The sequence below is a fragment of the Rahnella inusitata genome (assembly GCF_965118895.1).
Lineage (GTDB): Bacteria > Pseudomonadota > Gammaproteobacteria > Enterobacterales > Enterobacteriaceae > Rahnella > Rahnella inusitata_A.
On sequence record NZ_CBCPJJ010000010.1, the window covers coordinates 1 to 57,671 of the forward strand.

Consider the following 57,671-nt stretch of genomic DNA (forward strand, 5'->3'; position numbering starts at 1 on the left):
ACGACCATCAAGGTAATGCCTGACGGCCATAAGTTTGATTTGAAAATTGTATTTCATATGAACTCCGAATGAAGGTTTAAAAAGTCCAACATTCGGGGTTCAGTTCATTTGCAGGGGAGGGATCACGGATTTAACGGAACTGCGCGGCGTGAAGCTCTGCGTATCGGCCCTGAAGAGAGAGCAAGGTTTCATGCGTACCCTGCTCGACAATTCCTTCCTTATCGACCACAACAATGCGGTCAGCGTTCTGGATAGTTGCCAGACGGTGGGCAATCACCAGCGTGGTTCGCCCTTCTGAGAGCTCCGCCAGCGATTGCTGGATGGCCTGCTCTGTGGCGGTATCGAGCGCAGACGTCGCTTCATCGAGGATAAGGATCGGCGGGTTCTTCAGAAAGATTCGTGCGATCGACAGCCGTTGTTTCTGACCACCGGAGAGTTTCACGCCCCGCTCGCCAATCACCGTGTCCATCCCCAGCGGTAAACCGTCGATCACATCATCTAATCGGGCGCGGCTGGCGGCGAGGCGGATTTCCGCTTCGCTGGCTCCCAGCTTGCCATAAGCAATGTTTTCACGAATGGTGCCACCAAACAGGAACACGTCCTGCTGCACAATCCCGATGTTATGGCGCAGCGAGGTTTGCGTCATATCGCGGATATCAATACCGTCGATGGTGATACTGCCGCTGTCGATCTCGTAGAAGCGCGGCAGCAGCGAACACAACGTGGTTTTACCCGCGCCGGACGGCCCGACAAACGCCAGCGTTTCACCCGCATTAATAGAAAGCGTGATCCCGTTGAGGATTTTGCCGGCAGGCGTGTAGCCAAACACCACGTTGTCATAGTGAATGTCACCCTGCAGATGGCTGACGATCTGCGCGCCCGGACGATCCACGATATCCGGCGCGGTGTCGATCAGTTGTGTAAAGCGTTTAAAACCGGCAATCCCTTTCGGATAACTTTCCAGCACCGAGCTGATTTTCGCAACAGGGCGGAAGAACACTTCCACCAGCAGCAGGAATCCGACAAATCCGCCGTAGGTCAGCTGGTCATTAATCACATACCAGGTCCCGGCGATCATCACGATAATCTGCACCAGTCGGGTACTGAGATAACTCAGCGTCAGGCTGGCGGTCATGATTTTGTAAGCCTTCAGCTTGGTGACGCGATAGTTGTCGTTATCAGATGCAAACAGCTTTTGCTCATGTTCCTCGTTGGCAAACGCTTTGACCACGCGAATACCGCCGATGCTTTCTTCTATACGGGCGTTGAAATTACCGACCATTCCGAACAGGCGGCGCCAGGTGTCGGTCATCTGTGCACCATAGCGGCTGACCATCCAGGTCATCGCCGGAACAATAATGATGGTCATCAGCGCCAGCTGCACATGGACGGTGGCCATCAGGATAAAGGCACCAATAAACGTCATCACCGCAATAAACACATCTTCCGGGCCGTGGTGTGCAATCTCCCCCACTTCCTCCAGATCTTTAGTGACGTGAGTAATGATGTGACCGGTTTTAGTGTTGTCGTAATAGCGGAAAGACAGTTTCTGTAAATGAGTGAACGCCTGACGCCGCATATCGGTTTCAATCCCGACGCCCAGCGCATGCCCCCAGTAGTTCACAATCGCCATCAGTAAGGTATTGATGACATAAATCAGCAGCAATCCGACGGTCGCACCGATGATCAGCACCCAGTCATGGGCGGGAAGCAGCTTATCGATGAAGGTTTTGATCGCCATCGGGAAGCCCAGTTCCAGTAAACCGGCCAGAATGGCGCAGCCAAAATCGAGGAAGAACAATTTTTTATAGGGAGCGTAATAAGAGAAGAAACGGCGGAGCATCAGGCATCCTCATAGAAACAGCCCGGAGGCGGGCAAGTCCGTCAGTCTAAATGAAAATGGTTATCGATAAAGATAATTTTAGACCTGCCCGCCGGATACCGATTCCTGTGCATCATTCAAAGAAGCTTGCGGACTCCGCTTAAAATGACACCAAACGCCGCATTCAGTGCCTGCCATGCAATTTCTTCGGTTATCGCCTCATAGGTGGTCAGTACCGCCACGAAGGTGGATTTTTGCGACGCCAGCAGAGATTCATATTCTCCGCTACGAAAACTACCTTTGCCCTTTTCTATCTCCCACGTCAGTTGCAGCAGCGCTTCTATCTGCGGCACTGCGCCGTTGGCAACCGTATTCCAGTTCGCGCCCAGAGAGTTTTTCGCTGCATTAATGGCGCTGTCTCGTAAATCAAAAATATCACTCATCACATTTACCCCTGATTAGTTTTGCGAAGTGCCTGAGCCATTTTTTAATACCAGCTGATAAGTCAGCATTGCCTGTAAAATCACCGAGACTTGTTTTCGCTGAATACTGATATACGCCGGTGAGTCCTGCCCGGAGCAATGCTGCCGTTTGTATTTAATCTGATAGAAGATATTTCTCAGGCCAAACATCTGCTGGTCTATCGCCGGATTGTTATTAAGCAATTTGGTGCGGGATTCAATCAGCGATAAATCCGTTTCTGCCGAATTAAAAAACTGACTGTCGGTTACTGAAGGTGGGGAAATGAGCGAAAGCGACTGCCCCGCCATCGCAGGCGCAGCGTTGCAGGCTGCGACCGGCGAGACAGTTTTGACGTCTTCCGCCATAGCCTTCGCATACCATGTCACAAACTGTTGATCGGCTTTTATCTGAAAGGCTGTGATTTGATTATCGAGCGTCTGATCATATTTATGCGTTGAACATCCGCTTATTATCACCACGACGATAAATATCGTGAGGTTAAGCTTAAACAGTGATTTCAAAATGCCTCTCCTGTGACCCATTCCGGTGGCGGGAATTATTCTATTGCCCGTGCCATCAAAAACTAGCCACAAGAGATGACCGGCGCAACCGGCCGGTTAATCATTTTATCTCACAGGTGTGGTCATTTTTATTATTGAGAGTGAAAGTTGAAATGATATTTAATTTATCTGCTGGCTATTCTGCCAGCGTGTGCCGTTATCATTAATCACCTCATAATCCATCATTCCTGACAGGTTTTTATCCGCAGGGATATCCAGCCGCAAACTGGAAAGCGGTTCCACCATGACACCCGCTAACTCCGTCGCCCCTGACTTCAACGATGAAATCGTCATATGCCACGGCGTCGGATTTTGGATCAACAGCTTATTGCCGGTTGCCTCCTTCCTGATGCTGAACTGTAATTTCTGTACATCACTCTCTTTGAGTTCACCCACCTTCTCAGGCCTGACGAACACTTTCATACGGATTTTTAACGGCAGCACGACCTTTTTCTCGCCTTTATTCCGCGTTTCGGTATTTGGCGGAATTTGATAAATATTCAGCCAGTAAAGACTTTCGCGATCCTGTGGCAGGCTTCCGGCTGAAACCAGCAACAGGCGAATATTGCGGATCTCCGCCGGTTTCATTTTGAACACTGGCGGATTGATCACAATCGGCGTGTGAACCTTATCCGGGTTCACCGTCGGGTCACCGTTATCCGTCCAGACCTGGACCACGACCGGTTCTTTCTCTGAATTCACTAATGACAGTGATTCCGCAATACCGCCCGAGTTGAACACCACGCGGGTCTTTTCCGCATTAACCACCGCGCTGGCATGAAACGCCGTGCAACAGAGCATAATGCCCGCTGCAACGGTGATTTTATTGAAAACTGACCACCACTTGTAACTGTGCATTGACGCTCCCCGCCGTAACTGTTTCGCCACTGATGGCCTCCAGAGAGGCTGTAAAATTACCGGTGTAGGTTGTGACACCGTCCGTTGAGTCATCCTGACTGGTGGTCAGATCTTTATAGGCGTACCAGCCGCCATCATTTCCCGTCGTCATAGTTTTACTTGAAAGCAGGTTTAAAACATTGCCATTCTGATCGTAGATACGAATCCCTACACCCGATGCAACACCTGATGATCCATAATTAGTATCTAGCAAATGAGTTAAACCATTAGTTGATGTCAGACCCAGTGTTGTCGCGGCGGTGACCGCTGTAGATTGATTAACCAAAAAACCCATCGCGACATTTGCTGATGAACTGGTTGATTTACTTACGCTGGATATAGCGGCGTCTTCACAGCTTAAGCTGATGTCAAAAGTACTTTGGCTTGTTTCTCCATTATTAAGAGAAGCGGTGGAAATCGTCGGCAATAGAACAACCGATGGATAATCTTTGACAAGGCACATTGCTCCCCTGACAAATGTTACATGTCCATACATACCAAAGCTTCCGGGATAATTTTCATACCAGCCATAGTAATTACCGCCTTCAAGTACTCCATCCACAACTCCCGCACTTGCCAAACCTGGCCCCCGAAAACCGATAAACCCTGAATTATAGCCCCACGCATAGAGATAAGGACTGGTTGAAATACCCGTTATTGCAGTAGAGGAGGTTCTAAGTAGCTCAACATATACATCAGAAAAAGCACTGGCGGGAATATATATATAGGTATCATCTTGAACCCAATCATCAGAGGTCAATAACCGAGACTGCCAACGCCCAGTGAAATAATTCCCTGTTTTTAAGTTTGTAAGTCTAATTGCTACGTTGTTAACATATGTATGATAGGCACCTTCAATATCTGTAGTTTCATACATACCTGAATAAGCAGAGTATGACTGAGTGGTGTAGATTTCAGAAAGAGAACCAGCATCGGCCAAAGCGCATCTAAAAAGAATTTGATTCTCTGTATAAGCCTTAGCTTGGGATGCTGTGAGAAAATTTGCAGTTGAGCTAGCTAATAATGAACCAGCAGGAGTGAAAGAACTACTTGAACTTATAGATACTATTGGCGGCAAACCTATATTACCACCACATGCATTATGGCATGCGCCTGTCCATGAAGATGCAGTGTAACCTTCATTTATTAATTCAGTTGTTAGGGAACTTGTTGAAGTCACTCTTGTACAGTTTGCTTGAGAAAATAAAGGTGAAGAAAGTAATACTACTCCCATTATTATTTTACATATTTTTAACACTGCTTGTAATCCTCATAAGTTAATTGTGTTTCAGTTAACACCTAAACACCTCATTGAAAAACTGAAGACAACTTGTAACTGTGCATTAACCGGTTCCGCTGATACTGTTTCGCCACTGATGGCTTCCAGAGATGCTGTAAATATCCAGCAGCGATTATTCCACTGGGCAGTAAAGAGGTGCTTGTCACCTTATTACTATTTGCATGGGATGCAATAGGTACAGTCAGCATCAGAAAAGTCAAAAGATTTTTCAATTCAAACATTATTTTCATCCACCATTAAATTTCACATGGCAACGTTAACTGAACAAATTCATTTTCATCTTCTGCAGGTAACAGATAATTAATTTTGCATTGTTCCGCATCACCTTTACCCCATGAAACAAATAACACCCCGGAACGATCATTAATACGTGCATAGATCTGCCCCGCTTGCCCAACCATGCCTAAGCTCTTACCATCTTTATCTGTCACATCTGCGCCCATCGGAATCATTTGTTTATCGCTGAGTGTAGTGTTTATCAACACTTGCTGGCCTGATATTGTTTCGAAATTCACCTGAACGATAGCACCGGAATAAGGTACGACCTGCTTGCTGCCACCCTGAATATCTACTTTAGAGTTCAATCCCTTTGGATCTAAACTCACGGTGTTATAACGATAAGGCGATAAAGACGGCATAATGGCGTAGCCAAAACTGTCTATTTTCGCACCCTGCCCGTTCTTAATCTCTGCCCCTTTGGCACCTTTGGCTTTTACGAGTGCAAAGGTATCGCTGACGTATGGCCCATAGGTCACGCCGCCCGGATGAATAAGCAAGGTGCCTGATGTTCCCATACCAAATTGTTTATAACCTGTGCCTTGCGAATAAGAACCGCGGAATGCACCTTTGGAGGTGTTCTGTTGCAAAGAGCCGCCCCATGTCATTTCATTGCCGCTGTTCTGATAGTTCTCCACACCGCTGTATAACGAATAGGACAAGTTACTTTTTTCACCAACACTTCCGGAAAGACTGGTTGTCGCCGATTCTGACGTTTTATTTTTCGAAACGTTAAATGCAACATTTGACCGTGAATTCGTCCAGTCCAGTGGCATCGAGAACCCTACAGAAATAGTATTCTCAGTATATTTTTGACGGTTTGTCGTATCCTCTACACCACTGTAATAATTACTTCGAGTGGTGTAACTGGTTCTTTGTCTGCCTACATTGACGTTATAACTGATCTTTTTATAACTGTTGCTGTACCCCAACTGCAATTGGGTAATGCGGGAGTTATTGCTGTAATAATCAGAAGTACTGGCATTAAGTGACAATGAGCCATAAGTATCAAAACTTTGTGCAATAGTGGCACTGAACTGATTCTTTTGATTTAACGTATCCGAATAGTAAGTTGTGGTATTTTCTGCTGCACGTCTTACACCCAGCACATCCTGCAGATCGCGGAAGCCCTTCGTAGAATAACGGTATGCGGCCAGCGTCAGGTTCGTTCCTGTTGTAAAAGTTTTGCTATAACTGGCCTCGGCACGCCACCCTGACTGGGTTTTATTATTTTCAGCCACGGCATGTGAATAGGTCGTGTTAAGCCCGACAGCACCTAATGGCGTCGCCATAACACCGCCTAGCAAATAAGCCTCATAGTCTTTTGCCAGACGTACACCAGCGTTGCCGGTAAAACGGTTACTGATCCCGCGCTGAATTACACCTTCCATGAACTCGTTATCGACATTGTAATAATTACGTACCTTGCCGAGTGCAACTTCATAATTCCACATGCCCGGACGTATAGAATCCGGTACGGCCGAATACGGCACAGTGAAAGATGAGGTTTGTCCGTTGGCTTCGATAACCTCAACCTGTAAATCACCCTGACCTCGGGTATTGTTCAAATCGTCAATGACGAAAGGCCCCGGCGACACAACGGTTTCATAAATTGTTTTACCCAATTGGCTGACCACCACGCGCGCCGTCGTGCTGGCTACACCACGTACTTCAGGCGCATAACCGCGCTTCCCTTGTGGCATCATTCGCGTATCGCTGGCGAGTTTGACACCATTGAAAGACAGGCTGCCGAAAAGGCTGCTGTTGGTATAGCTATCACCAATTGTGATTAACGAATTGATCGACGGCAATGGCCGTTGTGCGTTTGTACGCACGCTGGTCCACTTTTGACGTGTACGTCCGTCCGTCTCGTTGTAACTGAAATTTGACTGATTTCTCAGCTGCCATAAGCCAATATTGGTGCCACTATTAAGACCGCTCCAGAGATTTTTTGTAGTATATCCTCCGGTATTCTTTGTTTCATAATAGTTGGTATTGTGCTTAACAAATAAACCCAGACCACCGCTGTCCCACTGTGAAACCGGAATATAACCACGTGGTTGGCGATACAATGAGGCCTGAGGTATTAGTAGTTTTAATTGTTGAGTCGGTTGGTCAAACTCCCAGGATGCCCCTTTAGAAAGGGCAGAGAAACTGACGCATTGGTTTCCAACCGGTAGCAAGGAGACGACATCCGCTTTTAGCTGAATAAGTTTAATATCATCAGCTTTCAGGCAGGGTTGAGCTGCTTCACCTTTTTTAACACTGCTAAATGTAATTTCAACATTTTCCTTCACCAGCTTATTGTTGACATAAAGATCAACATGATAATTTCCGGGTTCAATCTCGATCACTTTATCATTTAATTTGTCGAGATTCACAGCAACTCCGGAACCTTCCAGCAGACTGGGGTCGAAATAAAAATCTTCAGCTTTCGCGAATGGGTGATAGCAGGATAAAATACCTACCGTTAATAATGAAAGTGAGGACGGTAATTTTTTATTATGGATTGATTTCATACTCATGGCTCACTCTTGCTCCCTGATCGTTAATATAATCAATGATTGCCGTATCATTTTTCTGTAATTGGAGTTTTTTGAACGTCACACTTTGTTGTGAAAATGGTGAAAGCATGTCAGCAGATTGAGTATAAAGCTTATCACCTTGTTTTATCTTTATGCTGGCAATAGAAACAAAAAAGGGTGAATCATTCTTTATCTGTAATGAGGTTCCGCCTGACTGCGCTGTAGAAATCAGTTTTATTTCATCAGGAAGATTTCCAATACGACTGGCTATTGCTGCAGGTCGGTAGAATACTTTTACCCGATTTTTAAGCATCACCAGCATTTTATTTTTATTCTGGGCCCCCTCGCCACCTGCATTGATGGGTGGGATTTGCAGAAAGTTAAAATAAAAAACAGACTCGCGATCCTGTGGTAATTTTTTATTACCCGTAAAGGAAATCCTCAATACTTGCCCGCTGTTAGAAGCGATTTTAAACAGTGATGGAGATGCGATAAAAGGTGCCTTCGCAGTCAGCGCAGTTGAGTTTATATCTCCATCATCCAGCCAGGTTTGTACGGCATAAGGGATAATATCTTTGTTACTAAATTCGACATTGACTGATTGATTATCAGAAGGATAAATAATCCTGTTGCCTATCATGGTCACGCTGGCATGAGTCGTTGCAGAAAAGCCAAATGACAGCAACAGCATTGCATTAAATATTTTTTTACTGATTTTAGATTTGAATAACATTGGCATTGCTCTTGTCATTGACACTTTGGTTTAATTAATCATCATAGTTAATGTTTTTTTAAATAAAAGATGGCAGATAGCCTGCCATCTTTTAAATGTACTCAGACTTACATATAGCTCACCGCATACTCAACAGAACCTGCTACCGTACCCGCAGTAGCCTCGCCTGTTGCATAATACTGCACATAGAATGTTGCACTGGCACTTTCATCCCCAACAGCTAAACCAAGTTCATTCTTAGTGCTGGTCCAGGTGGAACTTAAATCAATCTCTTCATTAGCTGTATCCAGTAATTGCAGATTGACGTTGGTTGCTGTGCCAGTATTTTTCAGTGTGCCTTTATTAGCTGTATCCACCAGATTTCCTGAGAAAACGGTGTTAATTGTTGTAGCCGTGTCAGCAGCTGCACAACCAGAAAGCGCAATTTCAAAAGAAGTGGTTCCGGCAACATTACCAGCTGTAGTTAAAGAGCTTACCGCTGCAGTAGGTAATAAAACAACCGGAGCAGAATCGCTGTTTACCGACACTTCACAAGTCTGATCCGCTACTTCACCCTGAAATGAAATGGTGTTATCAGATACAGCAGAAGCCGTCATTGAATAACCCGCTACCAGCAAACCACAAGCCACCAAAATTTTCTTATTCATGCGTTGTTTCTCCATTAGATTAATTTCCTTCTGACGCAACCCACTTTGAACTGCTTGCCAGAGGTGATAATCATAAAGTCACGACAACATTCAGCAAACACATCTGCATAAATCACTATAATTAGTGATTTATTCTAAAAACAAGGTGGATTTCACCCGTTTTATAAAGGAATTGATGTAAAACCGCTTTTATCTCAGAGAAATAATCTGCAATTACCATTAACATCCTGAAAACATATTTAAAACTTACACTTTCTTAACTAGGAATATTCTCAGCTTAATTAAACATGCAAAGACCAATTCTGACATTTATGTCTATATCCGGTTAGCTAATAAACATTCTGCGGATTATTTATTCAAAGTATTTTAATAGTTAAACGATAAAACGTTTCAAGGGTGATATTAGCGTCATGACTCTGTAAATATTGATATAGAACAAAAATCTGCTTTCATCGTAATCTACCGTTTTTGCATAGTTTCATTTTCCAACTCTGAAAGCTAAATCCCCCTTTGATCTCCTTTCCGCCTTCAGCGATACTGTTTAAATACACAGTTCATGGCATGACGACAGAGGACAAAGGATTAACATGGGAGCATTTACAGGTTTTACACAGGCTGGACTGACCTTTTTGCAAGAGCTGCGGCAGAACAACGACAAAGAGTGGTTTGAAGAGCACCGGGATATCTATCAGCAGCATCTGCTGGAGCCGATGCGCAAGCTGGTAGAGGATCTCAGCCAGGATATGGTGGTGATTGATGACCTGTTTGAAGTGCGCCCGGCGATTGGTAAAACGATATCCAGAATGCACCGGGATACGCGCTTTTCGAAAGACAAGTCGATTTACCGCTGTAACCTCTGGCTGACGTTCAAGCGTTCGCGTAAGAACTGGACCGATGCGCCGACCTATTTCTTCGAGTTCGGGCAGGACTGGTGGCGTTACGGGCTGGGCTATTACAGCGCATCAAGGACCACAATGGATTTGTTTCGCCAGCAGCTGTTGCATAAGCCGGAGGAATTTTTGCAGATGGCGAAATGTATCGAACCGAATTTCACCATTGAAGGTGACAGCTATAAACGCCCTCTGGTGAAAGAGCAGGATCCGGCGCTGGCGGCCTGGTACAACAAGAAGTCTTTTGCGCTGATCAGTGCCCATATGGATATGGATCCGCTGTTCTCGGGCGAGCTGGTGGGGATTTTAAGCAAAGATTTTCATCGCATCTCGCCGCTGTATCACATGCTGATGAAGATTGAAGGAATGAAGAAAAATCAGCTGGCGCTGGGTGAGTAAGTGTCAAAGGGGCGAATTCGCCCCTGTTTGTTTATCTCAGGAGAGGATTTTAGCGATATCCACCGGCCTGCCATATAGCCAGCCCTGCGCGATAATCATCGGATAATGCGCCATTAGGAAATCCGCCTGATGCTGCTCTTCTATACCTTCGACAATGATCTTCGATCCGGTCTGCGCGAGCATATCCAGCATCATTTTTAGCATGCGAAAGCTTACGGATTCGATACCAATCGCATCAGTGAATATCTTATCGATCTTGATAATGTCGAAAGAGAGCTTGCTCAGATAATCCAAATTAGAATACCCGGTACCGAAATCATCCAGCGCGATGCGATAGCCGTACTCTCTGAGTCGCACCAGCGCATCTTTAAGAAGCCGATGATCCGCCGTTGAACGCTCGGTTATCTCTAATACAATCTGCCTGCGATCAAATCCGCCTTTGTCGATCTCTTCTTCCAGAAAGACTTTGAATTCTGAATCCGTTACATCGGCGGTGGTGATATTAATACTCACGAAGAGTGATTTATTTTCGCGCAGCAGCGGTGACATTTCCCGCAACGTACGGGCGACGACGGAACGGGTTAATCCTTTGATCTGATTAGTAGATTCCGCAAGTCTGATGAACACGTCTGGCGGAATATTATCGCCATTAATATCTTTCCAGCGGGCTAAGGCTTCGTAGCCTATTACCTTACCCGTTTTAATTTCCACAAATGGCTGATAGTTGATATAGATATCATCACAGCTGATGGCCGTTTTAAGTTTATTCTGTAAGGAACGGTTATTTATAAGATATTGCAGAATGGCAAAGGTGAAAATAGCGCCGGCCAGTAGCACGGTAAGCGTAATAAATACGACGGCAGTGGCAGACAGCGAGAAAAGTCCAATCTGAGTATTTCTGGCCATTACGCAGATATCATATTTTTTGCTGCATTCAGAGAAACTGGCCTGATGCCACCAGGATAAACGCCCCGACCCGCTCACTTCTTTATCCAGACCCGCGGTTTCCCCAAACAGCCTGAACACATGATCGCGCTGGTGGTTTATCAACACTGCGCCAAACCCGTCATAGGGTACATAGATATCGCGAAATGCAGCGGGTGTAGGAAACAGCAGGACGTTCTTAGATTCCATCATGTCGGCAGTAATGCGCGGATCAACCATGCCGCTAAACGACGTCCAGATGCGCTGGCCATAACGGGTAACCGCATCGGGAATTGACAGGGTTACCGGCTCCGGCAATCGTCCGCGCATAGCGGTACATTTTAGCTGACGGTCTTTCGTATAGCCGATATCTGAGATAAACACTGAGGTAAACGCGAGGTAGCGGATCTCATCAAGAAACCGGTCACTACAGGATTCGAAACGTATCGCATTGACATTATTAACCATATTATGCGATTCATCGGCGACTTCCAGCCCGCGCGCCATAATGTGCCGGGCATACAATGCCAAATCGTCCCGGTCATAAGTGGCCACCACCAGATGCGTGCCACCCAGCGTCACGGCAGCCAGCAGCAAGGTGCTCAGCAGGAAAAACAGAGGTCGGCCAAAAGGATTTGCGGGCTTCATGGGGTACCTGAAATGAAATTGTTGATGCCGTATTATTGTAAAGAGACTGGCGGATACTCGCTAAATTTACACCCTGCCAGCGCCATCAACTGACTGAATGCCACATTATTAGTGATTTTCAGCTTATTCATAATAGTATGTTTCATCCGGCTAATGCGACGGTAATCAGTTTTCATTTTATCCGCAATATTGGTGATGCTCATCTGCTGGCTAAACATAATAAGCACCTCCCATTCATAGTCACTCAGCATGTCAAAATTATAATTGAGTTTTCTGTCCTCGTAAAAGAGGACGCTGACCATACTTTCCGCATTCAGTATCTGGGCAGCCGAAGCACGGCAGCCATTAACATCGAGTTGTTTCATATAGATAGCATCGGCATTGCTTTGAATGAGCAAGGCTGGAATTTCAATTTCAGTGTGAAGGATAATATCAATAGCGGGGAATTGCGCTTTAAGTTTTCTTAAGAAATCCAGACCTTCGATTATTGAGGTGCTGGCGTCATAGACTTCACTGAAAACCACATCAAGCTTTCTTAATTCGAGCAAAGATTTAAGAGAAACAAAATTATAAAGTGCACCTTCAATAATTATATCGCCCTCTTCTCTTAAGATCTGGGTCATCACATCACTGACCAGCGAAAGAGGCTCCATAATTGCCACTTTTTCTCTTCTCTTCCACGCCATTCTTTATTCCTTACATTGATGAAATCCTCGTTATATTTTATCAACTCGAATTCGAATTTTTGATTTAGAAATAGATTTTAAGATTAGGTCAATAATTACGAAAAAACCAGCGAGAGGGATGAATGTTTCAATTAATGTCAGGTATTTGTATTATTTTAGAATAAAATTCTACCAGGATCCTGACAAAACAGAACTTAAACAAAGTGTTAATAGCACATTAACTAGGAATAATCTCATTTAAATTAAACCAGGAATGGTTTTTGAATGGCAAATTTCGGGTCTGAAAAAATGACCGAGAATTTTTCGGTTTCTCGTTGCAGATGCTGCTGCATGGTAGCTTGAGTAATGATCGAGAATATTTCGGTTTCTCATGTGCAGTGATCACTTAACACACCGCGCCGAAACCGCCAAAGAGGGAGGAAGGCGCTATCTCACCATTTTTAAGTTTTCAGTTGGTGGTTTTCTTTTCCTTTTCTGAGCCGGTTAAGTTGTGACCTAAAAAGCTGTGGCCGCGTTCAAAAATCGCGCCAGAGGGAGAGGTGGAAAACCGCGCGGCTTTTGCGCGGGTTGTAACCCGACCGGAGGGCACCGCGCAGCGGCGAGATTTTGCGGTAATAGCTACGGCTTCTGAAACATAGCCCGTCTGCATGGCACGTGTTTTAAAGAGCCCGGGATTCTTAAGGGGGCGGCGATAAGCCCCCCTTAAGGCCAGTTTGGGTGGCAACCCAAGGTCTTAGTCTTGAAGTTGAAGTTGCCCTTAAAATTGTAGCGATAGCTGAACCTACCCCGCGGTCGCCCGCCTCGCCTCCGCCACATAGATCTCCCGTAATTTTCCCGTCACTGGCCCCGGCACCCCGCCCCCAATGACTTTCCCGTTCAGAGAAATCACCGGCCATATAAACGTCGTCGCCGAGCTGATAAACACTTCCTGCGCATTCATCGCTTCCTCCAGCGTGAACGGACGTTCCTCCAGCCGGATGTCGTGCTGCTTCGCCAGCGCCAGCAGCGCCTGACGCGTGATCCCATGCAGGATATGTGTGCTCAGCGGGCGGGTGATGAGCCTACCTTCAGCATCAACAATCCAGGCATTGCTCGAACTGGCTTCGGTGATAAGTCCGTTTTCGACCAACAAGGCATCATCGGCGTCGTGGCGGTGGGCGTACTCTTTGGCCAGACAAGGCGCCAGCAGGCCGACGGTTTTGATATCGCGACGCTGCCAGCGGATATCTTCCACGGAGACCATGCGGATGCCGGTTTTCGATTTCGGGTGATCAATCAGCGGTCGTGCCTGTGTAAACATCAGAAATGTCGGTTTAACACTCTCACCCGGAAAATCAAAATCGCGATCGCCGCTGTTGCCCCGGCTGATTTGCAGGTAAATCGCGCCTTCCTGAAGGCTGTTCTCGGCGATGAGTCGGTTTTGCAGCGCTTCGATGTCTTCCAACTCGCAAGGCAGTCGCAGGTTCAGCGCCTGACAGGAACGTGATAAGCGCGCCAGATGCGCGGCGTTATCCAGCAGGCGACCATTGAGCACGGCGCTGACTTCATACACCGCATCCGCAAATAAGAAACCGCGATCAAATACCGACACCTTCGCATCCTGCTCGGCAACAAACTCCCCGTTGAGGTATACCGTTCTGGTCATGTCATTTTCCTGGCAAAAGTGGAATAGGATTTTTATTAGCAGATATCTTTATAACAGAGGATAAATTGCGTGAATACTGGACGACGGACGTTGACCCAACGCAGGTTTCCCGCACGCCGGGCATAAAAAAACGCTCCGGAGAGCGTTTTCATTGTGCGTTTTCAGGCTCAGAGCAGGCCTTTCTTCTTTTTGTTGCGGATGACCAGCCAGCTGATCAGCCCCATTACCGCACCCATAAATATAAACCAGATACCCAGCAACAGCTGCGGTGCCATTTCGCCCGCCGGCGTGTCAGGGCTGCCGACGATCAGGCCATGGAGTGTGGCAACGACGCCGATTACCAGCAAAATCATGCTGTTGCGTAATAAACGACGGGCTACGGTCATTGGTTGTCTTGGAGTGGCCATCAGTGCGTCCTTGAGCAATAAAATAAAGATAAGGGCGCATCATAGCGCCCTTCTTTTTTATGTCAAAACAGACAGATCACAATCAGCGATGTCAATCAGCGACGATTACGCACCAGCTGATAGCGGCGGGTGAGATATTCTACCGGTGCGCTCCAGATATGCACTAAGCGGCAGAACGGGAACAGCAGGAATAATGTCATGCCCAGAACGAGATGGACGCGGAAAATAAACGCCACGCCATCGAGATGTTCGGCTGCACCGCCGTGGAAGGTAACAACAGACTGCGCCCAGCCAACCAGTTTCATCATTTCGCTGCCGTCCATATGCTGCGCGGAGAACGGAATGGTGCCGAGCCCCAGCGCGCACTGGATGACCAGCAGCGCGATAATCATGATGTCACCGAAGCTTGAGGTCGAACGCACACGTTCGTTGCTCAGACGACGCCACAGCAGTAAACCACCGCCAATCAGCGTCATCACGCCGCACGCGCCGCCCGCCCACATCGCCATTTGCTGCTTAACCGGTACCGGCAGGAAGGATTCGTACATCCAGTGCGGGGTCAGCATCCCGAAAGCGTGACCGGCAATAATGCCGAGAATACCGACGTGGAACAGCGGTGATGCGATGCGCAGGATCTTTTTCTCGAGGATCTGGCTGGAACCGGCGCGCCAGCTGTACTGGCCGTAGTCATAACGCAGCCAGCTGCCGACCAGAAAGACCGTGCCGCACAGGTACGGATAAATATTGAAGAAAAAGTTGTTGAGGAAGTCAGTCATTTGCGTGGTTCCCCCGCAGGTGTGTCGTCAAGGTTCAAATACTGTGGCGCAACCGCACCGGCGAAGTGTTTCTGGCGCGCAGCTTCTTCACCACTCGCACAACTTTGTTCGCCGAGGAACTTGATTTGTTCCTCTTCCCACACCGCATCCAGCGCGGCGGGCGTGTCATCGCGTGCTTCCTGTTTGATGCCTTCACGCACTGATTCAGTGACAATGTCACTTCCAGACAACGCGAGCAGCAAATCAAACAATTCGGCGTAATGGCTGTCGCGCTCCTGTAAACGGGCACTGAGCAGCGCAAGGATCGGCGCGATGTCACGCAGGCCTTCGCGCGCCTGCTGCTCGTCACGGGTGGTCAGATACTCCAGATAAAGCGGCAGGTAATCCGGCAGCTCGCGGCTGTCGATTTCCAGACCGGCTTCGCGGTACTGTTCCATCAAATCCACCATCGCCTGTCCGCGGTCGCGGGATTCGCCGTGAACATGTTCAAACAGCAGCAGCGAGGTGGCACGGCCGCGATCGAACATCGCGGTGTACGCTGACTGGGCATCCAGCAGATCTTTCTGGCAGAACGCCGTAATGTACAGCGCCAGATCAAGGCGCTGTCCGGCGTTCAGTTCCGAAGATTGGGTTACCGCTTCGAGCAACTCGATCTGGTGCTCCCAAAGGTCTTCAGACGGGTAATCCAGCAGTAATCCGATGAGTCGTAAGCTGTTCATTAGCCTTTCCTTTCGGTTTTCGCGCCGATGTCGATGGCATCAATGCGTTTGCTGTTAAACAGGTTGAATTTAGTGTCGCTGCCGTGGCAACCGTCGCCGAAGCTGAAACCACAGCCTTTGGCTTCCGGGAAGGCTTCGCGAGCCTGTTCGCGGTGGCTGGAAGGCACCACGAAACGGTCTTCGTAGTTAGCAATCGCCAGATAACGGTACATTTCCTGCGCCTGTGCCTGTGACAATCCGACCTGCTCCAGCGCGCTGGTATCCACAACGCCATCGACCGTTTCGGCACGTTTGAAGTGGCGCATGGCCAGCATCCGTTTCAGCGCGCGCAGCACCGGTGCGGTGTCGCCTGCGGTCAGCAGGTTCGCCAGATATTCCACCGGAATACGCAGGCTTTCGACGTCCGGCAGCACGCCGCTGTGCGGCAATGCGCCCGCGTCGGCCGCGGACTGAATTGGAGACAGCGGCGGTACGTACCAGACCATCGGCAGCGTGCGGTATTCCGGATGCAGCGGCAGCGCCAGTTTCCATTCAATCGCCATTTTATAAACCGGTGACTGACGGGCGGCGTCCATCACTGACAGCGGAATGCCGTCAATTTCAGCCTGCGCGATAACGTCCGGATCGTTCGGATCGAGGAAGATGCTCATCTGGCTTTCATACAGATCTTTGTCATTTTCGACAGAAGCGGCTTCAGCGATACGGTCGGCGTCATACAGCACCACGCCGAGGTAGCGGATACGGCCGACGCAGGTTTCGGAACAGACCGTTGGCTGACCGGCTTCGATGCGCGGATAGCAGAAAATACATTTTTCTGATTTGCCGCTTTTCCAGTTGAAATAGATTTTTTTGTACGGACACCCGGTCAGGCACATGCGCCATCCGCGGCATTTATCCTGATCGATCAGCACAATGCCGTCTTCGCCGCGTTTATAGATTGCGCCGCTTGGACAAGTCGCCACGCATGCCGGATTCAGGCAGTGTTCACACAGACGCGGCAGATACGCCATGAAGGTGTTTTCGAACTCGCCGTACATCTCTTTTTGCATGTTGGCGAAGTTCTGATCGGCGGAGCGCTTGCTGAACTCAGTACCCAGATCGTCTTCCCAGTTCGGGCCGCCGACAATTTTCTTCATGCGTTTGCCGGTCAGCAGCGAGCGAGGTCGTGCCACAGGCTGATGTTTACCGTCTTTGGCGGTATGCAGATGCTGATAGTCAAAATCAAACGGCTCGTAGTAATCATCGATTTCCGGCATATGCGGGTTGGCGAAGATTTTGTGCAGCAGATTGGCTTTGTTACCCATACGCGGCTGCAGCTTGCCGTTGATTTTACGGATCCAGCCGCCCTTCCATTTATCCTGGTTTTCCCAGTCGTGCGGATAACCCAGACCCGGTTTAGTTTCGACGTTGTTGAACCACGCGTACTCCATCCCTTCGCGGCTGGTCCAGACGTTTTTACAGGTCACAGAACAGGTGTGGCAGCCAATGCATTTGTCGAGATTCAGCACCATGCCGACTTGTGAGCGAATTTTCATTTGGCTTTCTCCTGTGCTTCGTCAGGGAGGACTGCGGCCTGCACGAAGTCGTTGCCTTCATCATCTAACCAGTCGATGCGGTTCATTTTGCGCACAATCACGAACTCGTCGCGGTTTGAGCCGACGGTGCCGTAGTAGTTGAAGCCGTAAGACAGCTGCGCGTAGCCGCCGATCATATGGGTCGGTTTCGGGCACACGCGGGTCACGGAGTTATGAATACCGCCGCGCTGTTGGGTGATTTCAGAACCCGGAATGTTCACAATGCGTTCCTGCGCGTGGTACATCATGGTCATCCCCGCCGGTACGCGCTGGCTGACGACCGCACGGGCACTCAGCGAACCGTTGGCGTTGAAGGCTTCGATCCAGTCATTGTCTTCGATGCCCAGTTTTGTCGCATCGTCTTCACTCAGCCAGACAATCGGACCGCCGCGACCTAAGGTCAGCATCAGCAGGTTGTCGCTGTAAGTGGAGTGAATGCCCCATTTCTGGTGTGGCGTCAGGAAGTTCAGCGCCATTTCCGGGTTACCGTTTGGTTTGGCGTTCAGCAGTGGCTGCGCGGCTCGGGTGTCGATTGGCGGACGGTAAACCAGCAGGCTTTCGCCGAAGGCACGCATCCACGCATGGTCCTGATACAGCTGCTGACGGCCAGACAGTGTGCGCCATGGGATTAGCTCATGAACATTGGTGTAACAGGCGTTGTAGGAAACATGCTCATCTTCCAGACCTGACCAGGTCGGGCTGGAGATAATTTTACGCGGCTGAGCCTGAATATCGCGGAAGCGAATTTTCTCGTCTTCTTTATTCAGTGCCAGATGTGTGTGGTCGCGGCCCGTGTTAGCGCTCAGCGCTGCCCAGGCTTTAACAGCGACCTGACCGTTGGTTTCCGGTGCCAGCGTCAGAATCACTTCGGCAGCATCAATCGCCGTTTCAATACAAGGTCGCCCGATGGCAGCGCCTTCCAGCTTGGTGTAGTTCAGCTTTTTGAGCAGATCGACTTCGCTGTCAGTGTTCCAGTTGATCCCTTTACCACCGTTACCCAGTTTTTCGAGCAACGGTCCTACGGAGGTGAAGCGCTCGTAGGTGTTCGGATAATCGCGTTCGACAACCATCAGATGCGGTGCGGTACGGCCAGGGATCAGATCACACTCGCCTTTTTTCCAGTCTTCCACACCAAATGGTTGCGCCAGTTCGGCAGCGGAATCGTGCTGGATTGGCAGCGTGACAAGGTCAGTTTCCACGCCGAGATGACCGACGCAGACGCGGGAGAACTCTTTGGCGATACCCTTGTAGATTTCCCAGTCGCTTTTGGAATCCCACGCCGGGTCAACGGCGGCGGACAGCGGATGAATAAACGGATGCATATCCGACGTATTCATGTCGTCTTTTTCGTACCAGGTTGCAGTCGGCAGAACGATGTCGGAATAGAGACAGGTGCTGGACATACGGAAATCAAGTGTTACCACCAGATCCAGTTTGCCTTCGCCGCCCTGCGCCTGCCATTCGACTTCCTCCGGCATCACGCCGCCCTGCACGCCCAAATCTTCTCCCTGAATACCGTGTTCGGTACCCAGCAGATATTTGAGCATGTATTCGTGGCCTTTACCGGACGAGCCCAGCAGATTGGAGCGCCAGACGAACAGGTTGCGCGGGAAGTTCTGCGGATTATCCGGTTGTTCGGCGGCGAAACGCACGCTGCCATCTTTGAGTGCCGCGACGGTGAAATCAGCCGGAGATTGCCCGGCGGCTTTCGCCTGCTCTGCGATATGCAGCGGGTTGACGTTAAGCTGCGGCGCAGATGGCAACCAGCCCATGCGCTCGGCGCGGACGTTGTAGTCGATCATGCTGCCAGTGAATTGGGATTTATCCGCCAGCGGCGACAGCAGTTCCTGCGGCGCGACGGTTTCGTAACGCCACTGACTGGAATGGTTATAGAAGAACGAGGTGCTGTTCATCTGACGCGGCGGACGCTGCCAGTCGAGACCGAAAGCCAGAGGTTGCCAGCCGGTTTGCGGACGCAATTTTTCCTGACCGACGTAGTGGGCCCAGCCGCCGCCGCTCTGACCGACGCAGCCGCAGAACACCAGCATGTTGATCAGGCCACGGTAGTTCATGTCGAGGTGATACCAGTGGTTCATCCCGGCACCCACGATGATCATCGAACGACCGTGGGTTTTGTTGGCGTTATCGGCAAACTCGTGAGCAATGCGCTCGATATTTTGCTGCGATACGCCGGTGATTTTCTCAGCCCAGGCTGGCGTGTAGGCTTTGATTTCGTCAAAGCGTTGCGCGCAGTTTTCATCGTTCAGGCCGCGTTCAATCCCGTAGTTCGCCAGCGTCAGATCGTAAACGCTCGCCACCAGACCGGTGCTGCCGTCAGCCAGCTGCAGGCGTTTCACCGGCAGTTTGTGCATCAGAATTTCTTCCAGTGCCACGCTGTTAAAATGCTCGCTGACCGCGCCACCGAAATACGGATACCCGACGTTCACTACATCATCGTGATTACCCAGCAGGCTCAGCTGCAGGCTGACCTCTTTGTGCTCTTTGCCTTCGCGGGATTCGAGATTCCACTGACCTTTCTCGCCCCAGCGGTAACCGATCGAACCTAACGGCGACACCAGTTCACCGGTGTTTTCATCAAAGGCGATGGTTTTCCACTGCGGATTATTTTCCTGACCCAGGTTATCCACCAGATCGGACGCGCGCAGCATACGGCCTGCGGCGTAGGAGCCATCTTCGCGCGGTTCTAGCATGACCAGCATCGGCATGTCGGTATAACGACGCACGTAGTCAGTGAAGTACTGGCTTGGATTGTCGATATGGAAGTTTTTAAGGATCACATGGCCCATGGCCAGCGCCAGCGCGCTGTCAGTACCCTGTTTCGGTGCCAGCCACTGATCGCAAATCTTGGCGATTTCTGCATAGTCCGGGGTGATCGCTACTGTTTTGGTGCCTTTGTAACGTACTTCAGTGAAGAAGTGGGCGTCCGGGGTACGGGTCTGCGGAACGTTGGAACCCCAGGCGATAATATAAGAAGAGTTGTACCAGTCAGCAGATTCAGGTACGTCAGTCTGCTCGCCCCAGGTCTGCGGAGAGGCCGGTGGCAAATCGCAATACCAGTCATAGAAGCTCAGACACACGCCGCCGATCAGCGACAGATAGCGCGCGCCGGAGGCATAAGACACCATCGACATCGCAGGTATTGGCGAGAAGCCGATAATGCGATCCGGGCCGAAGGTTTTGGCGGTATAAACGTTGGATGCCGCGATAAGCTCGTTCACTTCCTGCCAGCTGGAACGTACAAAACCGCCACGTCCGCGTGCGGCTTTATATTCTTTGGCTTTTTCTGGCTGACTGACGATTGAACCCCAGGCATCGACCGGATCGCTGTAGGTCAGTTTGGCTTCGCGCCACAGCTGGATGAGCTTTTTGCGCATCAGCGGATATTTCAGACGGTTGGCGCTGTAGAGATACCAGGAGTAGCTGGCACCACGCGGGCAGCCGCGTGGTTCATGGTTTGGCAGATCCGGACGGGTGCGCGGATAGTCAGTCTGCTGGGTTTCCCAGGTGACCAGACCGTTTTTGACGTAAATCTTCCAGCTGCATGAACCGGTGCAGTTCACACCGTGCGTGGAACGGACCACTTTATCGTGCTGCCAGCGGCTACGGTAGCCGTCTTCCCAGTCACGGTTGGTATTCAGCGTCTGGCCGTGGCCATCAGCGAAGGGTTCAGCTAGCTGTTTGAAATAGCGAAACCGGTCAAGAAACTTGCTCATCCGGGAATCTCCTGTGCAAAGGCCTGTGGCGCTTTGTCGTTATGTGAATGTCGGGGAATTCAATTACATTGCTCACGTTAGCCTCAGGGTATTCACGCGCGTGATGAGTCCCTTTGATTGCGATCAAGTCAGCGCCGTCGTATAAAAATTCACATAACGGCAGTTACCTCCAAAGAGGTATTTAAGAAAATACACATAACCTACTGATTTAGCTTGAATAAATAGCGTTATCCGGGATTTTTATCGCCAGAGAGGCAAAGAGTGGAAAATGAGGGGTATTACAATCGCCAGCCGGTCTGCGTCACAGAAACCGGCTGGGATTATGAGGAGATCAGAGGAAGTCTTTGGCTTTATTGAGCAATGCGGCTTTGGTGATCACGCCCAGCAGACGGCGGGATTGTGCATTTTCCAGCACCGGCAGACGCTCAAGCGGTGAGTTGCTGAACATCGCCCACGCCTGCTCGTAGCTGGCCTGCTGGAACAGCGTGGTAAACTCCTGTTCGATAAATGCATCAATCGGGTCATCAGACTTCAGGCTGCCGTCAATAATACCGCTGGCCAGCACGTTGGTCGGCACCACGCCGAGGAATCGTTCTTCCCGGTCCACCACATAAACATAGCGCGTACGCTGTTTCAGCCCTTCGCTGACCACCTCGGAGAGCGAGGCGTCGACGTACATTTTCGAGCAAGGCGTCACCAGCGAAGCGACGGTACTGTATTCGAATTCATTCTTCGCGAGGAAGCGGGCGTTATGGCGCGTCAGCACGGGATAAGTGCCGCCCTCTTTCAGGCGCGAGGCGACAACGTACGAAATCGCCGTCGCCAGCATCAGCGGGAACAGCAGGGAGCTGTTGAGCGTCATTTCGAACGCCATCATGATCGACATCAGCGGTGCGTGGCTGGTCGCCGCCAGCAGTGCGCTCATGCCGATGGCTGCGTACAATCCGACCGGTCCAGGATCGAATCCCAGCCATTGCAGGCAGGTACACACCAGCGCCCCGCCCGCTGCGCCAATCAGCAACGACGGCGTAAACAGCCCGCCAACTGCGCCCGAGCCGATGGTTATCGCCGTGGCGACAATTTTTAAAATCAGCAAGACCAGCAGTGACGTCTGCAAATCGCCGTTATTCAAAATGAGATCGATGACTTCAAAACCGTTGCCCAGCACCAGAGGCGAAATCATCGCCACCAGCCCGACACCCAGCCCGCCCAATCCTAACCGCAGAGCCGGATGCGAAATGGGTTTCATCCACTGGCGGACTTTATCAATCGAGGAGATAAACAGCGGCCCGAGGATCCCGGTCGCTGCGCCGATAATCAGTACGGTGATGATCGCGCCAAATGACGGACTAAAGATTGCCGAAGAATAGAGGTACAACGGTGCATAACCCGTCAGCGAGCGGACGGTGAGCACGGCAACTGACGCCGAGATAAACAGCGGGATCAGCCGCTGGACGGCGGTCACGCCAAAAGCGATTTCTGCCACAAAAAGCGCACCGGCAAACGGCGCGTGATAGACCGCCGCCAGACCACCCGCCGCGGCCATAGCGATAATATCGGACTGATGGACGTCCTTAAAACGTGAAAAGCGCCCGAGCAGGCTGCCGCTCAGCGCCGAGAGCTGCACCATCGCGCCTTCACGCCCGATCGACCCGCCGCTGGCGATGCTGGCGAGCGACGACAAACCGCGCAGCACCGTGCTGACTACCGGAATGCCCGGCAGCCGCTGATCGATCACATCAAGGTAATCAGGCATTTTGCCGTGCTTATCTTCGTGGCGCAGCGCCCACAGCAAAATGAAACCGGCAATAATGCCGCCCGCCGTGGTGATGAGCGGCCAGACCACTCTCGGATATTCATTAAAGGCTTTGGTGATGTCGCTGCCGTCGGTGAACATCAGGCCGTTAATACCGGAAATCGCGCCGCGAAAGGCGATCGTCACCAATGCAGCGACAATCCCGGCGGGAATAGCGATCAACAGGTTTACCCAGTCACCCTTTTGCAGGGAATCGAATGCTTTCAGGCCCATCAGGTTCTCTTAGTAAAAAAGGTGCTGGCAGGGAGAATAGCATTTTGGCGGGCGTTTCTCATGTCCATGACCGGGGGTGAACCGGAAGAATGCGGTCAGGCAGGAAGTAATTTTTGCAAAAACGAAGATGCACTCTATGCTTCGTGAGCAACAGGTACATTCAAAGGAATTAATATGGTAGTTAAAGGTCTTTCCAAGGGGTTTTTTCTTACGATTTTACTGATCGTAACATTGGCTTTTTTTGATGTTTTACAGCCTTACTATTCATCCGTTTTGTGGGCAATTATTCTGGCCGTGATTTTCAATCCAATGAAAAACCGGCTGAAACAGTATGTGGGCGATCGTAACGGCCTGGTGTCGTTGCTGACGGTGCTGATCATCTGTCTGATTGTCTTCACACCTCTGGCGATCATTGTTTCCTCGCTGGCGATTGAGTTCAACGCGGTCTACACCAAGTTGCAGGGAAATGAAACGCAGCTGCCGATGATTCTGGCGGATGTGATTCATCATCTTCCTCGCTGGGCGCGTCACTTCCTTTCCGACCATGATCTGGACAGCACCACAGAAATCCAGAAAAAACTGTCAGACGTGGCACTTCAGGGTAGCCAGTATCTGGCGGGCAGCGTGTTCGTCATCGGTAAGAGCACCTTCGGTTTTGCTCTCGGTTTCGTCATCATGCTGTACATTTTGTTCTTCCTGATCAAAGACGGCGCGTATCTGGTGAATCTGATCCTGGCCGCTCTGCCGCTGTCGAGCTACGTGAAGCATCACCTGTTTATGAAGTTTGCCGCCGTAGCGCGTGCGACGGTCAAAGGCACGGTGGTGGTAGCGATCGTTCAGGGTGCGCTCGGCGGTCTTGCGTTTTATATCGCCGGTCTCGAAGGCAGTTTACTTTGGGGCGCGCTGATGGCGTTTCTGTCGATCATTCCGGCAGTGGGTTCAGCCATTATCTGGGTACCGGCGGCGATCTACTTCTTCGCCTCCGGCATGCTGTGGAAAGGCATCTTCATCGTGGTGTTCTTCGTGGTGATTATCGGCCTGGTGGATAACATTCTGCGACCGCTGCTGGTCGGCAAAGATACCAAAATGCCAGATTATCTGATTCTTATCAGTACACTGGGCGGGATGGAAGTCTACGGCATTAACGGATTTGTCATCGGTCCGCTGATTGCGGCGCTGTTTATCGCCTGCTGGAATATTCTTTCCGGGCGCGATCACCGAGATAATATTGATGAAATTGACGAAGACTTTATCGAAGAAGGGAAAAATCATCCGGGCGCCTGATAGCCCCCGGTGGTGATTTCACAATGAGCGGCTTAATCCCCGCTCATTTTTTTTGCCTGTGGCAAGCCTAGACTGCCGCGCGCTCCTCACACCACAGTTCGAAGAGTTCCGGGTTCAGCGGTCGGGAGTAGAAATACCCCTGCACTTCATCGCATCCCAGGCCGCGCAAAATATCCACCGTTTCTTCGTTTTCGACCCCCTCCGCCAGCACTTTATAATCCAGCTGTTTGAGTAAACGGATGACGTTTCTGACGATCACCAGACTGCCGTGATCGGTCGAAATCGTACCGACAATCGAACGGTCGAGTTTAATGGTATCCATGGGAATTTTACGCAGTACGTTAATGTTGCTGTAACCCGAGCCGAAATCATCCAGAGAAATACGGAATCCGCGCAGCTTGAGCAGTTCAAGCCCTTCCAGCGCGTCGGGGCTTTCGAGCATTTTCTCGGTTTCGAGACACTCCACGCTGAGTAAAGAAGGCGACAGCGTATGGCTGAGCATTTTCTCTTCCAGCGCGTCGGCAAAACCGGGACGGGAAAAATCACTGGCCGCCAGATTTATCGAGACCGGAACCTGAAAGTTTTTATCGCACCACAGGCTTATCTGTCGGATGGCATGGTCGATAACCCAGTCGGTCAGTTCGCTCATCAGGCTGGTTTTTTGAACCAGCGGAATAAACTGGCCGGGCATGATTTCGCCCAGCAACGGATGCTTCCAGCGGATCAGCGCCTCTGCGCCGGTCACGCTGCCGTTCGTCAGGGAGATTTTCGGCTGATAGACCAGATACAGGCCGTTGCCCTCGTGAAGCGCCTTGCGCAACTCGGACAGCAGCTGAAAGTCATTTCTCTTTTTGTTGTCGATTTCGGTGTCGTACGTCATAAAGCGTTTTTTCTGACTGATCGCCTCGTGCAAGGCACTCACCGCGCGGCGCAGAATTTCAGCAGGGATCAGCTCATGCGAATACTCCCCGGAATCGCCAATGTGAATATCCAGATTAAGGGGGATCTGGCTGTTGAGACTGGCCTGCGTGCCTTTAAGCGCGTCGGCGATGGCCTCAAGCGTCCTGGACTCGCTGTCTTTAAGCAGGAAGGCGAAACGTCCGACCGCCACCGCATATAACAATCCATCCAGATTAAGTTTAGCTTTCAGCTTGAGCGCCATATCCTGCAACAGGCTTTCCACCGCACCCATGCCAAGAGACCGGGCAACCTCGTAGGCAAAAGCGATATCAATGCAGTCGATAATCACCAGCGTGTTGTCCGCACCGTTCAGGTAGGACATATCCCGCAGTAGTCGCTGACGGTTGGGCAGCAGCGTCACGATATCGACATACCCGACGGCGTGCCACGTTTCCAAAAACACCGAGACCAGATCGGCGATTTTCTCGAACGTTTCGATATCTTCCGCAGAGAATTCGCGCGCCTGATTGTCCAGAAGGCACAGCGTTCCGACGATCACCCCTTCACGGGTTCTGAGCGGGCAACCTCCGTAGAAACGGATAAACGGCGCTTCATGCACAAGCCGGTAGTGACTGAACATATCATCCTGCAAGGTATCGTTGCAGATTAGGGTCTGTTCGCTGCGCACGGTATGCGCACAAAAGGCATCGGTGAGGCTGGTTTCAGTAAAGGGCACGTTTTGGGCGGATTTAACAAACTGTTTTTCGTCATCAAGGACGGAGACAAAACACATCGGCACGTTGAGTAAGCGGCAGGCGAGAAAAGTGTATTTTCTCAGCGTATCATCGCGGCCTCTGTCATCTGCTTTAAGAGCATCGATCGCCGCATGCCTTTTTGCTTCATTGTTACTTAGATTGGTCAGCATGGTTACACTCTTAAAATCAGAAAATTTTCTTAATAAAATTCTTATACCTTTTCATCGCATTTTCAGGTTCTTCAGTATCAATGCGCTATTACAGGTATAAAAGCCGTTAATTTTATTTAATTCAGCCGGGAAACTGTTAAAAAAGATAAATCTTTCTGCCTGCCGCAGGCAGTTTTGCAAGGTTAGCGAATAACGATAAAATAACAAAAAAAATGCTGAAAAACTCACATTTCGCGCGTTGTGAGGCCTTGCCCTCATCCATCTCGTGGATATTCTGTTTTAGTCTGTGCTAGCCTGCTGGGGGAAATCTGCCGTCGCGGGCGAAGACATTCAGCAGGCTGGCACGCAGACTCTTCAAAGTTTTATTTAAACAATTGATTAACTATCAGATTATCTGAATATCACAGACAGTCGTTGAACCGGGCGAAGAATTAACGAGCGGGTAATACTTCTCTATCTGTAGGAGCCACACAAATGAAAAACATTATTTTAAGCATGATCGCGAAGATCTCCCGGATGGAAGCAGACGCCAAGCAACTCACCGCGCAGGTGGAGGCTCAGTCCCTTCTTCTTAGTGCACTGTTTTTAACCGTTGGGAAAAACGGTGGTCCGCAGGAAATTATCGAGAGCGTCAATAAAGCCATCAACTCAGTGCTCGATTCGGACGATGATTCCATGAAATCGGATGCAACGCTTTTATTCGAGCAATTTCAGGCCATTATTTCGACCACGCGCTTAATCGATCAGGCTGACCCGGAGCTAAATGCCGATACCCTGAACGCAATCAACGGTAAAGGCCCGGACGCTGTAGCAGAATCATAACAGCGGGATAACAAATGACGGACGCGTTTGGGCTCGGCCTTCGGAAAAGTCCTGTAATGCTGTCTGAAAAGTGCAATGACGGAAATTCCCGACTACGCTTTAAGTCTGCAAACAAAGGAGAATACGATGTCATCACAAGATTATGATAAAGACCTGAACAAAGACGCAAACCGCCTGGCTGATAAAGTTGAAAACAAAGCCAATGAGTTCGCCGGTGAAGCCCAGAAGCAGTTTGGTAACTTCGTTGATTCTCCGAAGCACCAGATTGAAGGCGCAGCACGTAAGCTCTCCGGACAGGCAAGCGAAGCCCTCTCGGGCGTGGCTGACAAGGTGAAAGATAACCCGCTGTCAGGCCTGATTGCCGCAGGTGCCATTGGTGTTGTGCTGGGCTTGTTGCTCGGCCGTAAGTAACACACCTTTTGAGGATCGGGTGACCGGTTCTTAGAAACAAAAAATCCGGAACTTATGGTTCCGGATTTTTTTTGGGATTTCTTTACTGACTAAGAGGGAATTACTTCGCCCAGCTCGGCTTGTTGAGGATGTGATCCTGCCAGTCTTCCACGTCATCTTCGCGTACGGCGATGTAACGTACGGAAATTTGCGCGGTATGCATCGCAGATTTCGAGGCTTTGTTCAGCAGCGGATGCCACGGGAACAGCGGTTTGCCTTCGCCAATCAGACGATAGGCGCAGGTCGGCGGCAGCCAGTCGAAGGTGGTCAGATTTTCACGGGTCAGTTTGATGCAGTCCTCTTCGAGCGTAAAACGACGCTCGTAGTTGCGGCACTGACAGGATTTGATATTGAGCTGATTGCAGGCAACGTTGGTGAAGTAGATTTCTTCGGTATCTTCATCAATCAGTTTGTGCAGGCAACATTGTCCGCAACCGTCGCACAATGCTTCCCATTCTTCGTTGGTCATTTCAGGCAGCGTCTTTTCCTGCCAAAAAGCGGGTTCAGTCATAGTGTGCATCCGGTAGAAGTAAAATGAGGGTGCTTATATAGACGCTTTGGCCGGCAGATGCAAGCAAAGCCGCCGGAAAGCAGCTCCGGCGAAGAGGTACTTTGTTTTAAATCACTCAGTGGCGCGTCTCAGATCACCCGGGTAGTAACTTGCTTACCATTAAGTGTAGCTAAGATTTCATCTCCCGCCTTTAGCGGGCCAACGCCGTGCGGTGTGCCGGTAAGAATAATGTCACCGGCGCGCAGTGTAAAAAAGCGGCTCATGTAAGCAATGAGCGGCAGAATGGGCGTCAGCATGTCGCGGGTATTACCTTCCTGACGGGTTTCGCCGTTGATCAGTAAGCGCAGCCCGGTCTGCTGCGCATCACCAAATTCACTCACCGGGATAAAACCGCTAACAGGACAGGATCCATCGAAACCCTTGGCCTTTTCCCACGGCTGACCGGCAGCTTTGAACTGCGTCTGCAAATCGCGCAGCGTCAGATCCAGCGCCAGACCGTATCCGGCAATGGCATTGGCGACGCGGTCTTCCGTCGCCTGTTTCAATGGCGTGCCGATAAGCACCGCCAGTTCCACTTCGTGATGTACCGTGCCGAGACCCGTGGGTAATGCGATGGGCTGACGGATATCGCACAGCGCCGTTTCCGGTTTGATAAATATCACCGGTTCAGCAGATACCTGGCTGCCCATCTCTTTAATGTGATCGGCGTAGTTATTGCCGACACACACCACTTTATTCACGGGAAAATCCAGTAATGCGCCCTGCCAGTCCCGGTGTTGGTACATAACGTCACTCCTTAGTGAAAAGTCGTTAGCCGCTGAACGGATTATGCGGCGCAGGTGCCAGCGGTGCGGACGGCGTTGCAGGTGATGGTGTGGCTGGTGTAAGTGCGCCAGTTGGCGCCGGAGCCTGTCCCTGCGCGGCCATAATGCCGTCAGCCATCATACCGATGCTCAGTGCGAAATACGTTGAACGATTCCAGTGCATGATCGTACGGAAATTGTCGTAAACCAGGAACGCGCGCCCCTGCACATCATCTGGCGTGATGATCCACGCACGGGTGGCCGTCGAGGCCAGCGGGCTGCCATCTGCCTGAGTAACACCCTGTTGCTGCCAGTAACTGGCGGGGTGCATCTGGTTATTTTTCAGGCCTGCCTGGGCGGCATCAAAGTTAGCGGGAAGTTTAACTTCCTGACCCCAACCCTGATTGCCCTTCCAGCCTTCTTTAGATAAGTAATTTGCCGTGGAGGCAAACACGTCGTCAGTGTTTTTCCAGATATCGATTTTGCCGTCGCCGTTGCCGTCAGCGCCGTAGTTAAGATACGAGCTCGGCATGAACTGCGATTGTCCCATCGCACCCGCCCACGAGCCTTTCATCATATCGCCGGAGGCATGGCCGGAATCGACGATTTTAAGCGCGGACATAAATTCTTTGGTGAAGAAAGCTTCGCGGCGGCCTTCGAAGGCCAGCGTTGCCAGCGCTGAGAACACATCCTCTTTACCCTGAATTTTACCGAAGCTGCTTTCCATCCCCCACAGGGCGACGATGTACTGCGGCTGCACACCATAGCGATCGCTCGCCTGTTGCAACGCAGGCAGATTGTTGCGGTACTGTTCCTGACCGGCTTTAATTTTCCACTCAGGCAGAACGCGGGTCAGGTAATCATCAAGGGTGATTTTCTTTTCGAGCTGATTGCGGTCGGAACTGATGACGCGATCGACGAAATGAATAGTAGCGAAGGTACTGTCAATGGTTTGCTGGCTGATGCCCTGCGCACGCGCCTGAGCCTTAAGCTGTTCTACGTATGCCGGAAACTCTGCCGGATCCCTGCCTTGTTCAGCCAGAGAGGTTTTAGCGGGCGCAGCAGTGGGTGCGGTAGCAGGTGCCTGGGCAGCAGCGGCTGGCGGTGTTGCGGGTTGCCCGGAGGTTGCTTTCTGTGCTGCGCAACCGCTGAGGATAATCAGGGGCGTTAAGACTGCCAGTGCCGACAATTTCATCAAACTCTTCCTTTTGACATTCAAAAAATGATTCATCGCTGTAACCTTAGATACTACAACGATGAATGCAAGTTAAGACGTCGGAAAGTTCGGGAAATGGCGTAACAAATGTCAGGAACGCGTTATTTATTGCTGTCACTCAGGTGAGTGTTCAATAAACTTTCAACCGGCGGTGGCACTTGCAGATAATAACCTTGTTCTTCGAGTGCCTGTCGTACTTTGGCAATATCGGCCGTGGCTAATTTTTCGCGGGTCGCCAGATTTAGCATCATTGAAAACTGTGGCACGCCAAAACCTTTGAGTAATTCTTCAGGCACGCGAGAGAAATCGTCTTTTTTTTCTACATAAAGATATGTCTGGTCACGTTTAGTACTTCGATAGATCACACAATACATTTTTTTAACTCTATTAAATTGAAACGGTGGCTTGCCTAGATATAACTGTAACTATACCATGCTTAACGTACATCGGAATATCGCCCCCCGAGTGGTATTCCGGGGATTTAGAGTTGCAAAGACTGAGTCAGGATAGATGTCACAATCGCCAATAGAACTAAAAGGCAGCAGTTTTACCTTATCGGTTGTTCATTTACACAGTTCACAACCTGAGGTTATTTATCAGGCATTACAGGAAAAAGTGGAGCAAGCGCCCGCCTTTTTGAAAAATGCCCCTGTTGTTATCAACGTTGCCTCACTGAGTGGTGAAGCAAACTGGAAAGACATTCAACAGGCTGTCGCTTCTGCAGGCTTTCGCGTTGTTGGCATCAGTGGTTGCAAAGACGAAAAGCAAAAACGCGCACTTTCCCGCACCGGTCTCCCGTTGCTGAGTGAAGGCCGTGCACAGCGTATCGCCGCCGAGCCGCCTGTTCCTGTCGTGCCCGACAATGCCCCGGCCAAAACCCGCATTGTCAGTACTCCGGTCAGATCCGGACAACAAATTTATGCCCGTAACAGCGACCTCATTGTGACGAGCAGCGTCAGCGCAGGTGCGGAACTGATTGCCGATGGCAACATCCACATTTACGGCATGATGCGAGGAAGAGCGCTGGCCGGTGCCGCCGGTGATGCAAACTGTCAGATTTTTTGCACACACCTCGGCGCAGAGTTAGTCTCTATCGCAGGGCAATACTGGTTGAGTGACCAAATCCCGGCCGATTATCTCGGTCAGGCCGCGCGCCTCAGCCTGATAAATAACGTGTTAACCATACAACCTTTAAACTAAGCCCTTTTGACAAGGAATCCATTCATGGCACGCATCATAGTTGTTACATCGGGTAAAGGGGGCGTTGGCAAGACCACTTCAAGCGCGGCCATCGCTACCGGTTTAGCTCAAAAAGGCAAGAAAACTGTTGTTATCGATTTCGATATTGGTTTACGTAACCTCGACCTGATCATGGGCTGTGAACGCCGCGTGGTCTACGATTTCGTTAACGTGATCCAGGGTGACGCCACGCTGAATCAGGCACTTATCAAAGATAAGCGCACCGATAACCTGTTCATTCTGCCGGCTTCGCAAACGCGTGACAAAGACGCGCTGACCCACGAAGGCGTAGAAAAAATTCTTAATGATTTAAACGAAATGCAGTTCGACTTCGTGGTGTGCGATTCCCCTGCGGGCATCGAAACCGGCGCGCTGATGGCCCTGTATTTTGCCGATGAGGCGATTATCACCACTAACCCGGAAGTCTCTTCAGTTCGTGACTCCGACCGCATTTTGGGCATTTTGTCTTCAAAATCTCGTCGTGCGGAGAAAGGCTTAGAGCCTATCAAAGAACATCTGCTTCTCACTCGCTATAACCCGGGCCGCGTAAGCCGTGGCGATATGCTGAGCATGGAAGACGTGCTGGAAATCCTGCGTATTCCACTGCTGGGCGTGATCCCTGAAGACCAGTCAGTCCTGCGTGCGTCCAATCAGGGCGAGCCGGTGATCCTGGATCAGGAATCCGATGCGGGTAAAGCGTACGATGACACCGTCAGCCGTTTGCTTGGTGAAGAACGTGCGTTCCGTTTTATTGAGGAAGAGAAGAAGAGTTTCCTGAAACGCCTTTTTGGGGGATAAACCATGGCCTTGTTAGATTTCTTTCTGTCCCGTAAAAAGCCGACAGCCAATATAGCCAAGGAACGGCTACAGATCATCGTAGCAGAGCGACGTCGGGGGGACAGCGAGCCCTCCTACTTGCCTGACCTGAAGCGCGACATTTTAGCGGTGATCTGTAAGTATATTAAGATTGACCCTGAAATGTTGCAGGTTCAGTTCGAGCAAAAAGGTGACGATATCTCCGTACTGGAGCTTAACGTCACCCTGCCGGAATCGGAAGAAACGCCTAAATGACAGCAGTTGATTTGCCTGTTTTGATGGTTTTTCTGCCAAAATAGTGTCCCCCTGTTTTTCAGGGGGACGACTTAAAATCAACTCGTTTAATTTTATACTGTATAACTGCACACTGTTTAAATAACCAGCCCTGATATCTATTCCTTTTTTTCTTTTTTCGCAAAATTCTGATTAAGACTCCTCCCATTTAGCCTCATCTTTACTCGCTTTAATGTGTAGCCTCGCCTTTTTTTCGATCGGCACGTTGTTGCAGATTATTAAGACGACGGTTGGAATAAAATCCAGCCATAAAAAAAGGGCGGAAATAATTCCGCCCTTAGTATTCATTAACTGAATTTAATATCCCTTTGGGGATGTCGAATCAGTAATCTTTCAGTATTTCTGCCAGCCTTTCCGCTAACAGTTTGCCGCGCCAGCCGCTGATTAATTCTGGCTGAGATTCCTTGTTTTTTAACTTCCAGTGGCTACTGAGCAATTGATTAATCTGGCGTCGTGAAGCCAGCAGTTCGACGCTTAGTCCACTCTCTTCGCTCACCGTCTGAATCAGCGCTTTAATGTCTTTAAATACTTTGCGATAACCCGCCTGGTCGATCAGATTGAGGATAGGCGCCGGCAATTCAGACTCATCCAGCGCATTGGATTCTTCTACCAGCGCCAGCAGCGTGCGTCCGTGATAACGAATTTCCGGGCCGCTCAGGCCAAGGGATTCGAGCTCGCCAAGCGATCCTGGCTGATAACGTGCAACCTGCCAGAGGTTTTCTTCACGCACGACAAAATTCACTGCCAGGTCACGCTGACGCGCCTGATTGAGGCGCCACGCAGCCAGCAGCTTCAGGCAACCCAGCTGACGCGGACGCAGCTGGAAAGCATTGGGAATTTCGAGATAAGCCAGTTCCGGTTGCAGCACTTCTTTGCGGCGGCGGCACAAAGCCAAACACTCATCCAGCGCAGCGTCCATCCACCCTGCTTCTTCGGTTTCTTTCATCAGCTGATCGGCGAGCGGCAACAGATACCAGACGTCGGCGGCAGCGTACACGCACTGCTTTTCACTCAGGGGACGGGCAATCCAGTCGGTACGCGATTCACTTTTATCCAGTTCCACGCCGGTCGTTTCCGCGACCAGACGCGCAAAACCACAAGACAGCGGACGACCGCTGAACGCGGCCAGAATCTGCGTATCAATCAGCGGCGTGGGCATCACACCAAACGCGTTGAGAAAAACTTCCAGATCTTCGCTGCCTGCGTGCAGGAATTTCACCACATCAGGATTGGTCAGCAGATCAATAAAGGGTTGCCAGGCGGTGATCGGCAAAGGGTCAATCAGCGTCAGTTTTTCGCCGTCAAATAACTGGATCAGGCCCAGCTGCGGGTAATAAGTGCGAGTGCGGACAAACTCGGTATCCAGCGCAATTTTGCTGTGCGCTTTGGCCTGAAGGCAAACCTGCTCCAGTGCATCATTGGTAGTAATCAACTGATAATTCAAATCTTAATTCTCTTAATCATAACTGCGTTATAACGTGACAACGCCGGACAATGCCGGCGTTGGGAGTCTGACCACGACTGAACAGCGCGCTCACCGTTATGCAGCGTCCTGTTTGGGATCGGCTTTCGGTTTTGCCTGTTCATCGCGAAGTTCGCGCCGGAGGATTTTACCGACGTTAGACTTCGGTAACTCGTCGCGGAACTCGACTAACTTCGGAACTTTGTAGCCGGTTAATAACCGGCGGCAATGTGCCAGGAGTTCTTCGCTGGTCAGTAACGGGTCTTTCTTCACCACGCAAATTTTGACGATTTCACCCGACGCGTCATTCGGAACGCCAATAGCAGCGACCTCAAGAACCTTGTCATGCTGTGAAACCACCTCTTCAATTTCGTTAGGGTAGACGTTGAAACCGGAAACCAGAATCATGTCTTTTTTACGGTCAACAATCCGTATGAAACCCTGCTCGTCCACTGTAACGATATCGCCCGTCGATAACCAGCCATCTTTTAGCACCTCATCGGTGGCCGACGGCCGTTGCCAGTAGCCCAGCATCACCTGCGGGCCACGTACCAGCAGCTCGCCCGGCTCGCCCGTGGCGACATCCTGACCGTTATCGTCCACCAGCCGTATTTCCGTTGATGGCACCGGTAATCCAATGCTGCCGCTGTAATGCTTGAGATCGTAAGGATTACCGGCCACTAGCGGTGAACACTCGGTCAGACCGTAACCTTCCAGCAAGTGTTTGCCGGTGAGTTTTTCCCATTTATCCGCCACCGATTTCTGCACCGACATTCCACCACCGACCGAGAGACGCAGAGTGGAGAAATCCAGTTCGCGGAAATCTTCATTATTAAGCAGTGCGTTGAATAAGGTATTCACGCCGCTGATGGCAGTAAACGGATACTTCGCCAGCTCTTTCACCATCCCCGGCACATCGCGTGGATTGGTGATAAGCAAACTGCGTCCCCCCATTTCGAGGAACAGCAGACAATTCACGGTCAGCGCGAAAATGTGATACAGCGGTAACGCCGTCACCACCAGTTCATGCCCCGGTCGCAGCAGCGGCGCGTAGGCAGCTTTCGCCTGCTCCAGATTCGCCTGCATATTACGGTGAGTCAGCATCGCGCCTTTCGCCACGCCGGTCGTGCCGCCGGTGTATTGCAGGAACGCCAGATCGTCATTAATCACATCAGGCTTGATGTATTGCAGACGTCGTCCACGCTGCAGGGCGGTGCGGAAAGAAATTGCGTTAGGCAGATGGTATTTCGGCACCAGCCGTTTGACATATTTGACGACAAAATTCACTAGCGTGCCTTTGGCCGCAGAGAGCTGGTCGCCCATACGGGTCAGGATCACGTGCTTTATCTGCGTTTTGTACACCACTTTTTCCAGCGTATGGGCAAAGTTGGAGACAATCACAATGGCGCTTGCACCGCTGTCGTTAAGCTGATGTTCCAGCTCGCGCGGCGTATACAACGGATTAACGTTAACCACAACCATGCCGGCGCGCAGAACACCAAACAGCGCAATCGGATATTGCAGCAGGTTAGGCATCATCAGAGCTACGCGGTCACCTTTCTGTAAACCCAGTTCGTTTTGCAGATAGGCGGCAAAGGCACGGCTGCGCTCTTCGAGTTTCCGAAAAGTCATCACCTCGCCCATGTTGATGAATGCCGGGCTGTCGGCATAACGCAATGTGGCGTTCTCAAACATTTCGACCAGCGAGCTGTAGCGGTCGGGATCGATGTTCTCAGGAACATCTGCCGGATAACGTTTTAGCCAAACCTTTTCCAAGGTATTACTCCTGAATTTGTTACCGTCTCAATTCGATATGCGAAGAGTTTTATCACGTCTTTAACAATATTTTAACTCAGCTTACCAGTTGCGTTTTAAACAATGTCGAGGTTGAGAGGCGGGTCACTATTTACCTGCCATCCGTGGCAAAAAAAGAAAAAGGCGGCAATTAAGCCGCCTTAACAACGATCTCATCTGTCTGTTATTTCTTCGGTGGCGGCACAACAGGTGGTGCACCGCGAGCAGGTGGTGGCGCTCCATGAGGCGGCTGTCCGCCATGTGGGGCTTGCCCGACGTGCGGCGGTGGCGCTCCGTGAGGAGGTTTATTCGGTGACGACGCTCTCCACCCGTGCGGGCCCCATGTCATACCAGCCGGGCCCGAACCCCGGCCCAAACCCTCGCCCCCAGGAATCATAGGGGCCTCCGTAACCCCAGCCCCAAGGCCCCATTGGTTGCGGCGGCATGACCACCTGCTGCTGGATCCGCCAGCGTTTATAGCTGTTGACGTTGACCGTCACGAAATCATACGACGTCTCGCCAATCTTACCCTTCTCGACACCGGTAATCGGCCCGACAACGGTGACCAGCTGGTTGCGGTAATCCACCGGATCCACAAACCCGTTGATGTAGGCCAGAATGCGCCCGCGCGATGCTGCGCCTAAAATCGGTCGCGCACCGTCATCCAACGGAACGGTAGCAATTTCGAGACGGGTTTTGTTTTGCAAATTGGTGATGGAAACCACTTTGCCGCCAAAACGTGACTCCTGCCCGACGTACAGATTCGGCGCGCCCTGCACCGCCTGTAAATTCATCTGCGGCGTGGCCGTCGTACCACGAATTTCATCGGGTACGGTGACACAACCTGATACAACCAGTACGCTCAGCGCGACTGCACTCAACGCCAGTTTTTTACCTTGTGTAGCTGAGAACTGCTGAACTGTGGACCACTTACGCATTGCAATGACTCCTGTGCATACTCTCAACTCTGACCACTTTTTTAGGGACAAGTTGCCATCATTACCGGCCTGGCAGCTTTTTCCACGTCACTTCATTACGCAGATAGGTCGGTTCAGCGTCTTGCGGATCCACGCGAACACCGTTTTCCCAGAGCTGAAGCGCCAGCGGCAGCATGTCTTCCGCCTGCGGCAGTAACATTTTGCCATCAAATAATTCTGCAACAGAAGATTCGCCCAACAAATGCGGATAGGTTTCCCAGCCGGTACCGACGGTGGCAAAACGCCCCGATAACTCTGCTGCATGCGCCTGAAGCTGTTCCGGCTTGATCACTTTTTCGGTATCTTCGCCACGCCAGACTCCCAGCGCATCGCGGGTAAATTCGCCCCAATACACTTCGCCCATACGGGCATCAATAGCGGCCAGCACCTGTTGTGCGCCAGTCTGGCGATACGCGCCCTGCGCCATGGTTTGTAAGGTCGAGACGGGCAGCAACGGCAACTCTGCGCCAAACGCCAGCCCCTGAGCCACGCCAATGCCGATACGCACGCCGGTAAAACTGCCCGGCCCACGGCCAAAGGCCAGCGCGTCCAGCTGACTGAGCGTCAGCCCGGCTTCGGCGAGGATCTGCTGCACCAGCGGCAAAATGCGCTGCGTATGCTCGCGGGCGCAAAGTTCAAAATGAGCGAGCGTTTCGCCCTGATTATAAATCGCAACCGAACAGGCTTCTGTCGCCGTATCAATTGCTAAAATTCGTGTGGACATGCCAAACCTCAGGCGGGGGATTGAATGAGTTAAACCCTTTTTTGCGGGGCGGATCCTAGCATAAACAACGGGCTATTTCTGCTCTTCAGCGTGTTGTAAAAAGCGGATCGCTTGCGCTAAATCACGCGTGCGCGGTGCGGGTGGCAGGCTGTTGAGGAAAACTTCGCCATACGGACGCATTACCAGCCGGTTATCGCAAATCACCATCACGCCGCGATCGTCGGTATCACGGATCAACCGCCCGACGCCCTGCTTAAGCGTGATCACCGCATCGGGTAATTGTACTTCATTGAACGGATCGCCGCCGCGCAGTCGACAATCTTCAATACGCGCTTTCAATAGCGGGTCGTCCGGCGAGGTGAACGGCAGTTTATCAATGATGACGCAGGACAGCGCATCACCGCGAACATCGACACCTTCCCAGAAGCTGCTGGTGGCAACCAGCAACGCATTGCCGGCTTCAACAAATTGCGCCAGGAGCTGGCCTTTACTGGTTTCACCCTGCAACAGCACCGGCAAGGTGAGCGTCGCGCGGAACTCTTCTGCCAGCTCACGCATCATCTGGTTCGACGTACACAGGAAGAAACAGCGGCCTTTATTGGCTTCGATCAGCGGGCGCAACATCCGGGCCAGCTGTTTCGAGATACCGCGAACGTTGGTCTCCGGCAGAAAGCGCGGCACGCACAGCATCGCCTGTGTGGCGTAATCAAACGGGCTGGGGAGCAGCAGCGTTTCGGCGTCATCCAGCCCCAGACGGTCGGTAAAATGATGCAGCTGATCGTTCACCGAAAGCGTCGCTGAGGTAAAAATCCATGCGCCCGGTTTTTCTTTCATCATGTCACTGAATTTATCAGTCACGGACAACGGCGTCAGGGCCAGCACGAAGTTACGCGAGTTGCATTCATACCAGTAGCTGTAGCCGGGAATGGAGACGTCTTTCAGGCGTTTAAGACGGTTACGGTACAGCGTGGCGCGCTCGAAGGCGGCATCCAGCAAAGCTGAACGGCCGAGCGACAGTTTGACCACGTCGTAGCAAAGCTCCAGTGCGTCATCGAGCAGTAACAGCGCGCGCTGGATAGCGGTCTGGCTGAGCACGTCGCGCAGGTTACCGCGAAAACCGGGCTCGCCGAGCGCCAGACGAAAATCCATCGTGCTCTGGCTGAGGCGGTCGGCACTTTTCTGCAACTGCACGGAATCGCGCACTTCAGTGCGATAAGCGATGTTTATATCTTTTGCCATATCCAGCAGCTGGCGGCTGGTCAGCTGCTGGCCAAAGTACTGGCTGGCGATATCGGGGATCTGATGGGCTTCATCGAAAATCATCACGTCGGCCTGCGGGATCAGTTCACCGAAGCCGCTCTCCTTGACCACCATATCGGCCATAAACAGGTGATGATTGACCACCACGACGTCAGCGTCCATCGCCTTACGACGGGCTTTAACCACGAAGCACTCTTTGTACAGCGGGCAGTCGCTGCCGAGGCAATTATCATTCGTGCTGGTGACCAGCGGCCAGACAAAGCTGTCTTCCGGCACCACGTTACAGGTGCTGATATCGCCTTCTTCCGTGTTGCTCGACCAGTGACGAAGATGCGCCAGTTCGCTCAGCGCCTGACTGGCAAGATCGCCACCGGACAACGATTGCTGTTCGAGACGTTCCAGACACAGATAGTTTGAGCGCCCTTTAAGCAGCGCCAGACGCCCTTTGAATTTCAGCGCGGCGGCGACTTTCGGCAGATCGCGGGAATAGAGCTGATCCTGTAAGTTTTTAGAGCCAGTGGAGATAATGACTTTTTTGCCCGAGCGCAATGCCGGGGCGAGATAAGCGTAGGTTTTGCCGGTGCCTGTACCGGCTTCCACCACCAGCCCCTGCTTTTCGCTGATGGCTTTGCTGACAGCCTGCGCCATCAGACGCTGAGGTTCACGGGGTTTAAAACCTTCAATTTTCTGCGCTAAAGCGCCGTCTGTTGCAAAATCGTCTGTCACGCTGTCTCTCTACCTGTACGGATCAGCAGTGATTATGCCAATCCCTTGCCTTCACTACCACCGCCATCTGCCAATCCAACGCATTCAGCCTTTGTGATACCCTTACGGCCATCAATAAAAAGTGACTAACAGGAGCACACAATTTATGACTATCGAACGGATCCGACCTGAGCCACGCATGTCCGATGTGGTCATCCACAACGACACGATTTATTACACCGCCGTGCCGGAAAATCTGGATGCGAACGCGAAAGATCAGACGGCTGAAACGCTGGCGATCATCGATGCAGTGCTGACCGAAGCCGGTTCAGACAAAAGTAAAATCCTCGATGCCACGCTGTTCCTGGTGCACAAAGAGGATTTTCCGGCGATGAATGAAGCGTGGGACGCGTGGGTTTCGCCAGGCAATGCGCCGGTGCGCTGCACGGTGCAGGCCAATCTGATGAACCCGAAATATAAGATTGAAATCAAAATCATCGCCGCACGTTAAGGGCTGACAACAGACATAAAAAAACCTCCCGCGGGAGGTTTTTGTTTCACGATAGCAAATCAGTTCGCCGCACCGGATACGGCTTCTTTGGCCAGCTCAGTGATGCGTGCGTAATCGCCGCTTTCCAGCGCGTCCGCAGGCACCAGCCATGAACCGCCGATACAGAGCACGCTTTTCAGTGCCAGATAGTCACGGTAGTTTTTCGGGGTGATCCCGCCTGTCGGGCAGAAACGCACTTGCGGGAACGGCCCTGCGATCGCCTGCAACGCTTTAACGCCACCGTTGGCTTCCGCCGGGAAGAATTTGAATTCACGCAGACCGGCATCCAGACCCATCATCAGTTCAGACACGGTGCAGATCCCCGGGATCAATGGAATTGAACCGGCATTAGCCGCTTTCAACAGCGCGTCAGTCAGACCGGGGCTGATGGCGAACTGCGCACCGGCTTCGGTGACTTCTGCCAGCTGCTGCGGATTAAGCACGGTACCCGCGCCAATGATCGCTTCCGGCACTTCTTTCGCAATGGCACGGATAGCGTCCATCGCACACGCAGTACGCAAGGTGACTTCCAGTACACGCACGCCGCCGGCAACCAGTGCCTTCGCCAACGGAACCGCGTGTTCCAGTTTATTGATCACAATCACAGGAACAACCGGCCCTGAGGTCAGAATTTGTTCCGCGCTTGTTTTCCAGTTTTTCATCTTGTTCTCCATTCATGCCCGCAGGCATCGTTGTGATTGATGGCGCGCCCCTGCCACAGGGTCCTGCAAATGAAACTTTGCCGGATACCGACCACACCCGATTGGACAATACTACTATTCCTAACTGCTAAAAGCCTTGATGTGACATAAAAAAACGCTGCATAAGCAGCGTTTTTCTGATGAAGCCTCGTTACTCGAACTCGTTCCATGAACGGCCGTCGCGGGTGATCATCGCCACAGACGCCACCGGACCCCATGTCCCGGACTGGTAAGGTTTTGGTGCTTCGCTTTCCGCCGCCCACGCGTTCATGATGGAGTCGACCCACTTCCAGGCTTCTTCCACTTCGTCACGACGCACGAACAGCGCCTGGATCCCACGCATGGTTTCCAGCAGCAGACGCTCGTAAGCATCGGCGATGTGCTGCTCGTTGAAAGTTTCGGTGAAGCTCAAATCCAGCTTAGTGGTTTGCAGACGGTGTTTGTGCTCCAGACCCGGTACTTTGTTCAGCACTTCGATCTCGATACCTTCATCCGGTTGCAGACGAATGGTCAGCTTGTTCTGCGGCAACTGCTGGTAAGAATCACGGAACAGGTTCAGCGCAGGGTTTTTGAAATACACCACGACTTCTGAACATTTGCTCGGCAGACGTTTACCGGTACGCAGATAGAACGGCACGCCCGCCCACTGCCAGTTGTCGATATCTACGCGAATAGAAACGAAGGTTTCCGTGGTGCTGGATTTTTTCGCACCCTCTTCTTCCAGATAGCCAGGGACTTTTTTGCCCTGCACAAAACCGGCAGTGTACTGGCCACGCACGGTGTTTTCACGCACGTTGGACTGATCGATGCGGCGCAGCGAGCGTAGCACTTTGACTTTTTCGTCACGGATGCGGTCCGTGCTCAGATCGGCCGGTGGAGACATGGCAATCATGGTCAGGATTTGCAGTAAGTGGTTCTGGATCATATCGCGCATCTGACCCGCTTCATCGAAGTAACCCCAACGGCCTTCGATACCCACTTCTTCCGCCACGGTGATTTGCACGTGATCGATGGTACGGTTGTCCCAGTTACTGGCGAACAGGTTGTTGGCGAAACGCAGCGCCAGCAGGTTCAGAACCGTTTCTTTACCCAGATAGTGGTCGATACGGTAAACCTGAGACTCGGCAAAGTATTCCGCAACCTGATCGTTGATGACCTGAGAAGACTCGAGGGAATGGCCCAGCGGTTTTTCCATCACGACGCGCGCAGGTTCTTTATTCAGCCCTGCTTCACCCAGACCCCGGCAGATAGCCCCGAAGTGGCTTGGCGCAATCGCAAAGTAGTTAATGGTGGCGCGGTTCTTCTGGTCGAGCATCTTGCCCAACACTTTGAAATGCTTCAGATCGTTGACATCAAGGTTACAGAAATCAAGACGGGCACTGAGTTTTTCCCACAGTTCCGGATCAATTTTTTCTTTCATGAAGGTGGTCAGCGCTTCTTTGACCACTTCGGTATAGGCCGCTTTGTCCCATTCTGCACGTCCGACACCGATGATTTTGGTGTCAGGGTGAATGTGACCTGCTTTTTCCAACTGATACAGGGAAGGCAACAGTTTACGGCGCGCAAGATCGCCTTTTGCACCGAAAATAACCAGGTCACACGCCTGGGCTGTCTGGGTTACCGCCATGTTCTTCTCCTTAATGCAGGAATACCTTTCATAGTTCGGGCTGCCAATGCTTAAGCTGCAAGCCGAATATCGCGGGTACATATTGTAATTTTATTTCAGCAACAATGTACTCTGATTGCCTGTAAGCCGTAAACCTTGATCTGAGTGCGTGATAACTCTTCGGAAAACCTTCTTTTTATCATAAGTCTCTGGGATACCGTCAAAACCCCCTGCATCCTGTAATTTTATGACAAAACCGAACGGAATTTACCATACTGAAAGTTAGATCTCGGTCAAACTCTGACAAAAAAAGCCGTTATTTCGCCTGACTGACGCTGCCAACGGGATAATGCGCGTAGTATATTTTCATCAAACAGACATGATTTCCTCTTTTCAAAGAAATCGTCGAAACCTATGAGTGGCATGCTTATGAATACGTTGGAAAAAATCCAGACCCATCTCGACATTCTGAGTAAATCAGAACGAAAAGTGGCCGAAGTTATCCTGGCATCACCAAACATAGCTATCCACTCCAGTATCGCCACTCTCGCCCGCATGGCCGATGTCAGCGAACCTACTGTAAACCGTTTTTGCCGTCGCCTCGACACAAAAGGGTTTCCAGATTTTAAATTGCATCTGGCACAAAGTCTGGCAAACGGCACGCCTTACGTGAACCGTAACGTCGACGAGGGTGACAGCGTCAGCGCCTATACCAGTAAAATCTTCGAATCGGCCATGGCCAGCCTCGATCAGGTGAAAAATACCCTCGATATTGCGGCCATCAACCGCGCCGTGGATTTACTCACTCAGGCCAAAAAGATTTCTTTCTTTGGACTGGGCGCATCCGCCGCAGTGGCGCATGATGCCATGAACAAATTCTTCCGCTTCAACATTCCGGTGGTGTATTTCGACGATATCGTCATGCAACGCATGAGCTGCATGAACTCCAGTGAGGGCGACGTCGTGGTGCTGATTTCACACACCGGGCGCACCAAGAATCTGGTCGAACTGGCGCAGCTGGCTCGTGAAAACGACGCCACAGTCATCGCCATCACCTCTTTTAATACACCGCTGGCGCACGAAGCAACGCTGGCGCTGTTACTGGATGTTCCGGAAGATACCGACGTTTATATGCCAATGGTCTCGCGTATCGCCCAGCTCACGCTTATCGACGTACTGGCCACCGGTTTTACACTGCGCCGGGGCACAAAATTCAGAGATAACCTGAAGCGCGTCAAAGAAGCGTTGAAAGAATCGCGCTTTGATAAAGGGACAGTCGTCCCTGTGCAGCCTGAATAAGCCATTTTTACACTAACAAGTTGCAGATTTAATAGGGAGTCTGGCCGGAAATCTTCGCGCAATGTGCGCAGGTTAAACGTCAGACACGAGGTCAGCGGGTCACACAGGTGAAACCCTTTTGTATTACAATTACACCTCAACCCAATGTGGACTCGCTGTTTTTTGCAGTAAAGGCACCAGTTAACGAACGGAGTAAGCATGTCCAGAAGACTCAGAAGAACGAAGATCGTTACCACACTCGGTCCCGCTACAGACCGCGATAATAACCTTGAAAAGATCATTGCTGCCGGCGCTAACGTCGTACGCATGAACTTCTCACACGGTACCGCTGAAGACCACATTTTGCGCGCTAACAAAGTGCGTGAAATCGCCGCCCGCCTTGGCCGCCACGTGGCAATTCTTGGCGATTTGCAGGGCCCGAAAATCCGCGTATCCACCTTCAAAGAAGGCAAAGTCTTCCTTAATATCGGTGACAAATTCCTGCTCGATGCCAATATGAGCAAAGGCGAAGGCGACAAAGAGAAAGTCGGTATCGACTATAAAGGTCTGCCTGCTGACGTTGTGCCGGGCGACATCCTGCTGCTCGACGATGGTCGCGTACAGCTGAAAGTGCTTGAAGTTCAGGGCATGAAAGTTTTCACAGAAGTCACCGTTGGCGGCCCGCTGTCCAACAACAAAGGCATCAACAAGCTGGGCGGCGGTCTTTCCGCTGAAGCCCTGACTGAGAAAGACAAAGCAGACATTATTACTGCGGCCAAAATGGACGTAGATTTCCTGGCAGTTTCTTTCCCACGCACTGGCGAAGATCTTAACTATGCACGCCGTCTGGCGCGTGCGGCAGGCTGTAACGCACAGATTGTCTCGAAAGTAGAACGTGCGGAAGCCGTGGCCAGCGATGCGGCGATGGATGACATCATTCTGGCCTCTGACGTTGTGATGGTCGCCCGCGGAGATTTAGGGGTAGAAATCGGTGACCCGGAACTGGTGGGTATTCAGAAAAAACTGATCCGCCGTGCCCGTCAGCTGAACCGTGCGGTGATAACCGCCACGCAGATGATGGAATCGATGATAACCAACCCGATGCCAACCCGTGCCGAAGTTATGGACGTGGCGAACGCCGTGCTGGACGGCACGGATGCGGTGATGCTCTCTGCCGAAACCGCCGCTGGCCAGTATCCTTCAGAAACGGTTGCCGCGATGGCGCGCGTCTGTCTGGGTGCGGAAAAAATCCCAAGCATCAATGTTTCCAAACACCGTCTGGACGTTGAATTCGATAACACCGAAGAAGCCATTGCCATGTCCGCCATGTATGCGGCCAACCACCTGAAAGGCGTGACGGCGATCATTTCCATGACCGAATCCGGACGCACCGCACTGATGCTTTCCCGCATCAGCTCCGGTCTGCCTATCTTCGCCATGTCCCGTCATGAGCATACACTGAACCTGACCGCTATTTACCGTGGCGTAACGCCGGTGTTCTTCGACAGCCATAACGACGGCGTGGCGGCGGCGCAGGACGCGGTGAATCTGCTGCGTGATAAAGGTTATCTGCTTTCCGGCGATCTGGTGATTATCACTCAGGGTGATGTCATGAGCACCATCGGTACGACAAATACCAGCCGCGTCTTACGCGTTGAGTAAGAGTACGTATTCAACAAGAGTACGCATTGAATAAATGAAAGTGTAATAAGATATTTATTTTAAGCCCACAGCGATGTGGGCTTTTTTATTTATACTGAAAATAACTCTCTTGCCCTGTTATTTGTAAGGTCATAGACAACGTCATGTTGATCATTATTTTGCCACTCTGCTGTCATATTTTTGACGTTTTGTTACCCGCTCACTTTAATTTCCTAAAATACCCCTTCCCTTTTTGCGCCTAAATATAACTTTTTACCTTCTCAGAGAGATGTTTAAACGCAATAAAATGAATAAAAAATACAGATTACTCTGGTGTGATTATGAATCATTTAAGTTTTTCCCGCCTTTTTATGTGATATGCATCACATAAAATCATGAAATCCGCGTGGAGATGATAAATGTTCAATGCCAACGTTGAATGATAATGATTTGCATTTATAATGATTCGCATTCGTTAAATCCTTGTATAAATCCGCATTAAGGAAATCACACAAGAGAAACCACTATAAATTCAAGTTTATGAAGATTTTAAAAATTAAAAACTGACAGGCATGGCCATAAGCCCTGCCCGATAACGCATATGTCCAAAACATGATCCCTGGAAAATCCGGGCGGACGCCCCACGCCCGCAGCGGAATAACTGCCACATAATAAGGTGCCAAAATGAGCCAGATAAATAATTGGGAATTGATGCAAATCCCGGCCGCTTCTGCGAAGGAAATAAGTAAAAATCAGGGTTATATTTTCAATCAAAACAGCACGCCGGAATGGCAGGCGCAGATTGAGCAAGGCATTGAGTTAATTAAATCTCACATTAACCATACGGAAAAACCTTTTTCCGGCGTTTCCCCGGCTGAATTAGCCGAGCAATTTCGCCATATAGATTTGACCAAACCTTTAGCCGGAACACGGCTGGCGTTGGAAGAACTGGATGATTTATATCTTCAGCATGCGGTCTATTTCCATCACCCGAAATACCTCGCTCACCTCAACTGCCCGACCGTGGTGCCCTCACAGCTGGCAGAGCTGTTTATCAGCGCGATTAACTCCTCGGTAGATACCTGGGATCAGAGCGCAGGCGGCACGCTGATTGAGCAAAAGGTGATTGACTGGACACTGGCGCGCATCGGATTTGGCGCGCAATCGGACGGCATTTTCACCAGCGGTGGCACCCAGTCTAACCTGATGGCAATACTGCTGGCACGCGACAGCCACTGCAAACGTACCCGCCCGCAGCACAGCATCAAATATCAGGGCCTGCCGCCGGAAGCCAATCGCTGGCGTATTTTCAGTTCACAGGTCAGCCATTTCAGCATTCAGAAATCCGCCGCCCTGCTCGGCCTGGGCTATGACGCCGTGGTAGCGGTTGCCTGCGACAGCGCATTTCGCATGGACATCAGCGCGCTTAAAGCTGAAATCGACCGTTGCCACGCAGAAGGCCTGATCCCGATTGCGGTTGTCGCCACCGCCGGCACCACCGATTTCGGCAGTATTGATCCGCTCAATGAGATCGCTGAAATCTGCCGCAAGGAGAAAATCTGGATGCACGCCGATGCTGCTTACGGCTGTGGTTTGCTGGTATCTCCTCAGCACCGCCAGCGCATCGAAGGCATTCATCTGGCGGACTCCGTCACCGTCGATTATCACAAATCCTTCTTCCAGCCGGTGAGTTGCAGCGCGTTTCTGGTTAACGACCACAGCCATCTGGAGCACGTAACGCATCACGCGGAATACCTTAATCCGCTCAGTGCCAAGCTCGAAGGTACGCCAAATCTGGTCAATAAAAGCATTCAGACCACCAAACGTTTTGATGCCCTGAAGATGTGGCTGACGCTGCGCGTAATGGGCCAGCAGGCGCTGGGTGAGTCGTTTGACGTACTGCTGGAACGCGCCACCGAAACCCATCAGATGATGGAACACAACCCGAACATTGAAGTCCTGCATAAGCCTGAACTGAGCACGCTGGTGTTCCGCTTTGTGCCGCGCATGTCGATGAGCCATGAGCAGATTGACGCCATCAATGCCGATATCCGCAAAGCGATTTTCCGCGACGGCAGCGCCGTGATTGCCGGTACTAAAGTCCATCAGCGCCAGTACCTGAAATTTACCTTACTGAACCCGATGACCACCACGGAAGACATCGCCGACGTGCTCGGTCTCATTACGCATTACGGCAAAGAACTGACTGCCGCCGCGCTGAGCGCCGCTAAAAACCGGTAACAGGAGTTGCACCATGAATATCAACCCGACCCAACAGACTTACGATTTTATCGCCATCGGCATCGGCCCGTTTAACCTCGGTCTGGCCTGTCTGACCGAGCCGGTTAAAGAGCTGAACGGCCTGTTTTTAGATCAGAATGACGGCTTCGACTGGCATACCGGCATGATGCTGGAAAGCGCCCATTTGCAGACGCCGTTCATGGCCGATTTAGTGACGCTGGCCGATCCAACCAGCCCTTATAGCTTCCTGAATTACCTCAAGCAGCAAGGCAAACTCTACTCTTTCTACATTCGTGAAAACTTCTTCATGATGCGCAAAGAGTTCAACCAGTACTGCCAGTGGGCGTGCGAACAGCTGACCTGTCTGCAATTTTCCACCCGCGTGGAGCTGGTGACCTGGGATGCGGAACAGGAATGCTATCTGGTGCAGGCGTGTTCGACCAAAAGCGGCGATAAGCAAATCTTTCGCGCTAAACGTCTGGTGCTCGGCACCGGCCCTTCGCCGTGGATGCCCGCCTGCGCGCGTGACGCCGGAAACAACGTGCATCACTCCTCGGCTTATCTGCCAAACAAAGAACAGATGCAAAATTCCACATCAATCACCGTGGTCGGTAGCGGCCAGAGCGCGGCGGAGATTTACTACGACCTGCTTTCTGATATCGACAAGTACGGTTATCAGCTGACGTGGGTGACGCGCGCGCCGCGCTTCTACCCGCTGGAATACAGCAAACTGACACTGGAAATGACCTCACCGGAATACATCGACTACTTCCACGACCTGCCGATGAGCAAGCGCGATCAGCTGAACCGCGAGCAGAAAGGTTTATACAAAGGCATTAACGCCAGCCTGATCAACGATATCTACGATCTGATGTACACCAAGCGCCTCGACGGGCCGCTCAAGGTCGATATGTATACCCATTCGGAACTGACCGCCCTGACACGCAACCGCAGCGGTCAACTTGAGATGAACCTGTTGCATCACGAACAACAGCAGGAATATCGCCACAAAACCGAATCGGTGATCCTCGCTACCGGCTACAGCTACCAGCCGCCGCAGTTTATCGAAGGGATTTACAACCGTATCCAATGGGACGACGCAGGCCGCTACGCCGTTAACCGCAACTACAGCATTGATGCCCACAATCAGATCTTCGTACAAAACGCAGAGCTGCATACCCACGGCTTCGTCACGCCGGATCTGGGTATGGCGTGCTATCGCAACAGCTCGATCATCCGCGAAATGCTCGGCAAAGAAGTTTACACGGTGGAGAAATCTATCGCATTTCAGACGTTCTGCGCCCGCAGCCTGGCCGACCAATAACGGAGAAATCACCCATGTCTGATATGACTTCCTTATCCGTTTTTTCATGCCCGCGCGAGGCCGGATTACTGACGCTGCGCCCGCTCAATCTGGCGAAAGATGCCGCCGTGCTGCACGGCTGGATGACTCAGCCCTACGCCAGTTTCTGGGGCATGCAGAACAGCAGCGTCGGCGAAGTGGATGCGTTTTATCGCGACCTTACCGCCGGTAAACCGCAGGCGGCGCTGATGGGTGAAATCGACGGTCAGCCGCGTTTCCTCATCGAATGCTATCCGGTGCAGGACGATCCGCTGCATGAACATTACGACGTGCAGCCGGGCGATATGGGCATGCACATTCTGCTCGCACCGGCAAACCCGCCGGTCGCCGGTTTCAGCTGGCAAGTGTTTTCCGCCGTGATGGAATACCTGTTCAGTCTGCCCGACGTGAAACGTGTGGTCGTCGAACCGGATGTCCGCAACGAGAAGATCCACAAACTCAATAAACGCGCCGGTTTCCGCTATCAGAAACAGGTGCAACTGACACACAAAACTGCATGGCTGGCGTTCTGCCAGCATGAAGATTTTTTGCAGGCCAGCCAGAAGGAACACGCCACCATGACGACCTCAACATTGCAATCCGGCCAGCACTTACAGCCTGAAATCTGGGCGAAAGCCAACGCCCTGTTACTGCGTAAATGCCTGTCCGAACTGACTCATGAACGCCTGCTCGAACCAAAAGCGTTACAGTCCAGCGGCACCTGGACTGACTATCAGCTGGCAGTTCCGGCATCAGAAGTCGAATACCGTTTCCGTGCGCGCCAGCTTCCGCTTAACGACTGGATGATCGATCTGGACAGCATTCAGCGTCTGGACAATTTTACCGGGCAGCCGCTCGATGCGCTGAAATTCATTATTGAATTCGCGGAACAAATTGGCATTTCACAGGCCATGCTGCCGACTTATATGGAAGAAATCAGCAGCACGCTCTACAGCAGCGCGTATAAGCTGGCGAACAATCACACCACCGCGAAACAGCTGACAGAGGCCGATTTCCAGACGGTGGAAACCAGTATGACCGAAGGCCACCCAAGCTTTATCGCCAACAACGGTCGCATTGGTTTTGACGCCGGAGATTACGTGCGTTACGCGCCGGAAGCGGCGAATCCGCTGAAATTAGTGTGGGTAGCGGTACATCATGACAAAGCGCATTTCGCCACCACCGAAGGTTTGCCATACGAGAAACTGATCGCCGAAGAACTGGGTGATGCGCAGATTTGTGCCTTCACGCAGAAACTGGTGGATATCGGCGTCGATCCTAAAAACTATTACTTCATGCCGGTGCATCCATGGCAGTGGCAGAATAAATTGCTGACCGTGTTTGCTCCGGACATCGCCCGTCAGTTCCTGATTTTCCTTGGCGAAGGCGAAGACCAGTATCTGGCGCAGCAGTCGATCCGCACATTCTTCAACGCCAGCCAGCCCACGCACCGTTACGTGAAAACCGCGCTGTCGATTCTGAATATGGGCTTTATGCGCGGGCTGTCACCGTATTACATGGCCACCACGCCGGGTATCAACGAATGGCTGGCAGATCTGGTGGAAAACGATTCCTATCTGCAATCCACCGGATTCAAGATTTTGCAGGAAGTCGCGTCACTTGGTTATCACAACCATTACTTTGAAGAGGCAATCAAAGGCGACAGCGCCTATAAGAAAATGTTTGCCGCGTTGTGGCGTGAAAATCCGGTAGCGCAGTTGCAGCCCAATCAGCGTCTGATGACCATGGCCGCCCTCCTGCATACCGATAAACACGGCGATGCGCTGATTGTCGAGATGATCAAATCCTCCGGTCTGGCGACCGGCGACTGGCTCAAGCGTTACATGCACGCCTACCTCAGCCCGCTGCTGCACTGCTTCTACCAGTACGATCTGGTGTTTATGCCGCACGGCGAAAACCTGATCCTGCGCTTTGAAAATAATATTCCGGTGAACGCATTCATGAAGGATATTGCCGAGGAAATTGCGGTGATGAACCCGGAGGCTAATCTGCCGGAAAAAGCCAAACGTCTGGCAGTGGATGTGCCTGAAGAACTGAAGATCCTGTCAATTTTCACCGATGTCTTCGCCGGTGTATTCCGCTTCATCGCCCGTATTCTGGAAGAGCACGGCGACTATCCGGCCGGACAGTTCTGGGGCGTGGCAGCGGAAGTCGTGCGCGACTACCAGTTGCAATACCCGGAGCTGGCGGAGAAGTTTGCGCGCTATGACATGTTCGGCGCGGAGTTCACGCACTCTTGCCTCAATCGTCTGCAACTGGCAAATAACCAGCAGATGATCAACCTGTCGGATCCGGCGCAGAACCTGAAATTCGCCGGGACGCTGGAGAACCCGATCGCTGCTTACGCTAACCGATACTAAGCAAATTTTTACTCCTGTGCGTTTTTTAGCGCGGCCTGAAAGGGTCGCGCTTTTCTGATTTTGAGTGATGGAGAATTCTCGTTATGTCGTCCGTTTCTGAACCGGCCTCGCGGCTAAGTTATCGCCAGTGGCTGTTCCCGCTGTCGCTGGTATTATTCGAATTCGCCACCTACATCGCCCACGATATGATCCAGCCGGGCATGTTGCAGGTGATCAGCGATTTCAGCGCCAGCGCCGACTGGGTATCCACCTCGCTGACCGCTTACCTGTGCGGCGGCATCCTGCTGCAATGGCTGCTCGGCCCGCTGTCTGACCGACTCGGGCGACGTCCGGTGTTGCTTACCGGCGTGGCCTTTTTCACCCTCACCTGTTTTCTGACCGTCTTCACCCACAGTATCGAGCAATTCATTTTAATGCGCTTCCTGCAAGGGATGAGCCTGTGCTTTATCGGCGCGGTCGGGTATGCCGCTATTCAGGAAGCGTTCAATGAAACGCTGAGCGTCAAACTGATGGCGCTGATGGCGAACATCACGCTGATCGCCCCGCTGCTCGGGCCGCTGGCCGGTGCGGCTTTCATCCATTATGCGCCGTGGAAAGCGATGTTTGCGCTGTTCTCACTGATTTCTGCGCTGGCGTTCTGGGGATTGTGGCGCAGCATGCCGGAAACCGCGACAGGCCGCGATGGCCGCTTTTCGATGCGCAGATTGGCGACGGATTACCGCGAAGTGCTGACCAATCAGGGCGTAGTCACCGGCTCACTGTCCATCGGGCTTGTGACCCTGCCGCTGCTGGCGTGGGTGGCGCAGTCGCCGGTGTTGCTGATTCAGGACGCTGGCATGTCACCGCTTCGTTATGGCTGGCTACAAGTGCCGGTGTTTACCGGGCTGATTATCGGCAATATCGCGCTCAGTAAACTCAGCGGAAAAGTGAATATCCGCACGCCAATCTGGCTGGGTATCGTTCCGATTACGTTGGGGCTGGCAATCGCCGCCTGTTCGGCGCTGTTTATGGTTCATGCATGGGAATGGATAATCGGCGGGCTGAGCCTGTATGCGTTCGGCACCGGGCTGGTGAACGCCGGACTTTACCGCCTGACGCTGTTCTCAAGCCCGACAGGCAAAGGCACCGTCGCAGCGGCGCTCGGGCTTATCACCATTGTGGTGTTTGCCGTGGGGATCGAAGTGGCGAAGCAGCTGTACTTTACGTGGGGTAACGGCATCTTTATGCTGGCGGGATTAGTTTCGGGGCTGAGCGGCGCGCTGATGATTACGACGTTTATGAAAAGAACCCAGAAAGCCTGACCGCGTTTTCCGAATGCTTTTCTAAAAACATAAAGGCTGAGTTTTTACACTCAGCCTTTTTCTTTAAGCCCGTTGCGACTATTTCTTCGGGAACAACTCTTTGCGCGCGTAGGGTTCCGTCTCACCCGGCTTACGGGTTTTCAGCAGCTTGAGGATCCAGGTGTATTGCTCAGGGTTCGGCCCCACCAGTAATTCCACCTCTTCATTCATGCGGCGTGCAATGGTGACATCATCGGCTGTCGCCAGATCGTCCATCGGCGGACGCACATAGATATCAAGGCGCTGCTCATGACCGTTATACACCGGGAACAACGGCACAATCGCCGCGCGGCAGACTTTCATCAGACGCCCGACTGCCGGAAGCGTGGCTTTGTAGGTGGCGAAGAAATCTACAAACTCGCTGTGTTCCGCGCCATGATCCTGATCCGGCAGATAGTAGCCCCAGTAACCCTGACGCACAGAACTGATGAACGGCTTGATGCCGTCGTTGCGCGCATGCATCCGCCCGCCAAAACGACGGCGCACGGTATTCCATAAATAATCGGTCAGCGGATTCTTCTGATTGTGGAACATCGCCGCCATCGGCTGACCACTGGCCGCCATCAGCATCGCCGGGATGTCTACGGCCCAGCCGTGTGGTACCAGAAAAATCACATTTTTGCCGTCGGCCTGCATCTGATCGATGATTTCTTTTCCGTGCCAGTGCACGCGTTCCATGATTTTCTTTGGATTACGCAGCGCCAGTTCGGCCATCATCACCATCGACTGCGGCGCACAGGCAAACATTTCATCAATGATGTGTTCGCGCTCGGCTTCCGGCGTTTCGGGCAGGCAGTACAACAGATTGATTTGCGCACGACGACGCGCGCCTTTGGCAAATTTCCCGGCCAGACGGCCAAGACTGCCTAAAATAGGATCGCGCACTTTGGCAGGCACGTAAGCCATCCCCGCCATCGCACCGACGCCCAGCCAGACGCCCCAGTAACGCGGATGGTAAAAGGCTTTCTGAAATTGCGGAATAAATTCTGCGGTCGACCGTTTTTCTTTTTCTGGCTGCATGCTCAGGCTCTTATGACAAATTCTGGCTTAATGATAAGTGCAGTGATTTATTTTGCAATAAATCACTGCACATCAGCATTTAGCCGGGATGTATTTTCCTGAACAATCAGTCCAGCTTCAGTTGCGGAACGACCTGGCGAACGGTGGCCAGATACGTACTGCGATCTTTACCGGTCAGACCTTCGGTGCGAGGCAATTTGGCGGTCAGAGGGTTGACGGCCAGCTGGTTGATCCACATTTCAAAATGCAAATGCGGACCGGTAGAACGTCCGGTGTTGCCCGAAAGCGCAATGCGATCGCCGCGTTTCACTTTCTGTCCCGGTTTCACCAGCAACTTACGCAGGTGCATGTAACGGGTCATGTATTGACGACCATGACGGATAGCCACGTAGTTACCCGCTGCTCCGCCATTCTTGGCGATCACCACTTCACCATCACCGACCGCCAGCACTGGCGTACCCACCGGCACGGCGAAATCGACGCCACGGTGCGGCGCGATGCGACCGGTTACCGGGTTCAGACGACGTGGATTGAAGTTAGAGGAGACACGGTACTGTTTTCCGGTAGGGAAACGCAGGAAGCCTTTCGCCAGCCCGCTGCCGGTGCGGTCATAAAACTTACCGTCTTCGGCACGCACGGCATAATAATCTTTGCCGCCGGTACGCATACGCACCGCCTGCAGCTCGCTTTGCTCATTCTTGCCGTCCAGCACTTCATGAGACATCAGTACAGCGAAGTCATCACCTTTCTGTAATTTACGGAAATCGAGCTGCCACTGCAGCGCTTTAATGACGGCGCTGACTTCAGCACTGTTCAGCCCGGCCGCTCTGGCGCTGGTGACAAAACTGCCATTCAGCGTGCCCTTCACCACCGAATCTTTCCACTCACCTTGCAGTGTCTGCAATGAGGATTTAAAGGTGTTGCCGGTACGGTCAAAGGTATAGGTTTCGCGACGGGATTTCTCCCATGTCAGACGTTGTAAATCACCCGCATCATTGAGCGTCCATGAAATCTGCTGCCCGATTTTCAGGTTACGTAAATCACGGTTGGCGTCAGACAATGCCGCGATTTCCGACATATCAATGCCGTACTGATTCAGGATGCTACTGAGAGTATCGCCGGTGGAGACCACGTATTCATGCACACCGGCTTCGTTAACGATTTTATCGTCCAGATCATCTTGAGGGATATCATCGTCGGCAGGCGCGGTTTGATCGATAGGCTCACTGGCTTCAGGAAGCAGCGAACGTAACTGTTCGTGATCGAGGGCGATACTTTTTACAATCGGTCGGGTATCTGAGAGGTCATTGTCCGGGTGATAGGCTAACGGTTTCCAGACGGCCACAGCCAGTGTGACGACGGTAAGCGACCCCAGCATGATGCGGTGGGGCCGTGGAAGGTTGCTATACGCCAGAGCGATAGAGCGGGCTATCAGCTGCACTTAATTCTGTCCTTTTAGCTTACTTCAGGCAGCTCAGGTATTGGTTCGTCAGCTGTGACAGGAAGTTCACGTAGCTGTCCGCGCCCAATGCAATGCCGCTCCCCAGCGGATCCAATGTGCCCATACGCACTGTTGTTCCCTGGGCAACAGCCGTGATTACGGCTGGCCTGAATTGTGGCTCAGCAAAAACGCATGTCGCTTTTTGCTCAACCAACTGAGTTCGAATGAGATGTAAACGCTGCGCGCCGGGCTGTATTTCGGGATTGATCGTAAAATGACCAAGTGGCGAAAGGCCGAAGTGTTTTTCAAAGTAGGCATAACCATCGTGAAAAACAAAATATCCCTTACCCTGCACAGGCTGCAGCATATTACCAATATTTTTGTCAGTTTTTGTCAGGCTTTCCTCAAAACGTGACAAGTTTGCATCTAATTGTTGCTTTTTCTGCGGCATGAGTTCGAGAAGTTTGTTATGGATCACAATCGCGGTCTCACGAGCGATCTCCGGCGACAGCCAGACATGCATATTGTACTGGCCGTGACTGTGTTCATCTTCGTCATGCCCTTTGCCGTGATCGTGGTCATGCTCGTCATCGTCGGAGCCTTTCAGCAGCAGCGGTTTCACCGCCGCCAGCGTGGCAATTTCCACCTGACGATTTGGTGGCAGCTGCGCCGCAGACTTTGTCATGAAGGCTTCCATTTCCGGCCCGACCCACACCACCAGATCCGCACTGCGCATGCGCTGGATGTCAGAAGGACGCAGCGCAAAATCGTGTGGCGAAGCGCCATCCGGCAGCAACACTTCCGTTGGCGTCACACCTTCCGCGATGGCTGAAGCGATAAAACCGAGTGGACGGACAGACGCCAGCACAGCGGCCTGCGCGCTGAAAGCCGCACCGGCACTCAGGATGCCGGCTGCCAGGAACAACCGTTTAACGCTTTTTTTCTGTATCATGCGGGGTGAACTCATCTTCATGTTGGGGGAAAACTGGTTATTTTTCGCGAAACGCAATATTATAACATCCGATTTGTTCTGCAAGACCCAATGACATGCCCACTTTAGCGACGCTTAAAAATATTTCGGTAACTTTCGGTTCCCGCCGCGTGTTGTCCAACATCTCGCTGGCCCTGCAACCGGGAAAAATACTTACCCTCCTCGGCCCGAACGGCGCGGGGAAATCGACATTAGTGCGCGTCGTGCTTGGCCTGATTGCGCCAACCGAAGGCACGATGACCTGCGAACCCGGCTTACGCATCGGCTACGTTCCGCAAAAAATTCACCTTGATCCCACCATGCCGCTGACCGTCAGCCGCTTTATGCGTCTGAAACCCGGTGTCAAAAAATCCGACATTTTGCCTGCGCTGAAACGCGTTCAGGCTGCGCATCTGCTGGATCAGCCAATGCAAAAATTGTCCGGTGGTGAAAATCAGCGCGTCCTTTTGGCACGGGCATTAATGAACAGCCCCCAGTTGCTGGTACTTGATGAACCGACGCAGGGCGTCGATGTCAACGGCCAGTTGGCGCTGTATAACCTGATCGACAGCCTGCGCTGCGAACTGGGTTGCGCCGTGCTGATGGTGTCGCATGACCTGCATCTGGTGATGGCGAAAACTGACGAAGTGCTGTGCCTGAATCAGCACATCTGCTGTTCCGGCTCACCGGAAGTGGTCTCCACCCATCCCGAATTTATCGCTATGTTTGGCAACCGCGGCGCGGAGCAGCTGGCGATTTACCGCCACAATCACAACCATCGTCACGATTTAAAGGGAAAAGTCATTTTGCGCAACAGCGGAGGTCGTGACGCATGATCGCTCTATTATTACCGGGCTGGCTGGCCGGTGTTTTGCTGGCGATCGCCGCCGGTCCGCTGGGGTCTTTTGTGGTCTGGCGCAGAATGTCTTACTTCGGTGATACGCTGGCGCATGCATCATTGCTCGGCGTGGCATTTGGCCTGTTGCTGAATGTGAATCCGTTTTATACCGTGATCGCCGTGACCCTGCTGCTGGCGGTGGTACTGGTGGCGCTGGAACGTAAACCGCATCTGGCAGTCGATACCTTGCTTGGCATTATGGCGCACAGCGCACTTTCGCTCGGTCTGGTTGTGGTCAGCCTGATGTCCGGCGTGCGCGTTGACCTGATGGCGTATCTGTTTGGCGATCTGCTGTCGGTTACTTACAGCGATATCTGGATGATCGGCATTGGCGTAGCCGTCGTGATTGCGGTCCTGTGCTGGCAATGGCGTTCGTTGCTCTCCATGACCATCAGCCCTGAGCTGGCGCACGTTGACGGTGTAAATC

The 57,671-nt window shown here is 51.6% G+C and carries 48 protein-coding genes and 1 pseudogene (1 of these 49 running past the window's edge); 16 read left to right on the top strand and 33 right to left on the bottom strand.

Annotated features, from left to right (window positions below; genetic code table 11):
• Positions 1 to 130: 130 nt before the first annotated feature.
• The 9 genes and pseudogenes from ACMHLI_RS11185 to ACMHLI_RS11225 form a co-directional block, all read right to left on the bottom strand.
• The gene (locus tag ACMHLI_RS11185) at positions 131 to 1,843 is read right to left on the bottom strand and encodes an ABC transporter ATP-binding protein (protein ID WP_413529544.1); all 1,713 of its coding nucleotides are present in this window, start codon (positions 1,841 to 1,843) and stop codon (positions 131 to 133) included.
• Between the two features lie 116 nt (positions 1,844 to 1,959).
• Positions 1,960 to 2,265, bottom strand: coding sequence for a hypothetical protein (locus tag ACMHLI_RS11190; protein WP_413529545.1), 306 nt, complete (start codon positions 2,263 to 2,265; stop codon positions 1,960 to 1,962).
• 15 nt (positions 2,266 to 2,280) lie between these two features.
• Positions 2,281 to 2,805 (bottom strand): hypothetical protein, encoded by a 525-nt coding sequence (locus tag ACMHLI_RS11195; protein ID WP_413529546.1) that lies wholly within the window; start codon positions 2,803 to 2,805, stop codon positions 2,281 to 2,283.
• A 159-nt stretch (positions 2,806 to 2,964) separates the two neighbouring features.
• Entirely contained in the window at positions 2,965 to 3,702 is a 738-nt protein-coding gene (locus ACMHLI_RS11200) for a fimbria/pilus periplasmic chaperone (RefSeq protein ID WP_413529547.1), read from the bottom strand.
• Positions 3,668 to 4,975, bottom strand: coding sequence for a fimbrial usher protein StbD (gene stbD, locus ACMHLI_RS11205; RefSeq protein WP_413529548.1), 1,308 nt, complete (start codon positions 4,973 to 4,975; stop codon positions 3,668 to 3,670). The genes ACMHLI_RS11200 and stbD overlap by 35 nt, the downstream gene beginning before the upstream one ends.
• Before the next feature lie 54 nt (positions 4,976 to 5,029).
• Positions 5,030 to 5,140, bottom strand: a pseudogene (locus tag ACMHLI_RS11210) (hypothetical protein); the annotation flags it as partial.
• A gap of 137 nt (positions 5,141 to 5,277) precedes the next feature.
• Positions 5,278 to 7,842: a fimbrial outer membrane usher protein gene (locus tag ACMHLI_RS11215; protein ID WP_413529549.1), complete on the bottom strand. Its 2,565-nt coding sequence runs from the start codon at positions 7,840 to 7,842 to the stop codon at positions 5,278 to 5,280.
• Positions 7,820 to 8,575 (bottom strand): fimbria/pilus periplasmic chaperone, encoded by a 756-nt coding sequence (locus tag ACMHLI_RS11220; protein ID WP_413529550.1) that lies wholly within the window; start codon positions 8,573 to 8,575, stop codon positions 7,820 to 7,822. The genes ACMHLI_RS11215 and ACMHLI_RS11220 overlap by 23 nt, the downstream gene beginning before the upstream one ends.
• Positions 8,576 to 8,682: 107 nt before the next feature.
• A complete protein-coding gene (locus ACMHLI_RS11225) occupies positions 8,683 to 9,237 on the bottom strand; it encodes a fimbrial protein (RefSeq protein ID WP_413529551.1) in 555 nt (184 codons plus the stop codon).
• 572 nt (positions 9,238 to 9,809) lie between these two features.
• Between ACMHLI_RS11225 and ACMHLI_RS11230 the strand changes: the two genes are divergently transcribed.
• A complete protein-coding gene (locus ACMHLI_RS11230; protein WP_413529552.1) occupies positions 9,810 to 10,511 on the top strand; it encodes a DUF2461 domain-containing protein in 702 nt (233 codons plus the stop codon).
• A gap of 36 nt (positions 10,512 to 10,547) precedes the next feature.
• Here the strand turns inward: ACMHLI_RS11230 and ACMHLI_RS11235 are convergent, their stop codons facing one another.
• The 9 genes from ACMHLI_RS11235 to ACMHLI_RS11275 all read right to left on the bottom strand — a co-directional run bounded on the left by ACMHLI_RS11235 (position 10,548) and on the right by ACMHLI_RS11275 (position 23,653).
• Entirely contained in the window at positions 10,548 to 12,083 is a 1,536-nt protein-coding gene (locus ACMHLI_RS11235) for an EAL domain-containing protein (protein WP_413529553.1), read from the bottom strand.
• Between the two features lie 32 nt (positions 12,084 to 12,115).
• Positions 12,116 to 12,769, bottom strand: coding sequence for a hypothetical protein (locus tag ACMHLI_RS11240; protein ID WP_413529554.1), 654 nt, complete (start codon positions 12,767 to 12,769; stop codon positions 12,116 to 12,118).
• Between the two features lie 781 nt (positions 12,770 to 13,550).
• Positions 13,551 to 14,414: a D-amino-acid transaminase gene (locus ACMHLI_RS11245; RefSeq protein WP_413529555.1), complete on the bottom strand. Its 864-nt coding sequence runs from the start codon at positions 14,412 to 14,414 to the stop codon at positions 13,551 to 13,553.
• A 167-nt stretch (positions 14,415 to 14,581) separates the two neighbouring features.
• Positions 14,582 to 14,821 (bottom strand): hypothetical protein, encoded by a 240-nt coding sequence (locus ACMHLI_RS11250; protein WP_112168948.1) that lies wholly within the window; start codon positions 14,819 to 14,821, stop codon positions 14,582 to 14,584.
• Positions 14,822 to 14,916: 95 nt separating this feature from the next.
• Positions 14,917 to 15,597 carry a respiratory nitrate reductase subunit gamma gene (gene narI / locus ACMHLI_RS11255; RefSeq protein ID WP_413529556.1) on the bottom strand — a complete coding sequence of 227 codons (681 nt, stop codon included), beginning with the start codon at positions 15,595 to 15,597 and terminating at the stop codon, positions 14,917 to 14,919.
• Positions 15,594 to 16,316 (bottom strand): nitrate reductase molybdenum cofactor assembly chaperone, encoded by a 723-nt coding sequence (narJ, locus tag ACMHLI_RS11260; protein WP_413529557.1) that lies wholly within the window; start codon positions 16,314 to 16,316, stop codon positions 15,594 to 15,596. The genes narI and narJ overlap by 4 nt, the downstream gene beginning before the upstream one ends.
• Positions 16,316 to 17,851, bottom strand: a complete 1,536-nt coding sequence (gene narH / locus ACMHLI_RS11265) for a nitrate reductase subunit beta (protein ID WP_413529558.1) — start codon at positions 17,849 to 17,851, stop codon at positions 16,316 to 16,318. The genes narJ and narH overlap by 1 nt, the downstream gene beginning before the upstream one ends.
• Positions 17,848 to 21,624, bottom strand: a complete 3,777-nt coding sequence (locus ACMHLI_RS11270) for a nitrate reductase subunit alpha (protein WP_413529559.1) — start codon at positions 21,622 to 21,624, stop codon at positions 17,848 to 17,850. Before ACMHLI_RS11270 ends, narH begins: the two co-directional genes overlap by 4 nt.
• A 331-nt stretch (positions 21,625 to 21,955) precedes the next feature.
• Positions 21,956 to 23,653 carry a chloride channel protein gene (locus ACMHLI_RS11275; RefSeq protein ID WP_413529560.1) on the bottom strand — a complete coding sequence of 566 codons (1,698 nt, stop codon included), beginning with the start codon at positions 23,651 to 23,653 and terminating at the stop codon, positions 21,956 to 21,958.
• 174 nt (positions 23,654 to 23,827) lie between these two features.
• Between ACMHLI_RS11275 and ACMHLI_RS11280 the strand changes: the two genes are divergently transcribed.
• Positions 23,828 to 24,937, top strand: a complete 1,110-nt coding sequence (locus ACMHLI_RS11280) for an AI-2E family transporter (protein WP_413529561.1) — start codon at positions 23,828 to 23,830, stop codon at positions 24,935 to 24,937.
• 67 nt (positions 24,938 to 25,004) lie between these two features.
• On the opposite strand, the gene ACMHLI_RS11285 is transcribed toward ACMHLI_RS11280, so the two are convergent.
• Positions 25,005 to 26,762 (bottom strand): EAL domain-containing protein, encoded by a 1,758-nt coding sequence (locus ACMHLI_RS11285; protein WP_413529562.1) that lies wholly within the window; start codon positions 26,760 to 26,762, stop codon positions 25,005 to 25,007.
• A 474-nt stretch (positions 26,763 to 27,236) separates the two neighbouring features.
• Between ACMHLI_RS11285 and iraP the strand changes: the two genes are divergently transcribed.
• The gene (gene iraP, locus ACMHLI_RS11290; protein ID WP_413529563.1) at positions 27,237 to 27,584 is read left to right on the top strand and encodes an anti-adapter protein IraP; all 348 of its coding nucleotides are present in this window, start codon (positions 27,237 to 27,239) and stop codon (positions 27,582 to 27,584) included.
• Positions 27,585 to 27,710: 126 nt separating this feature from the next.
• A complete protein-coding gene (locus ACMHLI_RS11295; protein ID WP_056770122.1) occupies positions 27,711 to 27,995 on the top strand; it encodes a DUF883 family protein in 285 nt (94 codons plus the stop codon).
• A 100-nt stretch (positions 27,996 to 28,095) separates the two neighbouring features.
• On the opposite strand, the gene ACMHLI_RS11300 is transcribed toward ACMHLI_RS11295, so the two are convergent.
• From ACMHLI_RS11300 to ACMHLI_RS11315, 4 genes are all read right to left on the bottom strand, one after another.
• Positions 28,096 to 28,545: a YcgN family cysteine cluster protein gene (locus tag ACMHLI_RS11300; protein ID WP_112168957.1), complete on the bottom strand. Its 450-nt coding sequence runs from the start codon at positions 28,543 to 28,545 to the stop codon at positions 28,096 to 28,098.
• A gap of 128 nt (positions 28,546 to 28,673) precedes the next feature.
• Positions 28,674 to 29,330: a fumarylacetoacetate hydrolase family protein gene (locus ACMHLI_RS11305; protein WP_413529564.1), complete on the bottom strand. Its 657-nt coding sequence runs from the start codon at positions 29,328 to 29,330 to the stop codon at positions 28,674 to 28,676.
• A gap of 25 nt (positions 29,331 to 29,355) precedes the next feature.
• A complete protein-coding gene (locus ACMHLI_RS11310) occupies positions 29,356 to 30,543 on the bottom strand; it encodes a lytic transglycosylase domain-containing protein (protein ID WP_413529565.1) in 1,188 nt (395 codons plus the stop codon).
• A 122-nt stretch (positions 30,544 to 30,665) separates the two neighbouring features.
• The gene (locus tag ACMHLI_RS11315) at positions 30,666 to 30,938 is read right to left on the bottom strand and encodes a YcgL domain-containing protein (RefSeq protein WP_413529566.1); all 273 of its coding nucleotides are present in this window, start codon (positions 30,936 to 30,938) and stop codon (positions 30,666 to 30,668) included.
• A 136-nt stretch (positions 30,939 to 31,074) separates the two neighbouring features.
• Between ACMHLI_RS11315 and minC the strand changes: the two genes are divergently transcribed.
• The 3 genes from minC to minE are packed head-to-tail and all read left to right on the top strand — an operon-like array spanning position 31,075 to position 32,874.
• The gene (gene minC / locus ACMHLI_RS11320; RefSeq protein WP_112168961.1) at positions 31,075 to 31,764 is read left to right on the top strand and encodes a septum site-determining protein MinC; all 690 of its coding nucleotides are present in this window, start codon (positions 31,075 to 31,077) and stop codon (positions 31,762 to 31,764) included.
• Between the two features lie 24 nt (positions 31,765 to 31,788).
• Complete coding sequence (gene minD / locus ACMHLI_RS11325; RefSeq protein ID WP_056770068.1) at positions 31,789 to 32,601, top strand: septum site-determining protein MinD; 813 nt, start codon at positions 31,789 to 31,791, stop codon at positions 32,599 to 32,601.
• A 3-nt stretch (positions 32,602 to 32,604) separates the two neighbouring features.
• Positions 32,605 to 32,874, top strand: a complete 270-nt coding sequence (gene minE, locus ACMHLI_RS11330; RefSeq protein ID WP_056770062.1) for a cell division topological specificity factor MinE — start codon at positions 32,605 to 32,607, stop codon at positions 32,872 to 32,874.
• A gap of 361 nt (positions 32,875 to 33,235) precedes the next feature.
• Here minE and rnd read toward each other — a convergent pair whose 3' ends face one another.
• From rnd to ACMHLI_RS11355, 5 genes are all read right to left on the bottom strand, one after another.
• Positions 33,236 to 34,357 (bottom strand): ribonuclease D, encoded by a 1,122-nt coding sequence (gene rnd / locus ACMHLI_RS11335; protein ID WP_413529567.1) that lies wholly within the window; start codon positions 34,355 to 34,357, stop codon positions 33,236 to 33,238.
• A 96-nt stretch (positions 34,358 to 34,453) separates the two neighbouring features.
• The gene (gene fadD, locus ACMHLI_RS11340) at positions 34,454 to 36,151 is read right to left on the bottom strand and encodes a long-chain-fatty-acid--CoA ligase FadD (RefSeq protein WP_413529568.1); all 1,698 of its coding nucleotides are present in this window, start codon (positions 36,149 to 36,151) and stop codon (positions 34,454 to 34,456) included.
• Positions 36,152 to 36,474: 323 nt separating this feature from the next.
• On the bottom strand, positions 36,475 to 37,107 hold the full coding sequence (locus tag ACMHLI_RS11345; RefSeq protein WP_413529569.1) for a Slp family lipoprotein: 633 nt from the start codon (positions 37,105 to 37,107) through the stop codon (positions 36,475 to 36,477).
• A gap of 61 nt (positions 37,108 to 37,168) precedes the next feature.
• Positions 37,169 to 37,870 (bottom strand): tRNA (adenosine(37)-N6)-threonylcarbamoyltransferase complex dimerization subunit type 1 TsaB, encoded by a 702-nt coding sequence (gene tsaB / locus ACMHLI_RS11350; RefSeq protein ID WP_413529570.1) that lies wholly within the window; start codon positions 37,868 to 37,870, stop codon positions 37,169 to 37,171.
• A 72-nt stretch (positions 37,871 to 37,942) separates the two neighbouring features.
• The gene (locus ACMHLI_RS11355) at positions 37,943 to 39,856 is read right to left on the bottom strand and encodes an ATP-dependent DNA helicase (RefSeq protein WP_413529571.1); all 1,914 of its coding nucleotides are present in this window, start codon (positions 39,854 to 39,856) and stop codon (positions 37,943 to 37,945) included.
• Positions 39,857 to 40,001: 145 nt separating this feature from the next.
• On the opposite strand from ACMHLI_RS11355, the gene ACMHLI_RS11360 reads away from it, so the two are divergent.
• The gene (locus ACMHLI_RS11360) at positions 40,002 to 40,346 is read left to right on the top strand and encodes a RidA family protein (protein WP_101080008.1); all 345 of its coding nucleotides are present in this window, start codon (positions 40,002 to 40,004) and stop codon (positions 40,344 to 40,346) included.
• A 59-nt stretch (positions 40,347 to 40,405) separates the two neighbouring features.
• Here the strand turns inward: ACMHLI_RS11360 and ACMHLI_RS11365 are convergent, their stop codons facing one another.
• Together ACMHLI_RS11365 and zwf are read right to left on the bottom strand one after the other, a co-directional pair.
• A complete protein-coding gene (locus ACMHLI_RS11365; protein WP_413529572.1) occupies positions 40,406 to 41,047 on the bottom strand; it encodes a bifunctional 4-hydroxy-2-oxoglutarate aldolase/2-dehydro-3-deoxy-phosphogluconate aldolase in 642 nt (213 codons plus the stop codon).
• Positions 41,048 to 41,237: 190 nt separating this feature from the next.
• Positions 41,238 to 42,713 carry a glucose-6-phosphate dehydrogenase gene (gene zwf, locus ACMHLI_RS11370; RefSeq protein ID WP_112168046.1) on the bottom strand — a complete coding sequence of 492 codons (1,476 nt, stop codon included), beginning with the start codon at positions 42,711 to 42,713 and terminating at the stop codon, positions 41,238 to 41,240.
• Between the two features lie 408 nt (positions 42,714 to 43,121).
• Between zwf and ACMHLI_RS11375 the strand changes: the two genes are divergently transcribed.
• The 6 genes from ACMHLI_RS11375 (at position 43,122) to ACMHLI_RS11400 (ending at position 52,876) form a co-directional block, all read left to right on the top strand.
• The gene (locus ACMHLI_RS11375; RefSeq protein WP_413529573.1) at positions 43,122 to 43,991 is read left to right on the top strand and encodes a MurR/RpiR family transcriptional regulator; all 870 of its coding nucleotides are present in this window, start codon (positions 43,122 to 43,124) and stop codon (positions 43,989 to 43,991) included.
• Between the two features lie 198 nt (positions 43,992 to 44,189).
• Complete coding sequence (gene pyk, locus ACMHLI_RS11380) at positions 44,190 to 45,632, top strand: pyruvate kinase (RefSeq protein WP_112168047.1); 1,443 nt, start codon at positions 44,190 to 44,192, stop codon at positions 45,630 to 45,632.
• 663 nt (positions 45,633 to 46,295) lie between these two features.
• Entirely contained in the window at positions 46,296 to 47,852 is a 1,557-nt protein-coding gene (locus ACMHLI_RS11385) for a pyridoxal phosphate-dependent decarboxylase family protein (protein ID WP_413529574.1), read from the top strand.
• A gap of 13 nt (positions 47,853 to 47,865) precedes the next feature.
• The gene (locus ACMHLI_RS11390; protein ID WP_413529575.1) at positions 47,866 to 49,176 is read left to right on the top strand and encodes a lysine N(6)-hydroxylase/L-ornithine N(5)-oxygenase family protein; all 1,311 of its coding nucleotides are present in this window, start codon (positions 47,866 to 47,868) and stop codon (positions 49,174 to 49,176) included.
• A 23-nt stretch (positions 49,177 to 49,199) separates the two neighbouring features.
• Entirely contained in the window at positions 49,200 to 51,575 is a 2,376-nt protein-coding gene (locus ACMHLI_RS11395; protein ID WP_413529737.1) for a GNAT family N-acetyltransferase, read from the top strand.
• Positions 51,576 to 51,658: 83 nt separating this feature from the next.
• Complete coding sequence (locus tag ACMHLI_RS11400; protein WP_413529576.1) at positions 51,659 to 52,876, top strand: MFS transporter; 1,218 nt, start codon at positions 51,659 to 51,661, stop codon at positions 52,874 to 52,876.
• Positions 52,877 to 52,954: 78 nt separating this feature from the next.
• On the opposite strand, the gene lpxM is transcribed toward ACMHLI_RS11400, so the two are convergent.
• From lpxM to znuA, 3 genes are all read right to left on the bottom strand, one after another.
• A complete protein-coding gene (gene lpxM, locus ACMHLI_RS11405) occupies positions 52,955 to 53,935 on the bottom strand; it encodes a lauroyl-Kdo(2)-lipid IV(A) myristoyltransferase (RefSeq protein ID WP_413529577.1) in 981 nt (326 codons plus the stop codon).
• Between the two features lie 106 nt (positions 53,936 to 54,041).
• Positions 54,042 to 55,376 (bottom strand): murein DD-endopeptidase MepM, encoded by a 1,335-nt coding sequence (mepM, locus tag ACMHLI_RS11410; RefSeq protein WP_413529578.1) that lies wholly within the window; start codon positions 55,374 to 55,376, stop codon positions 54,042 to 54,044.
• 19 nt (positions 55,377 to 55,395) lie between these two features.
• Entirely contained in the window at positions 55,396 to 56,328 is a 933-nt protein-coding gene (gene znuA / locus ACMHLI_RS11415; RefSeq protein WP_413529579.1) for a zinc ABC transporter substrate-binding protein ZnuA, read from the bottom strand.
• 95 nt (positions 56,329 to 56,423) lie between these two features.
• Between znuA and znuC the strand changes: the two genes are divergently transcribed.
• Together znuC and znuB are read left to right on the top strand one after the other, a co-directional pair.
• Positions 56,424 to 57,182 carry a zinc ABC transporter ATP-binding protein ZnuC gene (gene znuC / locus ACMHLI_RS11420; RefSeq protein ID WP_413529580.1) on the top strand — a complete coding sequence of 253 codons (759 nt, stop codon included), beginning with the start codon at positions 56,424 to 56,426 and terminating at the stop codon, positions 57,180 to 57,182.
• Positions 57,179 to 57,671, top strand: partial view of a zinc ABC transporter permease subunit ZnuB gene (gene znuB, locus ACMHLI_RS11425; protein WP_413529581.1) — the 5' portion only. Its footprint extends 293 nt past the window's final position; 493 of the gene's 786 nt are visible here — the first part of the coding sequence; it begins with the start codon at positions 57,179 to 57,181; its stop codon lies beyond the right edge, outside the window. Before znuC ends, znuB begins: the two co-directional genes overlap by 4 nt.

Bases quoted from the DNA above. Each gene is read 5' to 3' on its own strand.
- narH (WP_413529558.1), bottom strand. From the start codon at position 17,851: ATGAAAATTCGCTCACAAGTCGGCATGGTGCTGAATCTCGACAAATGC.
- stbD (WP_413529548.1), bottom strand. From the start codon at position 4,975: ATGGGAGTAGTATTACTTTCTTCACCTTTATTTTCTCAAGCAAACTGT.
- ACMHLI_RS11360 (WP_101080008.1), top strand. From the start codon at position 40,002: ATGACTATCGAACGGATCCGACCTGAGCCACGCATGTCCGATGTGGTC.
- narJ (WP_413529557.1), bottom strand. From the start codon at position 16,316: ATGAACAGCTTACGACTCATCGGATTACTGCTGGATTACCCGTCTGAA.
- minD (WP_056770068.1), top strand. From the start codon at position 31,789: ATGGCACGCATCATAGTTGTTACATCGGGTAAAGGGGGCGTTGGCAAG.
- ACMHLI_RS11280 (WP_413529561.1), top strand. From the start codon at position 23,828: ATGGTAGTTAAAGGTCTTTCCAAGGGGTTTTTTCTTACGATTTTACTG.
- ACMHLI_RS11365 (WP_413529572.1), bottom strand. From the start codon at position 41,047: ATGAAAAACTGGAAAACAAGCGCGGAACAAATTCTGACCTCAGGGCCG.
- ACMHLI_RS11390 (WP_413529575.1), top strand. From the start codon at position 47,866: ATGAATATCAACCCGACCCAACAGACTTACGATTTTATCGCCATCGGC.
- ACMHLI_RS11385 (WP_413529574.1), top strand. From the start codon at position 46,296: ATGAGCCAGATAAATAATTGGGAATTGATGCAAATCCCGGCCGCTTCT.
- znuA (WP_413529579.1), bottom strand. From the start codon at position 56,328: ATGATACAGAAAAAAAGCGTTAAACGGTTGTTCCTGGCAGCCGGCATC.
- ACMHLI_RS11305 (WP_413529564.1), bottom strand. From the start codon at position 29,330: ATGTACCAACACCGGGACTGGCAGGGCGCATTACTGGATTTTCCCGTG.
- ACMHLI_RS11245 (WP_413529555.1), bottom strand. From the start codon at position 14,414: ATGACCAGAACGGTATACCTCAACGGGGAGTTTGTTGCCGAGCAGGAT.
- ACMHLI_RS11190 (WP_413529545.1), bottom strand. From the start codon at position 2,265: ATGAGTGATATTTTTGATTTACGAGACAGCGCCATTAATGCAGCGAAA.
- ACMHLI_RS11315 (WP_413529566.1), bottom strand. From the start codon at position 30,938: ATGTATTGTGTGATCTATCGAAGTACTAAACGTGACCAGACATATCTT.
- ACMHLI_RS11250 (WP_112168948.1), bottom strand. From the start codon at position 14,821: ATGGCCACTCCAAGACAACCAATGACCGTAGCCCGTCGTTTATTACGC.
- ACMHLI_RS11225 (WP_413529551.1), bottom strand. From the start codon at position 9,237: ATGGAGAAACAACGCATGAATAAGAAAATTTTGGTGGCTTGTGGTTTG.
- minC (WP_112168961.1), top strand. From the start codon at position 31,075: ATGTCACAATCGCCAATAGAACTAAAAGGCAGCAGTTTTACCTTATCG.
- tsaB (WP_413529570.1), bottom strand. From the start codon at position 37,870: ATGTCCACACGAATTTTAGCAATTGATACGGCGACAGAAGCCTGTTCG.
- ACMHLI_RS11275 (WP_413529560.1), bottom strand. From the start codon at position 23,653: ATGGGCCTGAAAGCATTCGATTCCCTGCAAAAGGGTGACTGGGTAAAC.
- ACMHLI_RS11235 (WP_413529553.1), bottom strand. From the start codon at position 12,083: ATGAAGCCCGCAAATCCTTTTGGCCGACCTCTGTTTTTCCTGCTGAGC.
- iraP (WP_413529563.1), top strand. From the start codon at position 27,237: ATGAAAAACATTATTTTAAGCATGATCGCGAAGATCTCCCGGATGGAA.
- narI (WP_413529556.1), bottom strand. From the start codon at position 15,597: ATGACTGACTTCCTCAACAACTTTTTCTTCAATATTTATCCGTACCTG.
- ACMHLI_RS11185 (WP_413529544.1), bottom strand. From the start codon at position 1,843: ATGCTCCGCCGTTTCTTCTCTTATTACGCTCCCTATAAAAAATTGTTC.
- ACMHLI_RS11220 (WP_413529550.1), bottom strand. From the start codon at position 8,575: ATGTTATTCAAATCTAAAATCAGTAAAAAAATATTTAATGCAATGCTG.
- ACMHLI_RS11395 (WP_413529737.1), top strand. From the start codon at position 49,200: ATGACTTCCTTATCCGTTTTTTCATGCCCGCGCGAGGCCGGATTACTG.
- ACMHLI_RS11200 (WP_413529547.1), bottom strand. From the start codon at position 3,702: ATGCACAGTTACAAGTGGTGGTCAGTTTTCAATAAAATCACCGTTGCA.
- ACMHLI_RS11295 (WP_056770122.1), top strand. From the start codon at position 27,711: ATGTCATCACAAGATTATGATAAAGACCTGAACAAAGACGCAAACCGC.
- ACMHLI_RS11375 (WP_413529573.1), top strand. From the start codon at position 43,122: ATGAATACGTTGGAAAAAATCCAGACCCATCTCGACATTCTGAGTAAA.
- ACMHLI_RS11230 (WP_413529552.1), top strand. From the start codon at position 9,810: ATGGGAGCATTTACAGGTTTTACACAGGCTGGACTGACCTTTTTGCAA.
- ACMHLI_RS11310 (WP_413529565.1), bottom strand. From the start codon at position 30,543: ATGAAATTGTCGGCACTGGCAGTCTTAACGCCCCTGATTATCCTCAGC.
- ACMHLI_RS11270 (WP_413529559.1), bottom strand. From the start codon at position 21,624: ATGAGCAAGTTTCTTGACCGGTTTCGCTATTTCAAACAGCTAGCTGAA.
- ACMHLI_RS11400 (WP_413529576.1), top strand. From the start codon at position 51,659: ATGTCGTCCGTTTCTGAACCGGCCTCGCGGCTAAGTTATCGCCAGTGG.
- ACMHLI_RS11345 (WP_413529569.1), bottom strand. From the start codon at position 37,107: ATGCGTAAGTGGTCCACAGTTCAGCAGTTCTCAGCTACACAAGGTAAA.
- znuC (WP_413529580.1), top strand. From the start codon at position 56,424: ATGCCCACTTTAGCGACGCTTAAAAATATTTCGGTAACTTTCGGTTCC.
- zwf (WP_112168046.1), bottom strand. From the start codon at position 42,713: ATGGCGGTAACCCAGACAGCCCAGGCGTGTGACCTGGTTATTTTCGGT.
- pyk (WP_112168047.1), top strand. From the start codon at position 44,190: ATGTCCAGAAGACTCAGAAGAACGAAGATCGTTACCACACTCGGTCCC.
- ACMHLI_RS11215 (WP_413529549.1), bottom strand. From the start codon at position 7,842: ATGAGTATGAAATCAATCCATAATAAAAAATTACCGTCCTCACTTTCA.
- ACMHLI_RS11300 (WP_112168957.1), bottom strand. From the start codon at position 28,545: ATGACTGAACCCGCTTTTTGGCAGGAAAAGACGCTGCCTGAAATGACC.
- lpxM (WP_413529577.1), bottom strand. From the start codon at position 53,935: ATGCAGCCAGAAAAAGAAAAACGGTCGACCGCAGAATTTATTCCGCAA.
- ACMHLI_RS11240 (WP_413529554.1), bottom strand. From the start codon at position 12,769: ATGGCGTGGAAGAGAAGAGAAAAAGTGGCAATTATGGAGCCTCTTTCG.
- ACMHLI_RS11285 (WP_413529562.1), bottom strand. From the start codon at position 26,762: ATGCTGACCAATCTAAGTAACAATGAAGCAAAAAGGCATGCGGCGATC.
- minE (WP_056770062.1), top strand. From the start codon at position 32,605: ATGGCCTTGTTAGATTTCTTTCTGTCCCGTAAAAAGCCGACAGCCAAT.